At 69.8% G+C, this 56,583-nt stretch carries 58 protein-coding genes and 1 pseudogene (1 of these 59 only partly in view); 39 read left to right on the top strand and 20 right to left on the bottom strand.

The window, feature by feature from the left end; genetic code table 11:
• Positions 1–1,043: the 5' portion of a S1C family serine protease gene (locus CHB84_RS13840; protein WP_089302014.1), read on the bottom strand. It extends 331 nt beyond the left edge of the window; 1,043 of the gene's 1,374 nt are visible here — the first part of the coding sequence; the start codon lies at positions 1,041–1,043; its stop codon lies beyond the left edge, outside the window.
• Between the two features lie 80 nt (positions 1,044–1,123).
• On the opposite strand from CHB84_RS13840, the gene CHB84_RS22935 reads away from it, so the two are divergent.
• Positions 1,124–1,285 carry a hypothetical protein gene (locus CHB84_RS22935; RefSeq protein WP_176439954.1) on the top strand — a complete coding sequence of 54 codons (162 nt, stop codon included), beginning with the start codon at positions 1,124–1,126 and terminating at the stop codon, positions 1,283–1,285.
• Between the two features lie 51 nt (positions 1,286–1,336).
• A complete protein-coding gene (gene lexA, locus CHB84_RS13835) occupies positions 1,337–1,999 on the top strand; it encodes a transcriptional repressor LexA (RefSeq protein ID WP_089302013.1) in 663 nt (220 codons plus the stop codon).
• 70 nt (positions 2,000–2,069) lie between these two features.
• Here lexA and CHB84_RS13830 read toward each other — a convergent pair whose 3' ends face one another.
• Both CHB84_RS13830 and CHB84_RS13825 read right to left on the bottom strand, forming a co-directional pair.
• The gene (locus CHB84_RS13830) at positions 2,070–2,975 is read right to left on the bottom strand and encodes a LysR family transcriptional regulator (protein ID WP_089302012.1); all 906 of its coding nucleotides are present in this window, start codon (positions 2,973–2,975) and stop codon (positions 2,070–2,072) included.
• Positions 2,976–3,107: 132 nt separating this feature from the next.
• Positions 3,108–3,863: an SDR family oxidoreductase gene (locus CHB84_RS13825; RefSeq protein ID WP_089302011.1), complete on the bottom strand. Its 756-nt coding sequence runs from the start codon at positions 3,861–3,863 to the stop codon at positions 3,108–3,110.
• A 223-nt stretch (positions 3,864–4,086) separates the two neighbouring features.
• Here CHB84_RS13825 and CHB84_RS13820 point away from each other — a divergent pair, with 223 nt between their 5' ends.
• From CHB84_RS13820 to CHB84_RS13810, 3 genes are all read left to right on the top strand, one after another.
• The gene (locus CHB84_RS13820) at positions 4,087–5,262 is read left to right on the top strand and encodes a low temperature requirement protein A (RefSeq protein ID WP_089302010.1); all 1,176 of its coding nucleotides are present in this window, start codon (positions 4,087–4,089) and stop codon (positions 5,260–5,262) included.
• A 26-nt stretch (positions 5,263–5,288) separates the two neighbouring features.
• Positions 5,289–6,482 carry a low temperature requirement protein A gene (locus CHB84_RS13815; protein WP_089302009.1) on the top strand — a complete coding sequence of 398 codons (1,194 nt, stop codon included), beginning with the start codon at positions 5,289–5,291 and terminating at the stop codon, positions 6,480–6,482.
• 104 nt (positions 6,483–6,586) lie between these two features.
• Entirely contained in the window at positions 6,587–7,393 is an 807-nt protein-coding gene (locus CHB84_RS13810; RefSeq protein ID WP_176439953.1) for a hypothetical protein, read from the top strand.
• A gap of 7 nt (positions 7,394–7,400) precedes the next feature.
• Here the strand turns inward: CHB84_RS13810 and CHB84_RS13805 are convergent, their stop codons facing one another.
• The 5 genes from CHB84_RS13805 to CHB84_RS13785 all read right to left on the bottom strand — a co-directional run bounded on the left by CHB84_RS13805 (position 7,401) and on the right by CHB84_RS13785 (position 12,754).
• Positions 7,401–8,081, bottom strand: coding sequence for a TetR/AcrR family transcriptional regulator (locus CHB84_RS13805; RefSeq protein WP_089302095.1), 681 nt, complete (start codon positions 8,079–8,081; stop codon positions 7,401–7,403).
• Positions 8,082–8,150: 69 nt separating this feature from the next.
• A complete protein-coding gene (locus CHB84_RS13800) occupies positions 8,151–9,704 on the bottom strand; it encodes a long-chain-fatty-acid--CoA ligase (protein ID WP_089302008.1) in 1,554 nt (517 codons plus the stop codon).
• 140 nt (positions 9,705–9,844) lie between these two features.
• Positions 9,845–11,107 (bottom strand): RNA polymerase sigma factor, encoded by a 1,263-nt coding sequence (locus CHB84_RS13795; RefSeq protein WP_245818732.1) that lies wholly within the window; start codon positions 11,105–11,107, stop codon positions 9,845–9,847.
• A 63-nt stretch (positions 11,108–11,170) separates the two neighbouring features.
• The gene (locus tag CHB84_RS13790; protein WP_089302007.1) at positions 11,171–11,596 is read right to left on the bottom strand and encodes a YciI family protein; all 426 of its coding nucleotides are present in this window, start codon (positions 11,594–11,596) and stop codon (positions 11,171–11,173) included.
• A 189-nt stretch (positions 11,597–11,785) separates the two neighbouring features.
• On the bottom strand, positions 11,786–12,754 hold the full coding sequence (locus CHB84_RS13785; protein ID WP_176439952.1) for a mechanosensitive ion channel family protein: 969 nt from the start codon (positions 12,752–12,754) through the stop codon (positions 11,786–11,788).
• Between the two features lie 289 nt (positions 12,755–13,043).
• On the opposite strand from CHB84_RS13785, the gene CHB84_RS13780 reads away from it, so the two are divergent.
• From CHB84_RS13780 to CHB84_RS13750, 7 genes are all read left to right on the top strand, one after another.
• On the top strand, positions 13,044–14,111 hold the full coding sequence (locus CHB84_RS13780) for an NAD(+)/NADH kinase (protein ID WP_245818731.1): 1,068 nt from the start codon (positions 13,044–13,046) through the stop codon (positions 14,109–14,111).
• A 41-nt stretch (positions 14,112–14,152) separates the two neighbouring features.
• A complete protein-coding gene (locus CHB84_RS13775) occupies positions 14,153–15,148 on the top strand; it encodes a thiamine pyrophosphate-dependent dehydrogenase E1 component subunit alpha (protein WP_089302006.1) in 996 nt (331 codons plus the stop codon).
• Positions 15,149–15,178: 30 nt separating this feature from the next.
• Positions 15,179–16,195: an alpha-ketoacid dehydrogenase subunit beta gene (locus CHB84_RS13770; RefSeq protein ID WP_089302005.1), complete on the top strand. Its 1,017-nt coding sequence runs from the start codon at positions 15,179–15,181 to the stop codon at positions 16,193–16,195.
• Positions 16,192–17,316: an acetoin dehydrogenase dihydrolipoyllysine-residue acetyltransferase subunit gene (locus tag CHB84_RS13765; protein WP_089302004.1), complete on the top strand. Its 1,125-nt coding sequence runs from the start codon at positions 16,192–16,194 to the stop codon at positions 17,314–17,316. Before CHB84_RS13770 ends, CHB84_RS13765 begins: the two co-directional genes overlap by 4 nt.
• Positions 17,317–17,319: 3 nt before the next feature.
• A complete protein-coding gene (locus tag CHB84_RS13760; RefSeq protein ID WP_089302003.1) occupies positions 17,320–18,366 on the top strand; it encodes a 2,3-butanediol dehydrogenase in 1,047 nt (348 codons plus the stop codon).
• 213 nt (positions 18,367–18,579) lie between these two features.
• Complete coding sequence (locus CHB84_RS13755) at positions 18,580–19,860, top strand: helix-turn-helix domain-containing protein (protein WP_245818730.1); 1,281 nt, start codon at positions 18,580–18,582, stop codon at positions 19,858–19,860.
• A 140-nt stretch (positions 19,861–20,000) separates the two neighbouring features.
• On the top strand, positions 20,001–21,017 hold the full coding sequence (locus tag CHB84_RS13750) for a beta-ketoacyl-ACP synthase III (protein ID WP_089302091.1): 1,017 nt from the start codon (positions 20,001–20,003) through the stop codon (positions 21,015–21,017).
• Positions 21,018–21,267: 250 nt separating this feature from the next.
• Here the strand turns inward: CHB84_RS13750 and CHB84_RS13745 are convergent, their stop codons facing one another.
• Positions 21,268–21,690 (bottom strand): nitroreductase/quinone reductase family protein, encoded by a 423-nt coding sequence (locus CHB84_RS13745; protein WP_089302090.1) that lies wholly within the window; start codon positions 21,688–21,690, stop codon positions 21,268–21,270.
• A gap of 149 nt (positions 21,691–21,839) precedes the next feature.
• On the opposite strand from CHB84_RS13745, the gene CHB84_RS13740 reads away from it, so the two are divergent.
• The 3 genes from CHB84_RS13740 to CHB84_RS13730 all read left to right on the top strand — a co-directional run bounded on the left by CHB84_RS13740 (position 21,840) and on the right by CHB84_RS13730 (position 24,461).
• The gene (locus tag CHB84_RS13740) at positions 21,840–22,820 is read left to right on the top strand and encodes an ABC transporter ATP-binding protein (protein ID WP_089302001.1); all 981 of its coding nucleotides are present in this window, start codon (positions 21,840–21,842) and stop codon (positions 22,818–22,820) included.
• Entirely contained in the window at positions 22,817–23,560 is a 744-nt protein-coding gene (locus CHB84_RS13735) for an ABC transporter permease (protein WP_089302000.1), read from the top strand. Before CHB84_RS13740 ends, CHB84_RS13735 begins: the two co-directional genes overlap by 4 nt.
• Positions 23,561–23,816: 256 nt before the next feature.
• Positions 23,817–24,461 (top strand): ComEA family DNA-binding protein, encoded by a 645-nt coding sequence (locus tag CHB84_RS13730; RefSeq protein WP_089301999.1) that lies wholly within the window; start codon positions 23,817–23,819, stop codon positions 24,459–24,461.
• Positions 24,462–24,529: 68 nt separating this feature from the next.
• Here CHB84_RS13730 and CHB84_RS13725 read toward each other — a convergent pair whose 3' ends face one another.
• From CHB84_RS13725 to CHB84_RS23920, 3 genes are all read right to left on the bottom strand, one after another.
• Complete coding sequence (locus CHB84_RS13725; protein ID WP_089301998.1) at positions 24,530–24,835, bottom strand: methyltransferase domain-containing protein; 306 nt, start codon at positions 24,833–24,835, stop codon at positions 24,530–24,532.
• A 141-nt stretch (positions 24,836–24,976) separates the two neighbouring features.
• Positions 24,977–25,285, bottom strand: coding sequence for a cytochrome P450 (locus CHB84_RS23925; protein WP_342743967.1), 309 nt, complete (start codon positions 25,283–25,285; stop codon positions 24,977–24,979).
• Between the two features lie 75 nt (positions 25,286–25,360).
• Positions 25,361–25,795 (bottom strand): hypothetical protein, encoded by a 435-nt coding sequence (locus CHB84_RS23920; protein WP_217898547.1) that lies wholly within the window; start codon positions 25,793–25,795, stop codon positions 25,361–25,363.
• An 85-nt stretch (positions 25,796–25,880) separates the two neighbouring features.
• On the opposite strand from CHB84_RS23920, the gene CHB84_RS13715 reads away from it, so the two are divergent.
• On the top strand, positions 25,881–26,489 hold the full coding sequence (locus CHB84_RS13715) for a TetR/AcrR family transcriptional regulator (protein WP_089301997.1): 609 nt from the start codon (positions 25,881–25,883) through the stop codon (positions 26,487–26,489).
• Between the two features lie 27 nt (positions 26,490–26,516).
• Here CHB84_RS13715 and CHB84_RS23240 read toward each other — a convergent pair whose 3' ends face one another.
• Together CHB84_RS23240 and CHB84_RS13705 are read right to left on the bottom strand one after the other, a co-directional pair.
• On the bottom strand, positions 26,517–27,776 hold the full coding sequence (locus CHB84_RS23240) for a hypothetical protein (RefSeq protein WP_089301996.1): 1,260 nt from the start codon (positions 27,774–27,776) through the stop codon (positions 26,517–26,519).
• Positions 27,777–27,841: 65 nt separating this feature from the next.
• Positions 27,842–28,462, bottom strand: coding sequence for a TasA family protein (locus tag CHB84_RS13705; protein ID WP_089301995.1), 621 nt, complete (start codon positions 28,460–28,462; stop codon positions 27,842–27,844).
• A gap of 276 nt (positions 28,463–28,738) precedes the next feature.
• On the opposite strand from CHB84_RS13705, the gene CHB84_RS13700 reads away from it, so the two are divergent.
• From CHB84_RS13700 to CHB84_RS13675, 6 genes and pseudogenes are all read left to right on the top strand, one after another.
• Entirely contained in the window at positions 28,739–29,296 is a 558-nt protein-coding gene (locus tag CHB84_RS13700) for a signal peptidase I (protein WP_176439951.1), read from the top strand.
• Between the two features lie 4 nt (positions 29,297–29,300).
• Positions 29,301–30,041 (top strand): hypothetical protein, encoded by a 741-nt coding sequence (locus CHB84_RS13695; protein ID WP_089301993.1) that lies wholly within the window; start codon positions 29,301–29,303, stop codon positions 30,039–30,041.
• A 150-nt stretch (positions 30,042–30,191) separates the two neighbouring features.
• Positions 30,192–31,658 (top strand): annotated as a pseudogene (locus CHB84_RS23915) (sensor histidine kinase); the annotation flags it as partial.
• Between the two features lie 31 nt (positions 31,659–31,689).
• Positions 31,690–32,382 carry a response regulator gene (locus CHB84_RS13685; RefSeq protein WP_089301991.1) on the top strand — a complete coding sequence of 231 codons (693 nt, stop codon included), beginning with the start codon at positions 31,690–31,692 and terminating at the stop codon, positions 32,380–32,382.
• 45 nt (positions 32,383–32,427) lie between these two features.
• On the top strand, positions 32,428–32,790 hold the full coding sequence (locus CHB84_RS13680) for an ArsR/SmtB family transcription factor (protein ID WP_089301990.1): 363 nt from the start codon (positions 32,428–32,430) through the stop codon (positions 32,788–32,790).
• Positions 32,774–33,265, top strand: coding sequence for an SRPBCC family protein (locus CHB84_RS13675; RefSeq protein WP_089301989.1), 492 nt, complete (start codon positions 32,774–32,776; stop codon positions 33,263–33,265). Before CHB84_RS13680 ends, CHB84_RS13675 begins: the two co-directional genes overlap by 17 nt.
• Before the next feature lie 96 nt (positions 33,266–33,361).
• Here the strand turns inward: CHB84_RS13675 and CHB84_RS13670 are convergent, their stop codons facing one another.
• Both CHB84_RS13670 and CHB84_RS13665 read right to left on the bottom strand, forming a co-directional pair.
• Positions 33,362–34,684: a hypothetical protein gene (locus tag CHB84_RS13670; RefSeq protein WP_089301988.1), complete on the bottom strand. Its 1,323-nt coding sequence runs from the start codon at positions 34,682–34,684 to the stop codon at positions 33,362–33,364.
• Positions 34,681–35,115 carry a cupredoxin domain-containing protein gene (locus tag CHB84_RS13665; protein ID WP_141134687.1) on the bottom strand — a complete coding sequence of 145 codons (435 nt, stop codon included), beginning with the start codon at positions 35,113–35,115 and terminating at the stop codon, positions 34,681–34,683. Before CHB84_RS13665 ends, CHB84_RS13670 begins: the two co-directional genes overlap by 4 nt.
• 288 nt (positions 35,116–35,403) lie before the next feature.
• On the opposite strand from CHB84_RS13665, the gene CHB84_RS22925 reads away from it, so the two are divergent.
• Positions 35,404–35,556, top strand: coding sequence for a hypothetical protein (locus CHB84_RS22925; protein WP_176439950.1), 153 nt, complete (start codon positions 35,404–35,406; stop codon positions 35,554–35,556).
• A gap of 36 nt (positions 35,557–35,592) precedes the next feature.
• On the opposite strand, the gene CHB84_RS13660 is transcribed toward CHB84_RS22925, so the two are convergent.
• On the bottom strand, positions 35,593–36,327 hold the full coding sequence (locus CHB84_RS13660; protein ID WP_089302089.1) for an anti-sigma factor: 735 nt from the start codon (positions 36,325–36,327) through the stop codon (positions 35,593–35,595).
• Complete coding sequence (gene sigK, locus CHB84_RS13655) at positions 36,324–36,926, bottom strand: ECF RNA polymerase sigma factor SigK (RefSeq protein ID WP_089301986.1); 603 nt, start codon at positions 36,924–36,926, stop codon at positions 36,324–36,326. Before sigK ends, CHB84_RS13660 begins: the two co-directional genes overlap by 4 nt.
• A gap of 149 nt (positions 36,927–37,075) precedes the next feature.
• Between sigK and CHB84_RS13650 the strand changes: the two genes are divergently transcribed.
• From CHB84_RS13650 to CHB84_RS13625, 6 genes are all read left to right on the top strand, one after another.
• On the top strand, positions 37,076–37,477 hold the full coding sequence (locus tag CHB84_RS13650) for a DUF4383 domain-containing protein (RefSeq protein WP_089301985.1): 402 nt from the start codon (positions 37,076–37,078) through the stop codon (positions 37,475–37,477).
• Positions 37,478–37,541: 64 nt separating this feature from the next.
• The gene (locus tag CHB84_RS13645; RefSeq protein ID WP_089301984.1) at positions 37,542–39,146 is read left to right on the top strand and encodes a molybdopterin-dependent oxidoreductase; all 1,605 of its coding nucleotides are present in this window, start codon (positions 37,542–37,544) and stop codon (positions 39,144–39,146) included.
• Between the two features lie 58 nt (positions 39,147–39,204).
• Positions 39,205–39,855, top strand: coding sequence for a fasciclin domain-containing protein (locus CHB84_RS13640; protein ID WP_217898546.1), 651 nt, complete (start codon positions 39,205–39,207; stop codon positions 39,853–39,855).
• A 222-nt stretch (positions 39,856–40,077) separates the two neighbouring features.
• Positions 40,078–41,352, top strand: coding sequence for a copper amine oxidase (locus tag CHB84_RS13635; RefSeq protein WP_141134686.1), 1,275 nt, complete (start codon positions 40,078–40,080; stop codon positions 41,350–41,352).
• Between the two features lie 93 nt (positions 41,353–41,445).
• Positions 41,446–42,078 (top strand): class F sortase, encoded by a 633-nt coding sequence (locus CHB84_RS13630; RefSeq protein ID WP_176439949.1) that lies wholly within the window; start codon positions 41,446–41,448, stop codon positions 42,076–42,078.
• 57 nt (positions 42,079–42,135) lie between these two features.
• Entirely contained in the window at positions 42,136–42,552 is a 417-nt protein-coding gene (locus CHB84_RS13625; protein ID WP_176439948.1) for a plastocyanin/azurin family copper-binding protein, read from the top strand.
• Here the strand turns inward: CHB84_RS13625 and CHB84_RS13620 are convergent.
• On the bottom strand, positions 42,539–43,249 hold the full coding sequence (locus CHB84_RS13620; RefSeq protein WP_245818743.1) for a PGPGW domain-containing protein: 711 nt from the start codon (positions 43,247–43,249) through the stop codon (positions 42,539–42,541). The two genes, CHB84_RS13625 and CHB84_RS13620, sit on opposite strands and share 14 nt — an antisense overlap.
• Positions 43,250–43,573: 324 nt before the next feature.
• Between CHB84_RS13620 and CHB84_RS13615 the strand changes: the two genes are divergently transcribed.
• Complete coding sequence (locus CHB84_RS13615) at positions 43,574–44,872, top strand: YncE family protein (protein WP_089301979.1); 1,299 nt, start codon at positions 43,574–43,576, stop codon at positions 44,870–44,872.
• Between the two features lie 23 nt (positions 44,873–44,895).
• Here CHB84_RS13615 and CHB84_RS13610 read toward each other — a convergent pair whose 3' ends face one another.
• Complete coding sequence (locus CHB84_RS13610; protein ID WP_176439947.1) at positions 44,896–46,413, bottom strand: PucR family transcriptional regulator; 1,518 nt, start codon at positions 46,411–46,413, stop codon at positions 44,896–44,898.
• A 202-nt stretch (positions 46,414–46,615) separates the two neighbouring features.
• Here CHB84_RS13610 and uraD point away from each other — a divergent pair, with 202 nt between their 5' ends.
• The 9 genes from uraD (at position 46,616) to CHB84_RS13565 (ending at position 56,406) form a co-directional block, all read left to right on the top strand.
• On the top strand, positions 46,616–47,122 hold the full coding sequence (gene uraD, locus CHB84_RS23235; protein ID WP_217898545.1) for a 2-oxo-4-hydroxy-4-carboxy-5-ureidoimidazoline decarboxylase: 507 nt from the start codon (positions 46,616–46,618) through the stop codon (positions 47,120–47,122).
• Complete coding sequence (uraH, locus tag CHB84_RS13600; protein WP_089301977.1) at positions 47,119–47,448, top strand: hydroxyisourate hydrolase; 330 nt, start codon at positions 47,119–47,121, stop codon at positions 47,446–47,448. Before uraD ends, uraH begins: the two co-directional genes overlap by 4 nt.
• 2 nt (positions 47,449–47,450) lie before the next feature.
• A complete protein-coding gene (gene pucL / locus CHB84_RS13595) occupies positions 47,451–48,314 on the top strand; it encodes a factor-independent urate hydroxylase (RefSeq protein WP_089301976.1) in 864 nt (287 codons plus the stop codon).
• A 146-nt stretch (positions 48,315–48,460) separates the two neighbouring features.
• Positions 48,461–49,315, top strand: coding sequence for an FAD binding domain-containing protein (locus CHB84_RS13590; RefSeq protein ID WP_089302086.1), 855 nt, complete (start codon positions 48,461–48,463; stop codon positions 49,313–49,315).
• Positions 49,306–49,785, top strand: coding sequence for a (2Fe-2S)-binding protein (locus tag CHB84_RS13585; RefSeq protein ID WP_089301975.1), 480 nt, complete (start codon positions 49,306–49,308; stop codon positions 49,783–49,785). The genes CHB84_RS13590 and CHB84_RS13585 overlap by 10 nt, the downstream gene beginning before the upstream one ends.
• A complete protein-coding gene (locus CHB84_RS13580) occupies positions 49,782–51,164 on the top strand; it encodes an 8-oxoguanine deaminase (RefSeq protein WP_089301974.1) in 1,383 nt (460 codons plus the stop codon). Before CHB84_RS13585 ends, CHB84_RS13580 begins: the two co-directional genes overlap by 4 nt.
• Positions 51,161–53,473, top strand: a complete 2,313-nt coding sequence (gene pucD / locus CHB84_RS13575) for a xanthine dehydrogenase subunit D (RefSeq protein ID WP_089301973.1) — start codon at positions 51,161–51,163, stop codon at positions 53,471–53,473. Before CHB84_RS13580 ends, pucD begins: the two co-directional genes overlap by 4 nt.
• A gap of 154 nt (positions 53,474–53,627) precedes the next feature.
• Complete coding sequence (locus tag CHB84_RS13570; RefSeq protein WP_089301972.1) at positions 53,628–55,079, top strand: NCS2 family permease; 1,452 nt, start codon at positions 53,628–53,630, stop codon at positions 55,077–55,079.
• A 217-nt stretch (positions 55,080–55,296) separates the two neighbouring features.
• Entirely contained in the window at positions 55,297–56,406 is a 1,110-nt protein-coding gene (locus tag CHB84_RS13565; protein WP_141134682.1) for a hypothetical protein, read from the top strand.
• Positions 56,407–56,583: the final 177 nt, after the last annotated feature.

Genomic DNA, 56,583 nt, shown 5'->3' with positions numbered 1-56,583 from the left:
CCGATCCCGACATTGCCCTGCGAACCCCCGCCGAGTGCTTGTCCCGGGCTGTAGATGGCCGAGTTGATCCCGATGACACGGCCACTCATGTCCGTCAACGGACCACCGGAGTTTCCGGGGTTGATGGCCGCGTCCGTCTGGATCGCGTTCAACACTGTCGCCTGGTCGCCCTCGGTACCGCCCGCGCGCACCGGGCGGTCCAGCGCACTGATGATGCCGGAGGTCACCGTACCGGACAGCGCGAATGGCGACCCGATCGCCACGACCCGCTGGCCCGTGTCCAGGTCGGCAGAACGCCCCAGCTGAGCCGGCGTGAGATCGTCGACCCCCTCGGCCCGGATCACGGCGACATCCGTGGTCGGATCGTGGCCCACCAGCTCGGCCTCGGTCTGCTCGCCGTCCTGGAACTGCACCCGGATCCGGCCGGACGTACCGCCGGGCGCCACGACGTGGCTGTTGGTCATGATGTGGCCGTCCTCGCTGATGACGACACCCGACCCACGCCCCGCGCGGCCTTCCGCGGCGACCTGCAGCTGCACCACGCTCGGGTTGACCTTCTTCGCGACGGCTTCGACCGACCCTTCCGGCGCATCCTCGGTCTGCGTACCCGGCGGCTGGTTCAGCCCGCTGCTACCGGCCACGATCCCAGTTCCATCGGCAACCAGATACCCCCCGAGGGCGCCTGCCGCACCCCCGGCGACGAGCGCGATGGCGGTGACGATCGCGAGCAGTGCCGTACTGAACCGCCGTGGACGGCCACCGGCACCGCCACCCGCGGGCTGTGGGCCGGTGGCGCCCTGCCCGCCCTGCCCGGCCTGCCCGGCCTGCACGGGCGGCATCGGAGGCATCCCGCCGTAGGCGGGGTAGCCGGAGCCGTACATCGCGCCGGCCTGGCCCGCCCCGCCCGGCTCGTGCGCCTGCCGCGACCACGGGTCGGCGGCATCCGGCTGGGACTGCCCGGCGTCGTAGGACGCCGCGCCGCCCGGCCACGCGGCTTCGGGACCGGGCCGGTCCTGACGTGCATCCCGATCGTTCTCGCTCATAACCTCACCATGCGACACAGTCCTGAGCGTCAGCTGAGCCCGAGCTGTGTACGCGCCACGAACTCACCAGGGTGTTCCCCGTGCCGCACGATCTCATGCGTGTCTTCCGCCCGCCTTCCGACGTGGCCGGGAGCACGCCGTTCCAGGGCATTCCGGGCAAAGCGGGGCAGTCCGGGCGGGACGAGCACGATCCCGGCCACCGAGCGCCGGACGACCCTCGCAACGGCACCCCGGGCCGTTGACCGTGCGTGCCGGTGGTTCGACCGCGAGTGCTTGCCTCTACCATCCGGCGGGTGACTGCCTACGACGATCTTGATGCCTTCGAGTACCCGGACACCTCTACCCTGCCGCCGCGCCAGCAACACATCCTGGTCACGATCCGGGACTGGGTGGTCCGGTACGGGTACTCGCCGAGCACGCGGCAGATCGGGGACGCTGTCGGCCTGCGCTCCTCGTCGTCGGTGTCGCGACACCTGGCGAGCCTGGAGGAGAAGGGGTTCCTGCGGCGCAGTACGACGATGTCGCGCCCGATCGACGTGCGGGCGTTCCTGCAACCGCCCGCGACGCGTGAGCCCGCCGACGACTCGGTCAGCGTGCCCGTTGTCGGCGACATCGCCGCGGGCGTTCCCATCGCCGCCGAGGAGCACGTCGATGACCTTCTGACGTTGCCCCGCGGCATCACCGGGCGCGGCGACATCTTCGGCCTGCGCGTGCGCGGGGACTCCATGATCGACGCCGCGATCTGTGACGGCGACATCGTCGTGGTCCGCAAGCAGCCCGAGGCGCACTCCGGCCAGACCGTCGCCGCGATGATCGACGACGAGGCCACCGTCAAGGTGTACCGCCGCCGCAACGGCCACGTCCGTCTCGAGCCGCGCAACCCCGACTACGAGGTCATCGACGGCGACTCGGCCGTCATCCTCGGCATCGTCGTCTCGGTCCTGCGCAGCATCTGACCGGGACCCGGCTGCCGAGTCCGCAACTGCCCCCCTCGTGACCGGCGACGCCGCTGCTCGCCGAGGGTCGTCAGCCGTTCGCCGGACCTCGGTCGGCATCGTGCTCGGCGACGGCCTCCAGAAAGGCCTCCCGGGCAGGCGAACCGGCGTGGTCGGGCCAGACGGCGACGAGTGGCACGTGCGTCGGTGGCGTCAGGGTGATCACGTGTGCCGCGCCGCCAGCGGCCGGGCCGGCCTGGGAGGTCACGAACGCGATGTGGCCGGTGCCGACCACCGCCGTCGCCGGCGGCACGCCCTGGAGCTCGGTGCGCTGGACCCTCGGCTCGAAGCCTGCACGCCGGCACGTGTCCACAAGCAGGTCGGTGTAGCCGGACGTGCCGGGCCGGCCCCACACGACGATGGTGTGCTCGGCGATGTCCGCGAAGGCAACGCTGTCGCGTGTGGCCAGAGGATGCTCGGCACTGACGGCGATACGCAGCCGGTGCCAGGCCAGGGTGGTACGCGCCAGCCCCTGTACCGGGCGCATCGCGCGGCACAGCCCGAGATCGAGCCCTCCGTCGAGTAGCCGGTCCAGCAGTGTCCCCGGGTACTCCTGGTGGGGTTCGATACTCAGGTGCGGGTGCAGGGTACGGGCGGTGTGCAGCAGGGTGCCGAGTTCCTCACCGGTCACCGCCGGGGTGTGGCCGAGCCGGAGCACGTCCGGCTCGCCGCGTCCGATGCGCCGGGCACGGTCCAGCGCCGAGCGGGCAAGCCCCCGGAGCACGCGGCCGTCCGCGATCAGCGCCTCGCCCGCGGGCAGCACCCGGATGCCGGTGCCGCCGCGGTCGAGCAGCTCCACACCGACCTCGCGTTCGAGGTTGCGCAGCGACGTGCTCAGCGCCTGCTGTGACAGGTGCAGTCGCGTGGCCGCCCGTGTGACGCTGCCTTCCTCGGCCACAGCGATGAGCTGCTCCAGCCGATCCAGGTCGAGTGTCACAGGACGACGGTAGCCCGAGCCTGCCGGAACGCGCGGGGGAGGTCACACGCGCCGTGGCAGGCCGATCCCCCGGGCGGCGGCCGCGATGGTGCCAGGGGCGGGGTGACCCGCGGGCCACCCCGCCCCTGGCACTCACCGAGTGGTGTAGCCACCGTTCGGGAACACCGTCTGGCCCGTGAACCACCATCCGTCGGTGGCCAGGAACCTGATGATCGGCACGATGTCCTCGATCTGGGTGAGCTGGTTGCCCAGGGCCTGCGACTTGTGGAACTCGACGCGCTCCGGGGTCTCCTGCGGGTGGAAGAACGGGGTGTCCATCGGCCCCGGCGCCACGGTGTTCACCGAGATGCCGCGGTCGGCGAACTCCTTCGCCGCGGCGCGGGTGAAGTGTTCGAGCGGAGCCTTCCCGCCCGCGTAGGTGGAGTAGCCGTCGGTGAACGCCGCGAGCAGTGAGGTGCCCAGGTTGACGATCTTGCCGTTGTCATTGAGCCGCCGCCCGGCTTGTTGCAGGAAGAAGTACGCCGCCTTGGAGTTGATGGCGAACATGGTGTCGTACTCCTCCTCGGTCGTGTCGAGGATGGGTTTGCGCAGCACCATGCCCACCGTGTTCACCGCGACATCCACGCCGCCGAAGGCGTCGATCGCGGTGTCGAACAACCGGCGTACCTCACTGACCTGGGTGAGGTCACCCTGAACAGTGACAGCGCGGCGACCGGCCTCACGTACCGCTTTGGCCGTGTCCTCCGCGTCGCCTGCGGAGTGGTCACCGTGGTAGTGCACGACCACGTCGGCGCCGCCCGCGGCGAACTCCCGGCTGAGCAGCCCACCCAGGTTCTTGGCGCCTCCGGCCACAACGGCCACTTCGTCGTGCAGCGAGTTCCGTGCCATCTACTGGTTCCTTTCCCGGCCGCTGTCGCGATGTGTCGACTTTCGACCGTCACATTAGGGAAGGGAACTTCTCGGGTGGAAACAGAAAATTCCGGTGACTCCACAAACACGATGGGTACCCCCACGTCGGGCGCGCGACGAGCAGGGAAAGGTCCACACATGGCGGCGACCTGCCCGGATGTCACCTCCAGCGGCACCGGCATCGCATTGCTAACCTGATCACATGCCTGCGGAATGCCCAGTACTGCGCGAGCGCCGTGGCGGTCACGCACCGGAAGTGGGCGCGATCGAGCTGTTCTTCGATCTCGTCTACGTGTTCGCCGTCATTCAGCTGTCCCATTTCCTGCTCGAGCACCTCACCGTCGTCGGTGTCGCCGAGACGGTGGTGCTGTTCCTGGCCGTGTGGTGGGGGTGGAACTACACGGCGTGGGCGATGAACTGGCTCAACCCCGAGAACGCCACGGTTCGCGCGTTGCTTGCGCTGCTGATGCTGTTCGCGCTGGGGATGGCGGTGGCGTTGCCGAGCGCGTTCGCAGACGAGGCGCTGTTGTTCGCGACGGCCTACGTGCTGCTGCAGCTGGTACGCAGCGGCTTCATGGTGTGGGCGTGCCGGGGGACGCAGCTCGGGGCGAACTACGCGAAGCTGCTGACGTGGAGCGCGCTCGCCGGGGTGGTGTGGATCGCGGGCGCCCTCGCGGACAGCGACGACCGGCTCTGGATCTGGGCACTCGCCGCCGTGATCGACTACGCGGCTCCGATGGCCCGGTTCGCCGTCCCCGGTTTCGGTACGGCCCCGATGCCGACGTGGCCGCTGCACAGCGAGCATCTCGCCGAACGCAACCGGCTGGTGTTCCTGATCGCGCTCGGCGAGTCGATCCTGATCATGGGGTTCACGCTGACCGATATCGAGCTGACGGCCCCGGTGGTCGCCGCCACTGTCATCGGTTTCGCCGGCCTGGTGCTGCTGTGGTGGAACTACTTCGGTTACCGGATCACGGTCGAGCGAGAGTCCGATCCCGAGGGAGCGCGGCAGACCGAGATCGCGCGGTCGGCGTTCGCCTACGCCCACGCCGTCATGGTCGCAGGAGCGATCGTGCTCGCGGTCTCGATCGAGCAGGTCACCGCGCACCCACTGGACCATCTCGACGCGCCTGTGGTGGGTTGTATCGCGGGTGGTCCGGTGCTGTACCTGGTGGGCAACCTGATCTACATCCGGGCGCGCACCGGGAACCTCGCCCTCTCCCGCGTGCTCGTCGCCTGCCTGATCGTCGCGCTGGCGATACTGGCCCTGACCACCGGGATATTCACACCGATAGCCCTCGCAGGCGCCACCACGCTGTGCATGCTGGGCATGGCCGTCTACTCCAGCGCGATCCGGGCGCAGGTCGGCGTGGCCTGACCGGCCGGTGTTGAACGGAAGTCACGGTGGATAGCGTCCAGATCCCCCACTCGCTGTACCGGCCGGTACGGGCCCGGCATCCGGCCGAGTCGGGTGGCCAGTCATCGCTGGAGTTGCTGTTCGACCTCGCGTTCGCAGCCGCGTCCGGATTCGCCGCCATGCGGCTGACCGGGCTGCTCCACACCGGAATGTGGGCGCAGGCGGTCCTGGGCTTTGCGATGGTGTTCTTCGCCATCTGGTGGGCGTGGCTGAACTTCAGCTGGTTCAGCTCTGCCTACGACACCGACGACGGGCTCACCTGGGCTCTGACCACGGTGCAGATACTCGGGGCGGCCGCACTCGCGGCAGGCGTTCCTGCCGCCGTGGCCGAGCACGATTTCACCGTGATCACCGTGGGATACGCGGTGATGCGGTTGCCGCTGGCCGCGCAATGGTGCCGGGCTGCGGGCGCGGATCCGCCGCGCCGGGCGACCTGCCTGAAGTTCGCCGCCGGCCTCGTCGTACTGCAGGCGTGCTGGCTCGGACGCCTGGCACTGCCCGAGCCGTGGGCGCTGCGCGTGTTCGCCGTGCTGGTGGTACTGGAACTGGCCGTGCCTGCCTGGGCGCAACGTGGCGCTCCGGTCCGGACCCACCCGGCGCACCTCGCCGGTCGGTACGGCCGACTCACCCTGACGGTGGCCGCCCAGGTCATCGCAGCCACGGTATATGCGATCCAGCTGGGCGTCACCGGTTCCACACCGGGCGCAGTGATCCTCGTGGCTGTCATCAGCGCGGTGAGCACGGTGTGCGTACTCTGGCTGTACTACTCCCTCCCGCATGCGCGGCTGGCGGCCGGTCGTTTCGCGCCGCTGTGGGAGTACGGGCACTACGCGATCGTCGGTCCGATCGGTGTGCTCGGAGGCGCGGCACGATACCTCGCCGACCGTGCATCCGCCCTGCCGGGCGATGACGTCGCCGGGCTGCAGCGGTGGGATGCGTTCCCGCTGGCACTGGCTGTCGCGGCGACCCTCCTGGCGATGTGGATCGTGTGCATCGTGCCCGGATGGCAGGAGCTGTCCCGGTGGTCACTGGTGCGCTTCCCGCTCGGGTTCGCTGTGGTCATGCTGCTGGCCGTCGCCGTTCCCGTGCCGCTGGCCGCGGCGGGCGGAATCGTTCTCACCCTGCTGGCGGTGGTGGCCACCGGAGCAGTGCCGGGTGATGGCCATCACCGTGACCGGTAGGCGAGAGGGCGGGCAGGGATACGCACGGTGCTCGCACTCCGGGCACCGGTTACCTCGGGGCCTGACGGCTGACCGGGTCCGCTCACGCGGGTAACCTGCTCACGGTGAAGCAACCGCGCGTCATCGCCGTCGACTGGTCCGGAAGGAAGGGGCCTGAGCAGCGACGGGCGATCTGGCTGGCCGAAGCGGTCGACGGGCGACTCACCCGGCTCGAGTGCGGCCGGACGCGTGACCGGCTCGTCGACTCCCTGATCGCCGAAGCGCAGCGGGACCCGGACCTGATCGTCGGTATCGACTTCGCGTTCTCCCTGCCCGCCTGGTACCTCAGGGAACGTGGTTACGACGCCCGGCGGCTCTGGGCAGCTCTCGCCGGTGAGCGGTTGACACCGCGAATGCGACGCGTAGGGCTGGCGCGGTGGATCAACGAACCCGAGCCTCCTTTCTGGACGAGTGCAAAGCCGCCGGCGCTGACACCGGAGCAGGAGTTCCGCCGGACCGAGCTCGAGTCGCGATCGTCCGGAGCGCGCCCCAAATCCGTGTTCCAGCTCGTGGGAGCCGGCCAGGTCGGGCGTGGCTCGCTGTACGGGATGCAGGCACTGCACCGGCTCAGCGGCGCAGGCTTTCACGTCTGGCCCTTCGACCCGGCAGGAATGCCCGTTGTCGTCGAGATCTTCCCCCGCCTGCTGACCGGACCCGTGTCCAAGAGCAGCCCGAACGCACGCCGGCGGTACCTCTCCGACGTGCCGATGCTCCCGGAGTTTCGCGAGTGCGCCGCCGAAAGCGCGGACGCCTTCGACGCAGCCATATCGGCGCTGGCCATGGCAGGCGCCGTGGACGAGCAGGCCGCCCTGACCACGGAACCCGAGTACACCCTGGAAGGCAAGATCTGGCGGCCCGGCACGAAGCGGTGACCTCCGCTCACGGCGTCGGGCCCGGTACGTCGAGCTCGAGACACTCCCGCACGGACAGCATCACCCGGCCGCGCGGGTCGGCCAGCTCCGCCAGGCCACTCCTGTGCACGAGCAGCCCGCCGAGCACCATGTCCACCAGCGTGCCGCCGACCTCCTCGGCCGCAAGCGGTCCGTCCGGCCGGAACCAGGTCCACGCCCATTGGCTGGCGCCGAACATCAGCAGGCTCCGCACCGGCACGTCCCCATCGCGGAAGGCGCCCGAATCGGTGCCTCTGCGGAGCACGTCGCGCACGAGCTCCAGGTACGCGTCACGCAGCCGGACTCCTTCGCCACCGGCGATACGGGCGATCTCCCGCTGGAAGGCAACCGTGGCATCCCGATCGTGCACCTGGTACAGCACGAAGGAGAACAGCAGCCCTGCCAGCTGCTCGGCGGGTGTGCGCAGCCGCTCGACGATGCACCGCGCCTCGTCGAGGCGTTTACGCATGTACGACTCGTGCAGCGCGGCGAGCAGGCGATCCTTGGTCCCGTAGTGGTGGACGATGGTGCCCTTGCTCAACCCGAGCTCGGCGGCGATCGCCGCGAGGTTCGTCTCGTTGTAGCCGTGCTCGGCGACATGCCGCGTGAACGTCGCCAGGATGTCGTCCCGGGAATCTGCCCTACGGCGCGCAGCCTGCTCGGCTACCATCGCGTGCTCCTCGGTGACCATCGAGTCGTGCAACCGTACGTGGTGTCTCGGCGAGCCCTCGCGTGAGTATCACAGCGCCCGCTCGCGGCCCTTCCAGTAGGGCTCGCGCAAGCTCCGCTTGAGGATCTTGCCGGTGGCGTTGCGGGGCAGCGCCTCGACGACGTCGACACTCCTGGGTCGCTTGTACCCGGCCAGGTTCCCCGCGGCGAAGGCGAGCAGCTTCTCGGTGTCGAGCTCGGCACCCTGCCCCGGAGCCACGACGGCCTTCACGGACTCGCCCCAGGTATCGTCCGGCACGCCGATGACGGCCACCTCCCCCACGTCCGGATACTCGGACAGGACCCGCTCGACCTCGGCGGGGTAGACGTTCTCACCTCCGGTGATGATCATGTCCTTCACACGGTCCTCGACGTAGACGTAGCCGTCCTCGTCGCGCCTGCCCGCATCGCCGGTGCGCAGCCAGCCATCCACAATGGTCGATCCGGTGGCGTCGGGAAGCCGCCAGTAGCCCGCCATGACCTGCTCACCACGCACATGGAACTCGCCGACGTGACCGTCGGGAACCTCCATGCCGGTGACAGGGTCGACGACTCTGAGTTCGACACCGTCGACGGGCCTGCCGGCCGACACGAGCCGCTCCGGATGCGCGTCGTCCCGGTGCTCCTCGGGACCGAGGATGCAGAACACTCCCGAGGCCTCCGTCATCCCGTACACCTGGTAGAAGTCCACCGGGAAGACGTCGAGTGCGCTGCGCAACAGCGCCGTGGGCATGGGTGACCCGCCGTAACCGAGGCAGCGCAGGCTCGAGTAGTCGTAGTCGGCGACACCGGGCGTCTGCAGGAAGAACCCGAAAACCGCTGGGACGAAGAAGGCGTGCGTGACCGAATCTTCCGCGAGCTGTGCCAGGACCCTGTCGGGCACGACCTCCCGCACGACGATCGTCGTGCAGCCCCGCATCATGCCCGCCAGTGCCCAACTGGTCCCGCCGACGTGGAACAGCGGCATCGCCACCATGTTCACCGAGTCGCGCTCGAACCCGAACCCGCGCGCCGCGGCCCTTCCGTGCGCCACGAGGGAACGATGGGTCAGCATCGCGCCCTTGGGATGGCCGGTCGTGCCCGAGGTATACAGCTGCAGGAAACAGTCGTCGACGCTCGCCGAATGCGCGGGATCGACGGCGGCCGCGGCCGCGAGCAACGGCTCGTACTCGTCGTGGGCACCACCGACGGTGACGACGCGCTCCACATCGGGCAGCTCCGGCAGCAGCTCATCCACGGTCTCGCGGAACTCGTGCCCGACGAACAGCACGCGCGCGGTCGAGTCCTTGATCACATGGACGAGCTCGGCGGGGGCGAGCCGGAAGTTCACGACCGCGTTCACCGTGCCGGCCGCCGAACAGGCCAGCGTGGTCTCGAGACACGCGGCGTGGTTCTTGTCGACGAACGCGACGCGGTCACCCGGTCGCAGGCCGAGCGCTCGCTGCGCGTCGGCGTTCCGCAGCACTCTGTCGGACAGCTGCTCCCAGGTCAGCGTCATTTCCTCGAAGCGAAGCGCCACTCCACCCGGATCCTGCTCGACCCAGGGGCGGAGGGCGTCGAGCAGCAGCACACCGCCTCGACTCATCAACTCACCTCTCCCCGGAACCAGGGACTGACCGCACATACGGTCAGCTTACGGGAATGTGATGTGCCGCACAAGACTCTGCCTGATGGTTTCGTTGCTGCGGTTCGTCCCCCGCCGCAGCAGCGCCACCTGTTGGGAGCTCACGACCCGCTCCGGGCATCGTCGGCGCGGCCAAGCAGCAGGGCGCGCTCGCGCTCGTTGCCGGTCAGCGAGGCGGCGCGCGCGAACTCCTCGACGGCCTCGGCGTGCCTGCCGAGCTTGACCAGGAGGTCCCCACGCACGCTCGGCAGCAGGTGGTACGTCGCGAGCGCGGGCTCGCCTGCCAGCCGGTCGACGAGCGCGAGCCCCTCCGCGGGCCCCGAGGCCATCGACACCGCGACGGCCCTGTTCAGGTCCACAACCGGCGAGGGGGCCGTCCGGCCCAGCTCGGCGTAGAGCGCGACAATACGGTCCCAGTCCGTCACCTCCGCGGTGGGCGCCCTCGCGTGGCAGGCAGCGATCTCGGCCTGCAGCGCATACGGGCCGGGCGAGTCCGCGAGCGCAGCGGCTCGCTCCAACGCTGCCAGGCCACGCCGGATCAGCAGCCGGTCCCAGCGACCCCGGTCCTGGTCGAGGAGCAACACCGGCTCACCGGTGGACGTCGTGCGGGCGCGTGCCCGCGACGCCTGGATCTCCATCAGCGCGACGAGCCCGTGTACCTCGGGTTCGTTCGGGGCGAGCTGCGCGACGATGCGACCGAGCCGGAGAGCCTCCGCGCACATCTCGGGTCGCATCCAGTCGTCGCCCGCAGTCGCGGAGTAACCCTCGTTGAAGACCAGATAGATGACCTCGAGCACCGACGACAGCCGGCGGGCGAGCTCGGGGCCCTCCGGCACCTCGAACGGAACGTTCTCCCTCGCGAGCGTCTTCTTCGCCCGTACGATACGCTGCGCGACTGTCGGTTCGGGCACCAGGAACGCACGCGCGATCTCCCCGGTCGTCAGCCCGCCGAGCAACCGGAGCGTGAGAGCGACGCGTGCCTCGGCCGACAGCACCGGGTGGCAGGCGGTGAACACCAGCCGCAGCACGTCGTCACCGATGTCATCGAGCTCCGGCTCGGATGCCACCTGCTGGGTCTCCAGCTCCCTGCCGAGCTCGTAGAGCTTGCGCTCGAAACGCTCCTGCCTACGGAACCGGTCGATCGCGCGGCGCTTCGCGACGGCCATGAGCCAGGCGCCCGGACTGTCCGGCACGCCCGACTCCGGCCACTGCTCCAGCGCCGCCACGAGCGCCTCCTGGGCGAGCTCCTCCGCGACGCCGATGTCGTGCACCATCCGCGCGATACCGCCGATCAGCCGCGCGGACTCGATCCGCCACACCGCTTCGACCGCGCGCCGGGTGTCGGTTACCGTCACAACCGCCAATCAGAGCAGGCACTCGCCACCACGGCAAGGCATCCCGATGCAGCCGGGGCCCTGAATCGACCGCTACTGTTTGTGCTGCTCGGCAATCCGCTCGCGCAGCCGCTCCTCGGCCTCTCGCAGCTCCGGCGTGAAGTTCTCGCCGAAGTCCTCGGCCTCGTGCACCTTGCGCACCTCGACCTCGCCTCCGCGGAACGGTGCACGGCGGGCCCATGCGATGGCCTCGTCCCTGGATTTCACATCGATGATCCAGTAGCCGGCGATCAACTCCTTGGTCTCGGTGAACGGGCCGTCGACCACGGTCGACTGCCCCTTGCCGGAGAACTGCACCCGCGCGCCGCTCGAGCTGGGCTGCAGACCGTCGCCGTCGAGCAGCACGCCGGACCTGACGAGCTCCTCGTTGTACGCGCCCATCTCGGCCAGCTCCTGCTCGCTGGGCAGCACACCCGACTCCGACTCGGCGCCGGCCTTGACGATCATCATGAACTTCATCGAGGTCTCCTTCGTCTCGGTGGCCGCAGGTCCTCTCCCCGGCCGCTACATACGCGTCGAACAGCAACCGGCTGGATCGACACCGTGACCGAGATTCGTCGGACTTTTTTCGGCACACCACACGATCAGCACCGACCCGACCGGATCGTCCTTCGAGCTGCGGCGCCACCGTGCACCGGCGGTGCCCGGTCAGCCCTGCTGAGCTGCTCCGGCACCGCTGCGGTACAGCACGGGGTGGGCGACCTGGATGCCTTCCCTGTCGAACCGCTCCTTGAGGTGGGCACGCACCGCGCGCCCGAGCGCCCACTGCGCGCCCGGCTGCGTCTTGGTGATGATCCGCATGGTCATCGCGCCGTTGCCGATACCGACCACTCCGCTGACATCGGGCTGCTCGAGGATCTGTGCCTGGTACTCGGGGTCGTTCGCGAACTCCCGCAGGCTGTCCTCGATCACCTGCTTTGCCTGCGGCAGGTCCACCGAGTAGTCGAGCGGAATCTCCACAACGGAGTTCGCCCAGTCCTGGTTCATGTTGCACACACGCAGGATCTCCCCGTTGCGTACGTGCCACAGCCCGCCGTCGAGGTCGCGGATCTTGGTGATGCGCAGGGTCATGGCCTCGACGGTGCCGACGGCCTCGCCGACGTCGATCACGTCACCGATCCCGAACTGGTCCTCGGTCATCATGAACAGCCCGGCCAGGAAGTCCTGCACGAGGCTCTGCGCACCGAATCCGATCGCGAGACCGAGCACACCTGCACTGGCCAGGATCGGCCCGATGTGCATCCCGAACTCACCCAGGATCATCACGAAGGCCGCACCGAAGATGACGAGTGTGGCTACGCTGCCGAGCACGCCGCCGACGGTGTGCGCGTGCTGCGCTCGCCGTTCCTCGCGCAGCTTCGCCTCCTCCGATGTCTCCCTGACCTGCCGGCTGACCTTGTTCTTCGTCTGGTTGAGACGTTGATGCGAACTGATGACGCGTTTGACCAGACGGGTGATCAACCGATGTGCCACGAAACGCAGCACGATCGCCACCACGACGATGATGACGACATTGACGAGCCCCGAGACGAACGTGCCGATATTGGACGTGAACCAGTCGGATACCGAGTCCGCCTGTGCCAGGGGGGCGACCGTCTCACCGGAAGCCGATGTCATGCCTGATTGCAACAAGTGAACCTGTCCTCCTGCCGCTGCCCGGTCACATTCGACGTATCCGGCAACGGTACTTCACCGGTGCCGCTGCACCGGCGGTGGCACGCAGGGCACACGAAGCGAGCCACCCGGCAGTGGTGGCTCCGGACGGTGGCTCCGGTTCGGTCCCGGATCTGCGCTACCCGATGCAACGCATTGCAACCCTTTCCCGGCGTGGCGCGCCCGGTGTGTGATCGGACCACGGCCGAACGTGAGCACGGTCACGCCAGGCCTGCGACGCTGGGAGGTTACTGTGCCGGATCGGGACGCGGACGTGGCCGTAGGCATCGTGGCCAATCCCGCATCCGGCCGCGACATCCGGAGACTGGTGGCGCAGGCGTCGGTGTTCCCGACGACCGAGAAGGCCGACATGGTGCAGCGGATCCTGGCCGGGCTCGCCGCGACGGGCGTGGACTCCGCGTTGCTTTCGGTCGACCTCGGCGGCATCTCCGCCGGGGTCCTGCGGGCGCGCAACAGGCGCAGGCCAGGCGCGGACCCGCCGTGGCCGCACGTCACCTTCCTGGATGAGGACGTGCCGACGAACAGCGCGCAGGACACCCGAAACGCGGTCGGCCGCATGCTCGACGCCGGCGCGCGGGTGGTCATCTGCCTCGGCGGGGACGGCACGGCACGCGTGGCGGCATCGGCCATCCTCGATCACCCGGCACCGACAGGGGCGCGTCGTGATGTTCCACTGATGGCGCTGTCGACCGGCACCAACAACGTCTTCCCGCGACTGCGTGAGGCCACCGTCGCCGGTGTGGCCGCAGGCCTGGTCGCGACCGGCGCCGTGGACCCGGCAACCGCGACGACGCGCGCCCGGATTCTCGATGTGGACGCAGGCGACCGCCGCGAACGCGCGCTGGTCGACGTCGGCGTGTGCGCCGCGCACTTCGTCGGTTCCCGAGCACTCTGGGACCCCACCGCGGTCTCCGAGATCTACTGCGCCTTCGCCGAACCGGACGCGGTCGGGCTGTCCTCGATCGCGGGCCTGATCTGCCCGAGCCCGCGGGAGAAACCCCAGGGGGTCGTACTCCGGCTCGGCTCCGTCGACTCGGCCCCGGTCGTCGTGCGCGCGCCGATCGCGCCGGGGGTGGTGCTTCCCGTCGGGGTGCTGGATTGGTGCGTACTGCGTAGCGGGGAAGCCCGACCCGTCACCGCCACCAGCGGGGTCATCGCCGTCGACGGCGAGCGGGAGATCGAACTGCACGGCGATCGCGCGGCGAGCGTACGGCTGCGCGACGACGGTTCGCTCTGCGTCGACATCGCCGCGGTCATGTCCGAAGCAGCGGGCGAAGGACTGCTGCGCTCACACCACTGACCCGCACAGCGCCGCACACGGCGCGGATTGGAGAACCAGCCATGACTGACACGCTGCCCACGCCGGTACCCGGCGGCCTGGACGCACAGAGACTACGCGAGGCGTACCGCACGATGCGCACCATCCGCGCGTTCGAGGAACGCCTGCACGAGGAGTTCGCCTCCGGGGACATCCCCGGGTTCGTGCATCTCTACGCCGGCGAGGAAGCCTCGGCGACCGGCGTGTGCATGCACCTGGACGACCGGGACTCGATCGCGAGCACGCACAGGGGGCACGGCCACTGCATCGCCAAGGGCGTGGACGTCAAGGCGATGATGGCCGAGATCTACGGCCGCAGGACCGGAGCCTGCCAGGGCAAGGGCGGTTCCATGCACATCGCGGACCTGTCCAAGGGCATGCTCGGCGCCAACGGCATCGTCGGCGGCGGCCCGCCGCTGATCTGCGGCACCGCACTGGCGTCCAAGCAGCAGAACACCGGGGGCGTCGGCGTCGCGTTCTTCGGCGACGGTGCCAGCAACCAGGGCACCACGCTGGAGTCGTTGAACCTCGCCTCGGTGTGGGGCCTGCCTGCCATCTTCGTCGCCGAGAACAACGGCTTCGCCGAGGCGACAGCCAGCGCGTGGTCGGTGGCCGCGGACAACATCGCGGACCGCGCGGCGGGTTTCGGCATCCCCGGCGTGATCGTGGACGGTTTCGACTTCTTCGCCGTGCACGAGGCTGCCGGTGAGGCGATCGAGCGGGCCCGTGGAGGGGGCGGGCCGACTCTGATCGAGGTGAAGTTCACCCGCTACTACGGGCACTTCGAGGGCGACCAGCAGAGTTACCGCCTCGACGAGGTCAAGCAGGCCCGCGAGACCGTCGACTGCCTGAAGGCGTTCCGGTCCCGCGTCACAGGGACGGGCCTGCTGGACGAGGCCGGTTTGGAAAGCATCGACGGCGAGGTATTCGCGCTGATCGACGCCGCGGTCGCCGAGGCAAAGCAAGCACCGAGGCCCACCCGGTCCGATCTGGAAACCGACGTCTACGTCTCCTACTGACCCCACGAGCTCGCGCAGGGAGCGATAACCATGGCACGCACGATCAGCTATCGCGAAGCGATCAACGAAGCGCTCACCCAGGAGATGGAGAGGGACTCCTCGGTGATCGTGATGGGAGAGGACAACGCCGGGGGCGCCGGAGGCTCCGGCGAACAGGATGCCTGGGGCGGCGTCCTCGGCGTCACCAAGGGCCTCTACCACAAGTTCCCGGGTCGGGTGCTGGACACACCGATCTCCGAGTCCGCGTTCATCGGCGCCGCCATCGGCGCGGCCACCCGCGGGCAACGTCCCGTCGCCGAGTTGATGTTCATCGACTTCATGGGCGTGTGTTTCGACCAGATCTTCAACCAGGCGGCCAAGTTCCGGTACATGTTCGGCGGCAAGGCCGTCACGCCCGTGGTGATCCGCACGATGTACGGGGCCGGGCTGAACGCGGCGGCGCAGCACTCGCAGTCGCTGTACCCGCTGTTCACCCACATCCCTGGACTCAAGGTGGTGCTGCCCTCGAACGCCTACGAGGCCAAAGGCCTGATGACCCAGGCCGTACGGGACGACGACCCGGTCATCTTCTGCGAGCACAAGGCGCTGTACGACACCACGGCCGATGTACCGGAGGACAGCTACACGATCCCGTTCGGCGAGGCCAACGTGGTACGCGACGGCGAGGACGTCACGATCGTCGCGCTCGGGCGTATGGTGCACGTTGCCGAGGAGGCCGCCGGCGAGCTCGCCACCTCCGGGATCAGCGCCGACGTGCTCGACCTGCGCACCACCAGCCCGCTGGATGACGAGACGATCCTGGAAAGCGTCGCCAGCACCGGACGGCTCGTCGTCGTCGACGAGTCGAACCCGCGCTGCAACGTGGCCACGGACGTCTCGGCACTGGTGGCCAGGGAAGCGTTCTCCTCGCTGCGGGCGCCGATCGAGATGGTCACCGCGCCGCACACGCCCGTGCCGTTCTCGGACGCCCTCGAACCGCTCTACATTCCCGACGCGCAGCGCGTTGTCAACGCCGTCAAGACGGTCATGGGTGGGCAGAACGCATGAACGAGGCCATCAAGACCGTGGTGATGCCCAAGTGGGGACTGTCCATGTCCAGCGGCAAGATCACTGACTGGCTCGCGGGCGTCGGTGACGAGGTCGCCGACGGGGACGAGCTCGCCGACATCGACACCGACAAGATCGCGGGCACACTCGAGTCGGCGGACGCCGGGATCCTGCGGGCGATCGTCGCGAAGGCGGGCGAGGACGTACCCGTCGGGGCGACGATCGCGCTCATCGCCCCGGCCGAGGTGGCCGAGGACGAGATCGAACAAGCAGCCGAGCAGGCCAGGGAGGAGATCGAGTCCGGCGCCGTCGAGGAGGTGACGGGACCGATGACCGGCGCCGTCGAGGTCGGCGGGCGTACGATCTCGTACGCCACCCTCGGCACGGGCGAGGAAACGGTCGTGCTCGTACACGGCTACGGCGGTGACAAGAACTCGTGGCTGTTCGTGCAGGAGCCGCTGTCAGCAACGCGCACCGTGCACGCGCTCGACCTTCCCGGGCACGGCGAATCCACGAAGGATGTCGGGGACGGCTCGCTGGAAACGCTCGCCACCACGGTGCGGGGGTTCCTCGACGCCCTCGGCATCGAGCGAGCACACCTGGTCGGGCATTCCCTCGGCGGTGCGGTGGTGACGGCCGTGGCAGCAACCGAGCCCGCCAGGGTCGCCTCGCTGACGCTGGTGGCACCGGCAGGGTTCGGCGAGCAGGTCAACGCCGAGTACCTGCGCGGGTTCGCCGCAGCGACGTCGCGACGCGAGCTCAAGCCGCACCTGACCCAGCTGTTCGCCGATCCGCAGCAGGTGACCCGGCAGCTCGCCGACGACCTGATGAAGTTCAAACGGCTGGACGGCGTGGACCAGGTCCTCAACACGCTGCTCGGCACCCTGCTGGACGGCGACCGGCCCGGCATCGACGCCGTGCCCGAGCTCACACGGGTGCGGGCCCCGCTCGCGGTGGTGTGGGGACGTGCCGACCGGGTACTCCCCCCGGACAACGCCGAGCAGCTCGCCGCACGAACAGCGGTGAGCTACATCGACGGCGCCGGCCACATGGTGCACATGGAACAGCCCAACGCCGTCGTACGCGCGGTCGAGAGTGTAGCCGGAACGCCGGAGGGGTAACGGATGCGAGCGGTTATCTACAACGGACGCGAGCACGTCGCCGTCGACGAGGTCCCGGAACCGGAGTGCGGTGCGGGAGAAGTGAAGGTCCGGGTGGCCCACAACGGTATTTGTGGCACCGACCTGCACGAGTACTTCGCCGGTCCGATCTTCGTCCCCACCGAGCCACACCCGCTCACCGGACGGGCGGCGCCGCTCGTGCTCGGGCACGAGTTCTCCGGGACCGTCACCGAGGTCGGTGACGGAGTTACCGGCATCGCGGCGGGGGACCGTGTGGCGATCGAGCCGGTATACCGGTGCGACGAGTGCCCACCGTGCAGGGACGGGCACTACAACGTCTGCCAGTCGATCGGCTTCCACGGGTTGATGTCGGACGGTGGCATGGCCGAGTACACCGTCGTTCCGGCGCGGATGGTGCACGTGCTTCCCGAGGAGGTGTCCACCGAGCTGGGCGCACTCGTCGAGCCGATGGCGGTGGCCTACCACGCTGCGAGGCTCGGCGAGCCCGGTGAGCACGCCGTGGTGTTCGGTGCCGGGCCGATCGGGATCGGTATCTGGTTCGCGTTGCGCGGCCTCGGCGTGCCGCGGGTGACCGTTGTCGAGCCGTCCCAGGTCCGCAGGGCCGCTGTGGAGTCGCTCGGGGCGGAGGACGTCATCGACCCCACACGGGTAGACCCGGCGAGTCACATCCGGGAGCGTACCCGCGGGCGCGGTGCCGACGCCGCCTACGACGCGGCCGGCGTGCGGGCCAGCGTCGAGGCAGGTCTGGACTGCCTCGCGCACAGACGGAACCTGATCTCGGTGGCGATCTACGAGCACCCGCTGGAAACGAGCCTGATCAAACTGGTGATGCGCGAGTCGGGGATCCGCGGCTCGCTCTGCTACACGGGTGAGGACTACGCGGCGGTGATCGAGCTGATGGCGCGGGGCCATTACGACACCACCGGGTGGGTGACGCACGTCCCGATGGAGCGGGTGGTGAAGGAGGGATTCGAGGCGTTGCGCGCAGGCACCGAGATGAAGGTGCTCGTCGACCCGGTCGCCGCGTAACGCGGCGCCGTACGGACGGGCCGTGCCAGTCGAGGGCCAGTCGGGGGCCAGTCGGGGGCCAGTCGAGGGCCAGTCGAGGGCCAGTCGAGGGCCAGTCGAGGGCCACCAGACGGCCGGTACACGGCAGGGACCGGCAGTAACGGGCTTTCGCCTGTGACCCCGGCGCGCCACACTGTGATGGAGGCAACATTTCAAGCGAGATCGGGACACCGGTTGAAGCAGGAGCACCTCGAGGCCGCTCTGCCGGCGGGGGCCGACCCCCGCCAGCACGCGCGCGCCCTCGCGCGGGCGCACCAGGCCGCCGTCGGCGGTGACCGGCCACCGAGCGAGGTGCGCGACGTCATCCGGGCGTCCTGGAACCGGATGCTCGACAAGGGGCTGGACCCCGACAGGGGGAGCTTCGCCCTGCTCGATCCGGAGGAGGTCGAGGGGCGCAGGCGATACTCCGGCCTCACCGACGCGCTACCGATCCTGCGGGAAGGTCTGACCAGCGTCGCCGAGGAAGCCGCGCACATCATGGTGATCGTCGACGCCGACGGCTACGTGCTCTGGCGGGACGGCAGCAGCCAGGTACGGCGGCGCGCGGACGGGCTCGGGTTCATCGAGGGTGCCTCGTGGATGGAGGACGTGGTCGGCACCAACGCGATCGGCACCGCTCTCGTCACCCAGCGGCCCCTGCAGGTGTACTCGGCGGAGCACTACGTCCGCACCCACCACGCGTGGACGTGCTCCTGCGCCCCGCTGCACGACCCCCGTGACGGCAGGCTGATGGGGGCCGTAGACGTCTCGGGCCCGGCCCTGACGGTCAACCCGACCACCCTCGCCCTCGTCGCCAGCGTGACCAAGCTGGCCGAGTCCCAGTTGCGTACCGAGCACCTCCGGGAGCTGGAACGGCTACGGGCCATCTCCGGGGGCGTCCTGGCGAAGCAGTCCGGCGCGGCACTGATCACCGACAAGCACGGTTGGATCGCAGCGGCCACCAGCGTCGCCCCGGTCGACCGCGTGCTGCTTCCCCGCGACTGCGTCGCGGGGCACGCGTGGTTGCCGGCATTCGGTCAGTGCGCCCTGGAACCACTGCCCGGCGGCTGGCTCGTCCGCATGCTCGACGGCGAGGACTCCGGCACCACGAGCGTGGTCCGCGTGGTCCTCGATGTCAGCGCGCCACGAACCTGGTCGCTGAGCGTGCAGGGTGCGGGCGGAAGCTGGCAGCACACGCTGAGCCCCCGGCACGCGGAGCTGCTCTACATCCTCGCCTGCCACCGCGAGGGCCGGTCTGCCGCCGAGTTGGCCGGGGACCTGTTCGGCGATCCGGCCCGCACGGTCACCGTGCGGGCCGAGATGTCGCGGCTGCGCAGGCACTTCGGGGGCATCCTCGCGCACCGCCCGTACCGGTTCCACGACGGTGTCGAGGTGTCCGTGCTGCACCCCGAGCCGCCGCACGCGGTCCTACCGCACTCGGTCGCGCCCGGGGTGCGTGCCACCGCGTCGCGGTGACCGGGCTGCCCGTCCGCGGGAGACCGGGAGCGATCTGCGTCACTCCTCGTTGTTCTACCCGCTGGTAACGGTTCTGTTGGGGTGGGGCACATTCCCCGTGCCCCACGTCGGTGGCCGTCGGCAGCATCGGGAGTGGCTTGGTGGGTGCGTCCATACGGATCGAGTCAGGTCCGAGGTTTACCCGGATACTCGGCCTGGGCGCCTACCGTCCGGGACGACTGGTCGGCAACGACGAGGTGGCCGGGCCGATCTCCTCGAGCGACGAGTGGATCCGTACCCGCTCGGGGATCCGCACGCGCCGCTGGGCGGGCCAGGAGGAAGAGCTGCTGGACATGGCCGAGGCGGCCGCACGGGTGGCATTGCAACGCAGCGAGATCGCTGCCGAGGGGATCGACTGCGTCGTCGTCGCCACCATCTCGCACTTCAAGCAGACCCCCGCGGCAGCGAGCGAGCTCGCCCACCGCATCGGCGCGACGGGGGCGGGCGCGTTCGACGTCTCCGCGGCATGCGCCGGGTTCTGCTACGCCCTGGCCATGGCGAACGACTTCGTCCGCGGCGGCAGCGCCCGGACCGTACTCGTGGTCGGTGCCGAACGGATGATGGACATGATCGACCCCACCGACCGGGGCACGGCGTTCCTGTTCGCCGACGGGGCGGGCGCCGCGGTTGTCGGCGCGTCGGCACAGCCGGGTATCGGGCCCGTCGTGTGGGGCGGCGATGGCGCGCGCAGTGACGCGATCGCCCAGGAGCGCAGCTGGACCCGCTGGCGCGAGGAGCTCGCCGAGGACCCCGCCGCGCCGTATCCGCCGATGCGGATGAACGGGCAGGCGGTGTTCCGCTGGGCCACGACCAGCGTCGCCGACGTGGGCAGGCAAGCCGTGACGGCGGCAGGGTTGACGCTCGCCGATCTGGACGCGTTCATCCCGCACCAGGCCAACAACCGGATCACGACCGCCATCGCCGGTTCGCTCGGGCTCGCCGACAGGGTCGTGATCGCCCGCGACCTCGTTGACCAGGGCAACACCTCCGGCGCGTCCATCCCCCTTGCCATGGACACGCTGCTGAGTTCCGGCCAGTCCGCATCCGGTGACACCGCACTGCTCCTGGGATTCGGGGCAGGCCTCAGCTACGCAGGCCAGGTCATCGCCCTGCCGTAGGGGCGTCCGCCGGTGGCCGCGACCGGCCGTGCGTGGACGTTTAACGGTGGGCTCATCCGGGTAGCCGGGTGAACGAGGGAGCCGCCGGATCGCTCTCAGGCCTTCCGTGCCGGCGGTTCCTTCGCCGCAAGTTCGGGGTTCTCGCCGGGCCGGGCGCTTGCAGGGTTCGCGTCCGGCCCGGCCTCGAGCAACAAACCCCGTACCGTCCGGTGTCGCGCCGCGCCCCCGCGCCGGGATGCTGACCGTGCGGTCAGCGCACGGGATCGAGATCGATGCGTACGGTCAGCAGGTCCGTGCCGAAGGAGCGCACGGCCGCCGCGTTGAGCCGGGCGCTCAGCCGTTTACTCAGGTACCGCTGGCGTTCGCGGGGATCGTCGTCGGGGAGCACGTGCGCGGTGCCGTGCCGCCATCGGCCGCGGATCTTGACTCTGACCCGCGGTGTGGTCTCGATGTTGCGCACGTACCCCGAGCGCCGTCCGTGCTCGGCGACGATCCAGAACGTGTCCCCATCCGACCCGTCGCCCACCGGGGTGAGCCGCTGCTGCCCGGTCCTGCGCCCCGTCGTCTCCAGCAGCGCGTGCCCGGGCAGCGACCAGCCGCGCAGCAACACGTTTCGCACGACCGGGTTCGCGATGCGCTTCTGCACGAACGTCACTACCGCGTACTTGCTCATGCCGACATTCTGCCCGATACCGGCCGGAGCCAGGGGTCGGCACCCGTGGCCGACCGTGCCGGGCGACGTCACGCACCGGCTGCGCGGCACACGACTCTCACGGTAGATTTGACAATCATTCACGTCATACGTACTGGGGAAACGGTTCGATGCGGTCTGGTGAGGGCACGGCTTTCTGCGCCCCCGGAGACGAGGGGTGCTCCGGCTCGGTGGCGTTTGGCTGCGAGAACGTCGTCAAGCACTACGGTGAGGTGCGGGCCGTCGATGGAGTTTCCTTCGAGGCCCACCGTGGCGAGATCTTCGGCATCATCGGACCGAACGGCGCAGGCAAGACCACTCTCGTGGAGTGCATCGAGGGGCTACGCACCCACGACAGCGGCAGCATCGGGGTACTCGGCCTCGACCCCCAGCGCCAGACGCGCCTCGTACGCGAGCGCACCGGCGTCCAGTTCCAAACCTCCGCGCTACCGCAGCGCATGAAGGTCGGAGAGGCCCTTGACCTGTTCGCGGCCTGCTACGAGCAGCCGGCCGACTGGCGCGACCTCCTCGCCCGGCTCGGCCTCGAGAACAAGACCGGCTCCTACGTCGAGACGCTCTCCGGTGGTCAGCGCCAGCGCGTGTTCATCGCCCTCGCGCTCGTCAACGACCCGGACCTCGTCTTCCTCGACGAGCTGACCACGGGCCTCGACCCCCAGGCACGTCTGGCGATCTGGGACGTGATCCGGGATATCCGCGACGGCGGCACCACCGTCGTGCTCACCACGCACCTCATGGAGGAAGCAGAACGCCTCTGCGACCGCGTCGCGATCGTCGACCACGGCAGGATCGTCGCGCTCGGCACCGTACCCGAGCTCATCGCCGCTGCAGAAGTGGAAGGCAACATGAGCTTCGCCGTCGACGGCTCGCCACCACTCGACCGCCTCCGAGCCCTGCCGGGAGTCAGCTACGTCGAACACCTGGAGGGGCGTGTCGTCGTGCACGGCAACAGCGCCCGCTTCGCCCAGGAAGTGATGGGCGTGCTTGCCGCTGTCGACGAGAGGGTGCACGATCTGCGTTCCGAACAGCCCAGCCTCGAGGACGTCTTCCTCGAACTCACGGGCAGGCAGATGCGGGAGGGAGCGCCGGCATGACCGTTGCCGCCAAACTCGTCGTCGTCCAGACGAAGAGGACCCTGCGAGAGCCGGCCGCGGTGTTCTTCGTGATCGCCTTCGCTCCCCTGTTCGCTCTCCTCATGGGCCTCATCTTCGGCAACGACCCGGTTCCCGAGTTCGGCGACCGCGGCTACATCGATGCCAACCTGGCCAGTATCACCGCGATCGTGGTCGCGATCTCCGGGCTCGTCGTGGTGCCCACCGACATCGTCACCCAGCGCGAGACAGGTGCCCTGCGCCGCTTTCGCGCCACCCCGCTACGCCCGCTGACCTACATCGCGGCCGACGTCGTGGTCCGGTTCGCGCTGTCCATGCTCGGTATCGCCGTAATGTTCGTCGTGGGGATCCTCGCCTTCGGCGCACACGCGCACGGCAGTCTCATCGCTGTGCTCACAGCCTCTGCGCTCAGCGTACTCACCTTCCTCGCTGTCGGCTACGCCCTCGCGGCAGTCCTTCCCTCCCAGGGAGTCGCCCAGGGAGTGGGCAACGTGCTCGTCTTCCCACTAATCATCCTGTCCGGGGCAGCCGTACCGTTGGCGGTGCTACCCGGCGGGGTGCGGCAGGGAGCGCAGCTCTCGCCCCTGACACAGCTCGTTGAGCTTCTCCAAGGTCTCTGGATGGGACAGACGTGGTCCGAGAACTCGTTACCGGTCCTCGTGCTGCTCGGCGTTATCGGCCTCGCCACCGCCGTCGCGGCGACGTTCTTCCGCTGGGAGTGACGCCCCGCCAGGGCGGGGTCGAAGCGCGAACGCCCGCCGGCCCATGCCTTGCGCCCGGCGGAAGTCCCGCTCGTGGTGTTGACGCGGGCCGTCGCTCACCGAAGTCACTCGTACGGAGCAGCCGTCGCGTGTAACGACGTGCTGTCGCGAACCGACCACTCGAATACGACGAACCGGCACACACCACACGATCACACCCGGCGTTACCGGCGGCGGGCAGACGAAACCGGCCCACGACCGGCCACCGAGGAGCGATATGACGATGCAGGCAACAGACGACAGTGCCGTGGCTTGGTACAAGCGGCGACGCACGCTCGTCGTTCTCGTGGTCGTAGCCTTCTTCGTCGGTGCCCTCATCGGACGGGCGTCCGCGACGGACGGTACGGCCGATTCCGGGACCGAGCTCGAGATCGCGGAGCTGACCGGTGAGTGGGACGACGTCGCGACGGCCCTTGACCTGGATACCTCCGCAACGCCGGAAGAACTCGTCGCGCGAATCGATGAACTGGAATCGGGCCTGTCCCGTCACGAGGACCAGCTCGCGCAACGCTCCGACGAGCTGGCCGAACGGGAGAGCGAGCTGGACACCCGCGAGGAGGAGCTGGCCGAACGGGAGAGAGAACTCGATGCCCGCGAGGAGGAGCTGGCCGAGCAGCAGGAAGCCGGCCCATCCCCCGAGGACGAGCCGGACAGCTCCGGCGGCTGCCGGTCGGACCAGGTCGACATAAACACAGCGAGCCGCCGGGCGCTACAACAGATCTACGAGATCGGTCCGGAACGCGCCGACCAGGTGGTCAACCTGCGACCGTTCAGCTCGGTCGATGACCTCACCAGGATGAACGGTATCGCCGAAGGTCGGCTCGGTGGGATCAAGAACGAGGGGATCGCGTGCGTCGACTGACACCGGCAGGCGTAGAAGTGCTGCCCTGTCACGCGGCGTACCCGCCACCTCATCGACCCGGCCGGCGGTCACCCGTCCCGTACGGCGGCACCCAGGATGTAGTAGGAGTGCGGCGTTCGTGCCTCGGGAAACAGGAACCGCTCGATCCGGTCGATACGGAAACCCGTGTTCTCGATCACTCCCGCGGTGTCGCGTCCACAGTGGCAACCACCGAGGACGCGCGGTCCTACGGTGCCGTCGATCAGTCGCTGCACCCGCCGCATCCCGGGTGAGTCGGCCCCGACGTGCTCGCGGAAGCGCAGCTGCCCACCGGGCCGGAGTACCCGGTGAATCTCCCTCAACGCCACGGCCTGATCCGGGACCGAGCAGAGCACTACCGGCGATGCTCCGTCATGCCGCCCCGTTCCATCGCCCCGCTGATACTGGTGTAGATCCGGGCAAATACCGGGTGATTGACTCGCTTGGTCGACATATAGCCCTCCACTGTGCTCGCCGGTTCGTCGGGCTCGCCGGGCTCACCAGGTCACCGGCAGCTCGACGAGCCCGCCGGTCAGCTGCTCGCCCCGGATCCGCAGCTCGCCCGCCGGCACGGCCAGGCGCACGGCCGGGAATCGCGCGAGCAGGTGCGAGACGGCCGCCCGCAGCTCGATACGGGCCAGCGGCGCGCCGATGCAGTAGCGCGACCCCTGGCCGAAGCTGAGGTGGACCCCCGCCCGGCGTGTGATGTCGAAACGCTCTGGGTCGGCGAAGGCGCTCGCGGTCGACCAGCCGCCGGCCGTAGTCGAACAGCTCGCCGAGAGCCTGCTCGGACCGAGCGTGATCACGCACGTCGGCGGCCTCCCGTGTCCACGCGCGAAATCGCGCGCGGTCCTCGTACGGCACGCCGAGCAGTTCACAGATCACCAGGACCGGCAGCGGGTACGCCAGCTCCTCGACCAGGTCCACCGGCGGACCCTGTCGCGCCACGTGGTCCAGCAGCGCGGTGGCCGGCGCCTCCACACGTGGGCGGAGATCCCGCATACGCCGTGGCGAGAAGAACGGTTGCAGCAACGCGCGCTGCGGGCGTGGTCGGCCTGCTCGGTCTCGTAACACCCCAGCGGCCCTCCGAAGATCGCCGATGCCGCGGACCGCGCGGCGTTGCCGGGGTCGGGATGCGACCGCCCGAGACGAGCATCGTCGAGCAGCAGGCGCACGTGCTCGTAGCCGGTCACGAGCCAGGCCTCGTCGCCTACTCGCGTGCGGATCCGGTGCACGGGCCCCGTGAACTGGAGCCGGCGAAGCAGGGGTGGCACCTCGAGGGGCGAGGCCTGTTCGAACGGCAGCTGACCGAGCACGGCGACATCCTTATTGACTCCAGAGTGTTTATCCTGACGTAAACAACGCTACATGTAGACTCGCAAGTAAACAAGCGGAGGTGCGATGGATGTGGCAGGACGGGCCGAACGCCGGGCGGCGCGCGGCCCCGCAGGGCAGGCGCGGCGCATGCCCCGTGCCGAACGTCGTGCACAGATCCTGGATGCCGCCACGCGCGCGTTCGCCCGCGGCGGGTTCGCCGCCACCGGGCTCGACGACGTCGCGGCCGAGGCAGCGATCAGCAGGGTCATCCTCTACCGGCACTTCGAGTCGAAATCCGAGCTGTACCGGGCGGTGCTCGATCGCGCGCGCACACACCTGATCGAGCAGGTGGGCGCGGACAACTTCACCGAGTACAGCATCCCCGCGTTCGTGCGAGCGGCCTCGGCCGACCCGGCCGGGTTCCGGCTGCTCTTCCGCCACGCTGTGCGGGAGCCGGAGTTCCGCGACCTCACCGACTCACTGGCCGCCTACTCGACCGAGGTCGCCCACCGCCACCTCACCGCCCTGATCCCCGACGAGGACTGGGCACAGTGGGCAGCCCGGCTGGTGCCGACCGTAGCCATCGAGGCCGTCATCGCCTGGCTGGACGCCGGCCGGCCGGAGCCCGACCGCGCGGCCGAGCGCATCGCCGACGCCGTCCACGGGGTCATCGATGCGGCCCAGCCCCGCTGACTGGCAGGTGCCGGCGGCCTGACCGGGTTACCCCGCGGAGTCACCCTCCCCTTCCTGCTCATCGGCGTCCTCCTCGCCGGCGGTGGAGCCTTCCTGCTCACCTGTCGCCGTCGGCGTCGGCGACGTCGTGCTGGAATCGGTGGTCTCCTCAGGCGTTTCGTCGTCCCCGCTCGTGGCGCTCGTGGTCGTAGGGCGCTCGTCTCCGGAGGCGTCCTGCGACGGCGTGGGCGACTCCGACGGTTCGGGTGCAGGCGTCGGCGTCATCCGCGACGTGTCCGCCCGGCCGGTCTCGACGTCACAATCGACCCGTGTTGTCGGTCCACGACCACCGTCGCAGGTAGCACCGCCCGGGCCACCGTCGAGGTGGTCGGGGCCGTTGCCACCGTACAGCTGATCGTGCCCCGCGCCGCCGACCAGCACGTCCGAGCCGTTCCCGCCGGTGATCTCGTCGGCACCGCCGCCGCCGACGAGGCAGTCGCCCTTGTTCGACCCGGTGATCCGGTCCTCGCCGTCCGTACCGACCACGAGGAACGGGCCTGCGCCATGACCGAACTCCTCGACGGCGTCCCACTCACGCTGCCCGGGAGTCAGCTCCACGATCCGGTCGGGAGTGAAAGTCATCCCCTCGGCCGCGCACTCCGGCGGCGTCGCCGGTGGCGACTCGTCGATCCCGGCGGTGCCGATGTCGATCGTGCCGCTGATGCGGTCGGTGAAGCCGTTCGACGCGCCGACGACGAACCGGTCCCGAACGGAAAGTCCACTGTAGTTCGTGCCGGAATCCTCGGCGAGCTCGACGGTGATCTCGGTGGTCAACTCCCCGCCGTCCGGCGTGACTTCGCCGAGCGGCACCGGGTCCCCCCTCAGGCGGGAACAGTACTCACCGGTATCCCCGTCGATCGTGACCAGCAGCCCGCCGCCCGGCTTCGGCTCACCGCCGGCAGTACAGAACACCGACGCCTCGTCCGAGCGGAACCGCAGCTCGAGCTCGGCCGGGATGGTGCCGTCGTACTCCACGGTGAGCGTCCCGGTCCGGGGCTCGCCCGGGACGAGGCCGGTGTACTCCAGGGCGAGCGACTCGCCGCGATCCCCACCGAACACCACGGTAGCCGTGGTGACCTCCCCGTCCGGGGCCGTCGTGGCATCGGTGAACGCCGCGGAGGTTGCCAGGCTCGCCCCCAGCAGCAGTGCCGCGGCCGCACCAGCGGCAAGCGCGAGTCCCGACCCGCGCCGTGCCCGGCGACCGTGCTTACCGTTGCCGGACTCTCCGGAACCGATCGTGAGGCTCATTCCTGTCCTCTGGATTCGAGGCCGGGCCGGCCGCTGCGGCCGGCCCGGCCGTGATCACGTCGCGGTCAGTCGGCTTGCGTCTCGTTCTGTTCGAGATCGGCCGTGATCTCCAGCGTGACCTTGTCGCTCTGGATCTCGTTGCCTGCCGAGTCGGGCACGGAGAAGTGGACGGTGTACGAACGGGACTCGCCACCGCCGAGTTCACCCGCATCAACGGTCTCGCCCTTCAGGTGCCCGACCAGGTCCTCACCGGCCACCGTGCCGTCCGGTCCGATGATCTCGGCGTAGAGCTGCTCGTCGAGCTCGGTGTCGTTACCGCAGTCCTCGATCGACTCGTCGTCGTAGAACGCCTTCTCCGCGTCGATCTCGGGGTCGTTGCAGCCGACCTCGTCGGTGGAGTAGTCCACGGTCAACGTCAGGTCCCCGTCGATCGACCCCTCGTTCTCGTACTGGATCGTCTTGCCCTCACCGGCCTCCTCGCTGGAGTAACCGGGTGCGACGTCCTCGATGGCGAAGCTCTCGCTCTGCTCCTCGCCCCCGGTCGTCAGGTCGAGGGTGCCCGCGGTGATGCTGGGGTTCGGGGCCTCCTCGGTATCGCTGAAGGTCGCGAAGGTGCCGCCGGTAATGGCCAGCGCGGCGGCGGCCGCGGCGGCGACACCGACTGCCGTCTTCTTCTCGATGCGCATCCTGTCCTGCCCTCTCCTTCGGATCGATCGCCGGGGCCCGGCGATTGACGGTGCCTGCGGCGCTGTCACCGCACTGGTCCGTACCCTGCTCGGAGCGCCAGGCGCGTCTCATCGTCAATACTGGGGAAATGCGCCGGTTGGCCGACAACGATCGGATCACCGCGGTGCGGCCCCCGGCACGTATACCCACTTCTGACGATGACGTCGCCACCGGCGCGGGTCAGCATGAATCGATGCGGCCCCGGCGCCGCAGGTTCCACGCAACAGGGAGAGCGAGTGACTGCAGCCGTCGAGCCCCGTCCGGGCGAGCACGCCACGCCCGTCACGCGCCGTGTGCACCCCACGCGGCGCGTGACGGGGTGGCTGTTCTGGCTGGTGGTGGCAGGCCTCGTCGCTCTGGCCGTCGCGGCCGTGGCCGTTCCGGCCGCCGCAGGCGGGAAGTCGGTGATCGTACAGACCGGCAGCATGGAGCCTGCGCTACCAGCGGGATCGCTCGCCGTGACCAGGGAACGCCCCGTCGCGGAAATCGCGGAGAACGACATCGTGACGTTCACGGCCAACGGGGATCTCCTGGTCACGCATCGCGTGGTGGCCGTCGAGCACGGCGCCGGTGGCGCCGAGCTGGTGACCAAGGGCGACGCCAACGAGGATCCGGACCCTGAGCCCGTGCAGGCAGCCGACGTTCACGGCGTGCTCTGGTACCAGATCCCGTGGTTGGGCACAGTACTGGAGGCCGTCTCGGGCACCGCGGGCGCGCTCTACGGTGCCGCGCTGCTGCTCCTGCTCTTCGCCGCCCACCTGATGTTACCGACGACCACGAACCGGAAGGGGTGAGTCCGTGCCGGGGTTGCGAGCCGCTGGACGCGCCATCCACGGGATCGTCGCGGTGATGCTGGTACTTCCGGTCCTCGCCGGAGCCGCCCATGCGGAACCCGAGGAGATCCGGATCACCGTCACCGCCGACGGCATCCAGTTCGACGGTCACCCCTTCGACGGCGCGGCTGCACTCGCGCCGGGCGCCACACTCGAGACCCGGGTACTGCTCAGCAACACGCTGGAGGAGAGCACCACCGTCGATCTCGCCACGGAGATCCTGAGGGAGAGCGAGAACGGGTGTAACGAGCCGGAGGAAGAGGTCGACGTCAGCTGCGGCTCGGGTGAGGGCGAGCTGGGCAAGCACACCCGGATCGAGCTGGCCGGGCCGGACGGCTCCACCGCCGGGCCCGTCCGGTTGGATCGGGCGGGCGACGGCATCGGCACCGGGATCTCGATCGGTCCCGGAGCCGGCGAGGAGTACCTCCTCCGGCTGGACGTACCCCGGACCGTCGGCAACGTCGTGCAGGGCGACGAGGTGGAGTTCGTGCTGGCCGCCACAGCCCGAGGAGTGGCCTCCGGCCGCAGCGAACCGGTGGCGGCGGGCGGTGACGGCGGCTCCGATCTGGCCGTAACCGGGTTCGGCGCGGCTCCGGTCGTGGCGCTGGCTGCCGGGCTGCTCGGTGCGGGGATCGCGCTCGTCGCACGATCGCGCGGAGGCCGGAAGCCACACCGTACACCGCCGGAGCGGAGAGAGGGGCTGTAGCGCCGGTACATAACCGGCCCGCAGGCACCGAAGCCGGGCGGCCCCGCCTACGTGACGCCACGACCTGCGATTCGTAACGTTTCGGACGATGCTCGCGACAGTGGTACAAGGACCTATATCTCGTGCGAGAGTGTCGCTGGAGTTGCGCCGATGACGAGTGTCGATGTGGGCATCGGACACACGAACCCGCTGCCGTACCGGCTCGCCGTCCCGTATCGCTGGCGCGCGGGTGGCGAGCTCGTCGCCGTCGGGTCGCTCACCGTGACAACCTACGCGATCGCCGTGCTGCCGGGAATCGTTGCGCTCCATCCGCAGGGCACCTACCTCGTGCTGACCCTGGCGGCCGCGGGTGGCGCGGCGGCGGCAGCCGTGTTGGCGCATCTGATCAGCCAGATCTCGGACAGTGCGCAGGAGAAGGCCAGGTTGTCGCCGCTGGGCGCGGGGCTGGCGATGTACGGCATCGTCGTGGTGCCGTTCAACGCGGCGCAGTTCAGTTCCGTCGAGACGATCGCAGGCCTGGACGCCGGCCGTGTCGTCGCCTCCGTGACGGCCTTGACACTGGTCGCAGTGTCGCTGCGCGGGTGGGAATCCCGGTGGTCGCGTTGGTGGGTGAGCCTCGCAGGCTGGGCCGCCGTCTCGATCGGTACCGCGGTTGTGGTGGAACGCGTTCCGCCCCTCGCTTCCCTCGTCGCAGGCTTCTCCTGGCTGGAGGCCGTCGTCCTCGCCGTATCGCTCCTGCTGGCCGTGGCACTGGCCGGGCACGGCCTGTACGTGTGCAACCCGCTGCGGTGGCGTGCCGGACTCGGTATCGCGCTGATCGGCTCCGCACACCTGCTCCACGTACCGGCTGACGTGCGGCTGGACCACGCGGCCTACGCCGCACCGGCCCTCCGGCTGCTCGGCGTCGCCGTGGTCGTGCTCGCCCTTGCACTGCGAGCCCGAGAAGTCGTCCTGGAGTTGCGGCAGCGGCGCGAGCTCGAAGCACGGCAGGCCGAAGAGTCCGTGCACGCCCTGCGGGAGAACCAGGAACGCGCGGCGACCCGTGATCACGAGCTCCGTAACCTCGTCGCGGGGCTGTCCGGCGCGTCAGAGGCACTCGACTCGCCCGAGCAGCAGGACGCGGCGGCCATACGCGAGCTCGGCACGGCGATGCGTGCCGAGCTCGGGCGGCTGCGCTCCATGATCGACGGTGACCACGGCTGCGACGAGGACCGCCATGTCGACGTCGCGGCCGAGCTGACCCGGCTGGTGCTGCTGCACCGCGCCGACGGTGCCGAGATCCGGCTCGACGCGCAGCCCGAGCTCGCCGCCGCGATCCCGCGGTCCGCGCTGGCACAGGTGATCACGAACCTGCTCACGAACTGCGCACGGCACGCGCCGGGAGCACCCGTACAGGTCACCGCCCGTCGCAGCGGTAACTGGGTACGGATCGCCGTCCACGACGACGGCCCCGGCGTACCGGAAGAGGCCTCGCGCGCCACGTTCCCGCGGGGAGCTCGCGACCCGCGGTCGGGCGGGCTCGGCATCGGTCTCCACGAGTCCGCCGCGCTGTTGCACCGGCACGGTGGGTCGCTCGCGCTCGGCCCCTCGTTCGCCCTGTCGGGAGCGCTCGCCACACTGCACGTCCCAGCACCTTCGGGAGCACGGCATGACCGAGAAGCCCCAGAACCACACCGTCCTGCTGGTCGACGACCACGTACTCGTCGCGACCTCACTGGTCATGGCTCTGCGCGCGGCAGGGCTGGACGCGCGCAGCTGCACCGACTGCGTACCGGAGACGGTTCTCGCGACAGCGGAGGGACTGCCGGCAGGCATCGTGCTTCTCGATCTCGGTCTCGGCGACGGGCGTGACGGCGCCGACCTCGTCGCGCCACTGCGCCGCCGCGGCTGGGACGTCCTGATCCTGACCGGTCACGCCGGGCGGGAACGCATCGGCGCCGCGCTCGCCGCGGGGGCCGCCGGCTGGGTCAGCAAATCCTCCGGTGCGGACTCGCTCGTCCACGCGATACGCACGCTCGCGGCTGGCGAGACGGTGGGAAATCCCCGCGAGCACGACACCCTCATCAGCGCATACCAGGATGCCTGCGCCCGTGCCCGCGAGGAGTGCGCGCACCGGTCCGACGCCACCGAACGGCTGGCGCGGCTGTCGCCACGGGAACACGAGGTTCTCGAGTGGCTCGCCGAGGGCAAGCAGGCAGGCGCCATCGCCACCGACTTCGGCGTGTCCCTTGCCACGGTTCGCGCCCAGATCCGAGCGATCCTCACCAAACTCGACGTGGGGTCACAGCTCGCGGCGGCCGCGGTATGGCGCCGTGCCCGGGAGTTTTCCGCCGCATCCTGACAGCACCCCGCTTGACATATGCCGATATCAGTATATGATTGCTGCATGGCACGTGCCGCGACGACCTCGGACGTATTCAACGCGATCGCGGAGAAACAGCGCCGCGACATCCTGGTGCTGCTGAGGGAGCGCGAGCGATCCGTACTGGAACTGGCGGCGGAACTGGGGCTCACGCAGCCGCAGGCATCCAAACACCTACGCGTGCTACGGCAGGTCGAACTCGTGCGCGTCCGCGAGTCGGGCAAGCAGCGCCTGTACGGCCTCGATGCGCGCGGCCTGCAGCCGGTTCACCAGTGGGTCGGCGGCTTCGAGGAATTCTGGAACGAGAGTTTCGACCGGCTGGACGCCTACGTCCGGCAGCTGGAACATGTCGAGAGGAAGGAACAGCGCGATGACGGCGACGGGTAGCGAACCGGGGAGCAGGCAGGCCACATCGGAGCGGGAGACCGTGATCTCCCGAACCATCGGCGCCCGCCGGGAGCTCGTGTTCGAGGCCTTCACGGACATCGATCACCTCGCCAGGTGGTGGGGTCCTGACGGGTTCACGACGACGACAACAGCCTTCGAGTTCCGCGAGGGCGGAGAATGGACTTTCGTGATGCACGGTCCGGACGGGACCGACTATGCCAACTGGATCCGCTGGCGTGAGATCGTACGTCCGGAGCGCATCCGGTTCGTCCAGGGACAGTCCCCCGACGATCCCGATGCCTTCGAGACGACCGTGACCTTCGAAGACAACGGGGACGCGACCGGGGTCTGCCTGCGCACCGAGTTTCCCACCCGGGAGCTGCGCGACCGTGCTGTGCAGCGCTACGGGGCGATCGAGGGCGGCAGGCAGACTCTGGGCAGGCTGGCAACGTACGTGGCCGGCCCGGACTCGTAACTCGGGCTGTGCACCGGACGGGGAACCGGTTCTCGGTCCGCAAACCTTCGTGGAGCGCTGCCGCCCGGCCGTGACCCGCACCGAGGGCTCTCGGCGTCACGCCGCGAACAGCAGCGTCAGGCCGAGATAGGTGTAGGCGACCATCAGCAGCAGCAGCGGAAGCTGGCCGATGCGCGCCCTGCGCGGCGGGAAGAGGTGCATCGCGCGGTCGTGTGCTGCGATCGCGCCGATGACGTGGCCTGCCACGACCGCGCCGACCTGCACGGTGGCCACCGCTGTCGGCGGCACCAGCGTGAGATCGACGTCGGCCCGGGTGAGCCCGAACGCGTTCCCGCCGGGGACGAGCGAACCGGCCGCGAGGATCAGCGTGCGCTGGCCTTCCACGACAGCCAGCGAGTAGTAGTGGGCGAGCACGTACCCGATGGCGATCGGCAACAGCGAGTGCGCGAACCGGGCCGCTATCCGGCGGGAGCCACCACCGAGCGCGGCCGTGACCCGCGCGACGGCGAGGAAGGCGACCGTGAGCAGCAGGATCGCCGCGACCAACCCGATCGTGCCGAGCAGCGTGACCGACCGGTTCCCCTGTACCAGCTGCAGCCACCGCGGCGAGTCGGAGAGGCTGTCGAACGCGGTCGAGCCGAGCAGGACCAGCACCACACCGGTCAACCCCGGCGATGCCGGGATCGCCGCGAGACCGTGGAAGGGGTTGCGCACGACGAGGTGCCCGGCACGGTCGCGGCCGAACGGCGCCAGCTGGGCGGCCAGCGTCGAGTACACCTCGAACGGGTCGGCGCGCGCGAACCATTCCCTGCCGAACACGAGCGCTCCGATGAGCATCACGGCGGCATGGATGCTCAGGGCGAGCAGCACGACCGGTGGCATAGCCCGGTCCGGCGGGACAAGCTCCAACCACACGAACGCCGCCAGCGTGACCACCGCAGGCCAGTAACCCAGGGCCCGGGGTAGCCGCGCCAGCCCGTCGGGCGGCGTACGGGTGAGGCGCGCGACGGCGTGATGCACCGTGCGCAGCGGGTTCAGCGCTCGCCACAGCGGCCCGAGCAACACGGACCCCAGCGGCAGCCCCACCCACATCAGCACGTACAGCACGCGGGGACCGGGATTGTCCCTGCTGTCCTGCGGTCCGAGCAGCAGCACACCCACGAGCCAGCACGCGCCCACCAGCCCGGCGACGCGGAGTGTCCACCGGAACGAGGGCGCATCGAGCACCCGCGACATCCGTCGGGGCAGCCTGCGTCGCCCGGCACGCCCCTCGAAGCGCGAGTCGCGCCAGGCGACGCCCAGCACCACGAACGTCGCCAGCAGCGCCGCGAGCGCGCCTGCGAGCGCGAACGGGAACGGGATCGGCAGGTCCTCCCGACCGCCGACGCCGTGCGCCAGCACCTCGCCGGGCATACTCATCGAACGAGCAGCTGGGCAAGAACCAGGCCGGTGTCGTGCGTCTCGAGCTCGAAGCGGCCCGCCTGATCGGCATCGAACTCCAGGACACCGTCCTCGCCCGGCCCGACGGCGACCTCCAGGTCATAGCCGTGCAGGTGCACGCTGTCCGGCTGGTCGCTGGTCACCTCGATCCGCACGCTCGCGCCGTGCTCGACGGGGACGCGACTTACCGGCGGCCGCACCTGGCCGTCGGAGATCTCGAACTCGAGCACCTCGACGTCCCCGCCGGGCTCCTCCGCAGCGGTGTCCTCCTCCCCGCCCTGCGTCGGGGTGGCGCTCGGAGACGTGCCCTCGTGACCGCCAGGGCCACCGGATTCCTCGTCTCCCGAGCACGCAGTGACCGCCAGCACCGTAATCCCGGCCACCAGGAACGTGAGCAGCCGCTCCGTCATCGCCCTCACCATCATCGCCTGGTACTGCCCCTGTATCGGCACGATCGGAACATCTCGGAACATCGCTGTTGCGACCGTCACGGGGCGCTGCGAGGCCCTGCGGCCCACGCTTACGGTACTCCGGACGGGTACCTGTCATCGTCGCACCCCGGCCGGATACCGGCCCGGCGACTCCGAAGGAGAGGCTACGGACAGTGCGGATACCTTTCATGACACGGCGAACGGGAACGAGGCCGGGCACGAGGACGTTGCTGGTGCTACCGGCGGCCGCGTTGCTGCTCGCGGGTTGTGGCGACCCCGCTCCCGGCAGCGAGGAGCACGGCCGATGACGGCGGTAACGCCACGGCGACCGCCGAGTCCGAACAGGACGCGCGCGCGGCGGGAGTGGAGTCCATCGTGGTCCATGCCGGCTATGAACGGCTGGTCTGCGCGGACTTCTGAGGTCACACCGGGATCGCCGCGTCGCCGCCGGCACCCTCACGTGTCGAGCGAGATCATCATGACGGGGTCGGTCGTCGGTGCCTCCGAGCCGCCTGCCGGCTCGACCGTGATGCCGAGCTGCGCCGCCTCGGATGCCGTCCTGGTGACCATCGGCCGGTCCGCATGGGTCAGCAGTCCCGCGGACGTCGGAGCGTCCCCGTCGAGGAACCACACCTGGTAGACGCGGTCGTCCGGAGGGTCGCTCAGCTCGTTCGGGATGACGGTCAGCTTCTGCGCGCTGTCCGAGTAGACGACCGTCACCGTCCCCACTTCGTCCTCGCCGGTCGCCACGCGGGCGTCCGCGGCGGTGAGCACATCAGCGAGCTCGCCGTAGACCTGCTCGCTCTGCTCGAGCGCCTGCCGGGTCTCGCTGAGCTCCTGGTTCGTCAGCCCCACCTGAATGCCCAGCACGAGCGCGGCCACCACGCCCGCGGCGGCCACGGCGGTCGTGACGCGCAACGGCCACTTGCGCCCCTTGATCGGAACGATGGGGCCCTCGTCCGGGGGAAGCTGCCGTGTGGTTCGCGCCTGTTCCAGCACCCGCGACTTCAGCCGTTCGGGCGCCGCAGCGGCCTCGGCGGAACCGAGGTAGGCGGTCGTCTCGCGGAGCTCACGCACCTCCCGGGAGCAGTCGGCGCACTGCGCGAGGTGCTCCTCGAACGCCTCGCGCTCGCCCGCCGACAGCGCGTCGAGAACGTAGGCGCCCGTCAACGTGTGGATATCGGCGTTCATGCTGTCACCCCCAGGCAGTCGCGCAGCCGGATCAAGCCGTCCCGGAGCCTGGTTTTGACGGTGCCGAGCGGCGTATCGAGCAGGCCGGCGACTTCGCTGTAGGTGTAGCCCTGGTAGTAGGCGAGCTTCACCGACTCGTGCTGCAGCATCGTCAACGTCTCCAAACACCGCCGTACCTGCTGGCGTTCCAGCCTTCCGGTGACTTCCTCGGACACGCTGTCGAACGGCTGGTCCTCCTGGTAGGCCACGCGCGTGTCCCGCTCCGTCGAGGCCTGTGCCGAACGGATCCGGTCGACCGCCCGCCGGTGCGCCAGCGTCATGACCCATGCGGCGACACTGCCCCGGCTACTGTCGAAACGCGACGCCGTCCGCCATATCTCCAGGAAGACCTCCTGGGTGACCTCCTCGGACTGGGACGGGTCGCGCATCACCCGCTTGACGAGACCGAAGATCCTGTCGGCGAACGCGTCGTAGAGGCGCGCGAACGCGTACTCGTCACCGAGGGCGGTCAACGACACCAGCTCGTCGGGCGTCGGTGACGCCTCCTCGTTCACGGGACGCCATCGTCGTAGCCGCCGCTGCTGTGCTCCGCCGTGCATGAATCACCTCGTCGCTGGGTCGCTCTCGCAGTGTATTCGAACCACGGACTCGCCCGGATTGCCACGGGACCCGGATCCGGACCAATCCAACGACCACCCGTCCTCGAATACCGGACGCAAGACCCATTCATCACGGTGAGGAGAACGTCATGGGAACCAGTGTCCAGTCGACCAGCACGTCACCCAACCGGGTACTCGGAGCGCTGTTCGGCGCCGTCTACGTCTTGGTCGGGCTGGTGGGATTCGCCGTCACCGCAGGCACCGGGTTCGCCGCAACGGAGGGTTCGCACCTGCTGATCTTCGAGGTCAACCCGCTGCACAACCTGGTGCACATCGGTGTCGGTGCACTGCTCGGCCTCGCCGCGTGGCGCGGCGTCAAGTACGCCGCGGGGGTCAACGGGCTCGTCGGGGGAATCTACCTGCTCGTCGGCGTACTCGGGCTGTTCGTCACCAGCTCCGCACTCAACCTGCTCGCGCTCAACCACGCGGACAACGTTCTGCACCTGGCCAGCGCCGCCGTGCTCCTCGGGGTCTCGCTGACCCGCCGCTGATCACACCGCGGAGTGATTCCCCGGTGTGGCCAATCCGCACCACGCACAGAACCGAAGGACGGGTATGAACACCACCGCGAAGCCTGCCCGGAGGCGGACCGCACGGCTGGCCGCCGGCGCGAGCATCGGGTTCGTCGCCACCGCCGCCGGCCTCGGTGCCGGTGAGCTCGTCGCAGCCGCCACCGGACCGGACACCTCGCCGGTCGTGGCGGTGGGGTCGGGAGTGATCGCCCTGACACCGCGCGTGTTACAGGAGTTCGCGGTCAGCACCTTCGGCTCCGGACACCGGCCGATTTTGGTAGCCGGTGTGGTCACCATCCTCGCGGTCGCCGCTGCCGCTGCCGGCTACATCGCCCTGCGCAGGCTCGCAGCGGGCGCCGCGCTGCTGCTGGCGCTGGCAGGCATCGGCATGGCCGCCGCCGCGGCGACCGCGCAGAGTGGCGCTACCGCGGCGCTGCCCGCGAGCGCGGCGGCGGTCATCTCCGTCGCCACGCTCGCCGCGCTGACCCGGCTGACACGCCCGCGCCCGCGCGCGGGGGCGGAAGCCGTAAACACCGCACAGCAGGACGGCAGCTCCGCCGCCGGTGCCGACAACCCCCTGCCTCGCAGGACCCTGCTGCTGGCCGGGGCCGGTACTGCCGGTGCGGCGGTGGCCGCCGGACTCGGCGGCCGGATGCTGCAAGCGCGGCTGTTCGACGTCGCCGACTCGCGGGCCGCGATCGCGTTGCCGGAACCGGCGAGTCCGGCTCCCGCTCTCCCGGCCGGACACCGGTTCGCTGTCGACGGCCTCGGCCCGTTCTTCACCCCGGCCCGCGACTTCTACCGCGTGGACACCGCACTGGTGATACCGCAGGTCCCGGCTCAGCAGTGGTCCCTGCGGATCGGTGGCTCCGTGGACAGGCCACTGGAGATCACCTTCGAGGAGCTGCTCGAGCGCGAGCTCGTCGAGCGGGACCTGACGCTGTCCTGCGTGTCCAATCAGGTCGGTGGCCCCTACGTGAGTACCGGCCGGTGGCTGGGGTTCCCGCTGGATCGGCTGTTGCGCGAGGCGGGCCCGCACGGTGGGGCGGACCAGCTGCTGAGCAGGTCGCAGGACGGTATGACGATCGGCACCCCCTTGGGGACGGTACTCGACGGGCGGGACGCGCTGCTGGCCGTGGGACTCAACGGAGAGCCGCTACCGGCACGGAACGGGTTCCCGGCGCGGATGATCGTGCCCGGTCTGTACGGCTACACCTCGGCGACCAAGTGGGTCGTCGAGCTCGATGTCACCCGTTTCGACGAGGTCGACGCGTACTGGACCGAGCGGGACTGGGACCCGGTCGGCACGGTCAAGACCGCATCGCGTATCGACGTGCCGCGCCCGCTCGAGAACCTCGGGCAGGGAGAGATCACCGTCGCCGGGGTCGCATGGGCGCAGCACAGGGGGATCAGCACTGTGCAGGTGCGTGTGGACGGTGGCGACTGGCAGGACGCCGAGCTGTCCGAGCCGGTCAGCGACGACACGTGGCGCCAGTGGCTCACCACCGTGCAGGTGACACCCGGCTCACCTCGGATCGAGGTCAGGGCCGCCGACGGCGCGGGCGACCTGCAGCCGCAAGAGCGTGTTGATCCGTTCCCGGACGGAGCAACCGGATGGCATTCGGTCGCGGTAACCGTGACCGAATGAGCAAGCATGCGGCCCCGCGAACGGGGCCGCGGGTAACCACAGGAAGGACAGATCACTGATGCGAACGAAACGTACGGCAGGCATCCTCGCTGGTGTCGCGGCTACCGCGATGCTGCTCGGCGCGTGTGACACGGCCGGGGACGAGGAGACAGCGTCCGGGGACGCCTCTGCGGAAACCGATAACGGCACCGGCGAGGGTGACGCCCGACAGGGCGCCGACGAGGGCGCAGGCGCAACCGGGCAGCCCTTCGGGGCGGCCTGCGACGCCGTTCCCGAGGACGGGGACGGCAGTTTCGACGGCATGGCGCAGGACCCGGTGGCGACCGCGGCCTCCAACAACCCGGTGCTGTCCACTCTGGTGACGGCTGTCGGTGAGGCCGAGCTGGTCGACACGCTCAACGGAGCCGAGGACATCACGGTGTTCGCCCCCGCCAACGACGCGTTCGAGGCCATCCCCTCCGAGGACCTCGACGCGCTGCTCGCCGACCAGGAGGCGCTGACCGATGTGCTGACCTACCACGTCGTCGACGAGCGCCTGACCCTCGACGACCTCGGCGACGGCGAGTTCGAGACCCTGCAGGGCAGCTCGGTGCAGACCACGGCCGACGGTGAGAACGTGACCGTCGACGGCGATGCCCAGGTCGTGTGCGGCAACGTACAGACCGCCAACGCCACCGTGTACATCATCGACGCGGTGCTCATGCCGTAGTCCCGCCGACGAGGCCAGCGAGGGGTGTGGTCCGTGCCTGCCGGCGCGGACCACACCCCTCGCTGCGCTCCGGAACCTGTTCACGAGCCCGCCTGCTCGAGCACACGCCTCCTGGCACACGGCGAGATCCGGAGAAACTCTCCCCACAGGCAACCCATCCGCGTGACGGCGCGCTCCGAATTCCTTGTGCTACCCGCTCACACCACGAAGGAAGGGATAGCCATGACGAGACTCTCTCGAATGTCGCTTGTCGCGTTGCCCGCTGCCGGCGTTGTGCTCCTGTCGGCCTGCGGCGGCACCGGAGGCACCGCGGCGCCGGTCGAGCCCGCGGCAGGAACCGACGGCGGCGGCGCCGCGCAGACCGCCGGTGACCTCACCGCGGAAGACCTGCGGATCACGCTGGAGCGCCAGCTCGGCCAGCACGCGATGCTGGCTGTGGAGGCGATGCGGGCCGGTGTCGCCGGGCAGGATCACTTCGACGCCGCCGCCGCGTCCCTGGAGAAGAACACCGAGGACCTCACCGAGTCCATCAGCGCGGTCTACGAGGACGAGGGCGCCGAAAGGTTCAACGAGCTGTGGTCCAACCACATCGACTTCTTCGTCCAGTACACCACCGGCGTCGCCGAGGACGATCAGGAGGCGCAGGACGAGGCCATCGAGCGGCTCGACCAGTACCGCGAGGACTTCGGCGGGTTCCTGGACGGGGCGACCGATGGCGAGCTACCGCAGAACGCCGTCGCCGAGCTGCTGCAGGAGCACGTGGACCAGCTCGTCTCCCAGGTCGACGCGTACGCGGCCGAGGACTACGCAGGTGCGGCCGAGCAGACCCGTGCGGCCTACGCGCACATGTTCGGCACCGCGCAGGGCCTGACGAACGCGATCGTGGCCACCCAGGACGGGTTCACCGGTGACCCGGAGAGCCCGGAGGTCGAGCTGCGGTCGGACCTTGGCAAGCTGCTCGGCGAGCACGCCCAGACAGCGATGCAGGCCATGCGCGCCGGGGTCTCCGGCCAGGACGACTTCGACGCGATCGCGGGGGCCCTCGACGAGAACACCCGGGACCTGACCGGCGCGATCTCCGGCGTGTTCGGCGAGGAAGGCGGACAGGCATTCATGGAGATGTGGGCCGACCACATCGACTTCTTCGTGCAGTACACGGTGGGCCTCGCCGAGGGCGACGAGCAGGCCAAGGAGGAGGCGCTCCAGCGGCTCGAGCAGTACCGCGCGGACTTCTCGCAGTTCCTCGACGGGGCCTCCGACGGCAGCATCCCGGCCGAGGTCGTCGCCGAGGGCCTGCAGAAGCACGTCGATGACCTGGTCGACCAGGTCGACGCGTTCGAGAGCGCGGAGTACGACAGCGCGTACGGCAGCGCCTACGACGCGTACAACCACATGTACGACACGGCCGAGGCGCTGTCCGGCGGCATCGTCGACTTCATGGGCGGGGAGATGCCCGCAGGTGGTGTCGAGACCGGAGGGGGCGGCACCACCCGCTGACACACCCCCGGCGGCAACGCCGCGCCTGTGATGACCCGGGCCCCGGTCGCCCCGGCGGCCGGGGCCCGTACCCACCAGGTCGAAAGGACTCCCATGACGAGTACCGCCCGGCGGCTCTGCACCGCCGCGACCGGCGCTGCCCTGCTGGCACTCGCGCTCACGTCCTGCGGGTCGGGTAACGGTGCCGGTGCGGGTCCCTCCACGGCGGACGAGTCGAACGCGATTCCCGCGCCGTCCGGCCTCGACGCGGCACGCGAGTACCGCTCGGTGCGCGAGGCCGACCCTGTCGCCGACCCGGTCGCCGTGGCGATCCCGGCGATCGATGTGAACGGCCCCCTCACCCGGACCGGGATCGACGACCGCGAGCTCGAGGTTCCCGACTTCGGGGACATGAGCTGGTTCGAGTCCGGTACCGCGCCCGGCGATCCCGGCCCGGCCGCCATCCTGGGACACGTCGACACCAGGGAGGGCCCGGACGTGTTCCACCGCCTCCACGAGCTCGAGCCGGGTGACCGGGTCGTCGTGGACACAGCGGACGACGAGTCGCTCGAGTTCGTCATCGACCGTGTGGAACAGCACGACAAGGACGAGTTCCCCACCGAGACCGTGTGGCTGCCCGACTCCGAGCCGCGCCTGCACCTGATCACCTGCGGTGGTGAGTTCGACCGGTCGGCCGAGAGCTACCGCGACAACGTCATCGCCTTCGCCACCCTGAACTCGTCCTGACCCCTTCCCATCTCCCCAGCGAGGGCACCAGCCATGCTCGGAACGAGACCGCTCCTGTTGGCCGCCGTAGCCGGCGTGCTCACACTCTCCGCGTGCGCACCCGCCACCGGCGGCGGTCAGCCGGAACCTACGCAGCAGACCCAGCAGAGCCCGGATGCGGGCCCGGACACCGACGCCGGGGAGGGCGACGCGGGCGAGCCCGCAAGCCCGGCACCGGGTGGCAAGTCCGAGACCGTCGAGATCGTCGACTTCGCATTCGCGACAGAAGACATCGAGGTCGCGGCCGGCACGACCGTCACCTGGCTACAGCAGGACGACTCCCTGCACACGGTCGACTTCGACGACGGGGAGAGCTCCGGCGACCTGGAAACCGGCGAGAGCTACTCGCGCACGTTCGACGAGCCGGGCGAGTACCCCTACGACTGCTTCTACCACCCCAGGATGACCGGGACCGTCACCGTCACCGGCGGCTGACACCCGAACCGGACTTGGTCCTGCGCCGGGCACGCCACCACTGCCTGGCGCGTTCCATCCACTCCTGGGCCTTCTTGCGGAACCAGTGATGCGCGTCCTTGGCCCAGTCGTACTCGCCTGCCAGCAACGCCAGCCCGCCGAGCACGGTGAGCGTGCCGGGGCCGGGCACGAACGGTGAGGCGAAGACGATGCCGAGAACGATGAGCAGCAGCCCTGCCACGGTCATGAGCGCGCGCCTGCCGTAGCCGGCCAGCGAGCGACGCTCGCGCAGCACGACGAGTGAGTCGGGCTGCTCGAACCCGGCGAGGTCGCCGTCCGGAGCCTGCCCGGCGTCTTTCGAGCGGTCGGATACCTCGCCGAGGAACGTACCGAGCGCACGGGCCTTCTTGTGCGTCGGCACGGGCAGCTGGAACACGACCGCTCCCCCGCCGGTGGACACGCCGAGCACCGGACCGCCGGGTTCCGACAGCTTGACTCCCCACGACGTCACGTCCTGCCACGGCACGACACGGTTCTCCACCTTGCCGTGCAGCCAGCACAGGACCAGGCGCTCCCGCGTGATGTAGGCGAAGCCGTGCTTGCCGTCCGGCAGCCTCCGCGCCCGGACCCACCAGACGATCTCGTCGTCACCCTCCGGCGAGCACGCACGAGCATGGCCACGTATGTGCTGCTCACGGACCTGACCCAACCGGTACATGAACCTCACGCCCCCAGTAAACCACCCGCCGGGTACACCCCGGTTCGCACGTCCCCCCCCCCCCCCCCCCCCCCCCCCCCCCCCCCCCCCCCCCCCCCCCCCCCCCCCCCCCCCCCCCCCCCCCCCCCCCCCCCCACCCCCCCCCCGGGGCCCCCCCCGCCCCCCCCCCCCCCCCCCCCCCCCCCCCCCCAACGTGCCGCCTGCCGGTAGCACCTACCCGTACCCGCCGGTCACCACCGCCGAGGACCGTGACCTCGCGGCGCCCCGGTCGTTGTGCCCCACGAGGATCTATACGCACGTATGGCACGGACGAGAGGTCAGGCGATGACCGTCCGACGGAAGTTTCCCTGCATGATCGCGGCACTCGGCCTGGCAGCGGCCACCGCCGCATCCCCCGCATCCACGGCGTCACCGCAGCACGCCGCGCCGGGCGGGGACGAACGCGACCGGTCGTCGGGCGAGGTGGCCGAGGTGCTCTTCGTCGGGAACAACTGGGACGGCACCGCCGACGTCCTCACGCCGGACGGCGAGCTGGAACCGCTCGCCCGCGTCGACATCGTGCCGGACCTCGACAAGCGCCTCCGGGAGGTCTACACCGACCCCGAGCGGCTCGGCTACTACCTCGGCATCCGTGCCCTCGTCGGGGAAGGCAACGACCAGTACGTGGATGACATGTACACCACCGAGGACGGCCGGACACTCGTCGTGTCCCGGCCGAGCCTGGCCGATGTCGTCGGTATCGACCTCGCCGGCGGCGAGCTGGTGTGGCGGTTCGAGGTCGACGGTCACCGCTCCGACCACATGGCGGTCTCACCGGACGGCGAGCACGTCGCGGTGTCCGCGTCCACCGGCAACGTCGTGCACGTCCTCGACATCGAGACCGGCGAGGAGGTCGGGCAGTTCCCCTCGGGCGACTCTCCGCACGAGAACGTCTACTCCGCGGACGGAGAGAAGATCTTCCACGCCAGCATCGGGCACGTGTACACGCCACTGGACCGCCCGGCGCTGGACAGCACCAAGGGAGAGCGCCACTTCCAGATCGTCGATGCCGACAGCTACGAGGTGCTCGAGCGCATTGACATGGGCGCCGAGCTCGACGAGGCAGGCTACCCGGACTACAGCTCGGCGGTGCGCCCCATGACCTTCTCCCCCGACGAGCGATACGTCTACTTCCAGGTCTCCTTCTTCCACGGCTTCATCGAGTACGACCTCGCCGAGAATCGCGTGGTCAGCGTGGTCAACCTCCCGCAATCCGAGGAGGCCGCCAACACCGAACGCGAGCAGTACCTGCTCGACTCCGCACACCACGGCATCGCGATGAACCCGCAAGGGACGGACCTGTGCGTGGCGGGCACCATGTCCGACTACGCCACGATCGTCTCGCGCGACCGGCTGCGCCACGGAGAGCTGGTCGAAGGCGGCGAGAAACCGTACTGGGCCACCTCCAGCAGCGACGGTGAGCACTGCTTCGTGTCCTGGAGCGGCAGCGACCGGGTCTCCGCGCTGTCCTACGACACCGGTGAGGAGGTCGCCAGTACCCGGGTCGGCGATCACCCGCAGCGGATGCGGCTGGGCCACGTCCGGACGGACTGGCTGGCAGAGCAGGACCCGCCCCGGTCCTGACGCGGCCCGGCCCCGGCGCCCGCTCAGGCGAGCGCGAACGCCAGGTAGAAGTCGACCCGGTCGTCGATCCGGCTCAGATCCCTGCCGGTGAGCTGCTCGATCCGCTGAATGCGGTAGCGCAGCGTGTTCACGTGCACGTGCAACTCCCGGGCGCACTTCGTCCAGCTGCCGGAGCTGTCCAGGAAGGCACGCAGCGTCGGCACGAGGTCACCCCCGTGTGCCGTGTCGTACTCCAGAACCGGCCCCAGCACCCGGGTCCGGAACGACTGGCGCACCTCGTCGGGTACAGCAGCCAGCAGCATCATATGGCTGGACAGGTCCTCGTGCCCGGTCACGACCGCCCGGCCCGGGCGTAGCTCGGAGAGCCTGCAGGCGTGCCGCGCCTCGTCGATCGCCCCGCGCAGCCCCGACGCGCCCGCGACCTCCCCGCTGGCACCCAGCAGCAGCCGCTCGGATCCGAGCCCGCCCGCGATCGTCGCAGCGTCCGAGCGCAACTCGGTCAGTATGTCGTCGAACTGCCGGTCCTGCGCGGGGACCAGCGCCACGGCCTGGTCGTCGTACAGCGCCGACTCGCGCTCCAGCAGTTCCTCGAGCACGCCCCTGGCCATCTCGGCGCTGCCGCCGTGCAGCCGCGCGGCGACCACCACCAGCGGCCTCCCCGCGGGCAACCCCGCCACCTCCAGGTGCGGCTGCAGCGTGCCCGGGTCGGTCCCCGACCGTGCCCGGTGCACGATCTCCTCGACGAGCGGCCTGCGGTCCTGCCTGCCGCGCGCGATCCGCCGGCATCCGGTGGCCACCAGCCCCGCCAGCTCCCCGGCCATGCGGTAGCGGTCGGCCTCCCACTCGGCGGAGCTTCCGGCGAACACCAGGAAGCACTCGAGCGCCCGCGACGCGAACGCGCTCCCGGTACCGTAGAGCGTGTAGTCACCGACCGTGGCCGGAAGGTGCCGGCCACCGAGGAACTCGCGTACCAGCTCCTCCCGCTGCTCGGCACTCGGGTCGACCCCCGAGTCGGCGAGCACGCGACCGGTCGGCCCGAGCACCGCGCATCCGAGGTCGAGGCGGCTGTGCACCAGCTCGAGGATCTCCGCCAGCCAGTCACTACCGGTCGACTCGGCATCCGCAAGGTGCCGGTGCTGGCCGAGCAAGGCGGCCACCTCGTCCGCTCGCTGCGGGCCGAGGACGGTACTGACCCGCGCCGCCACCGTCGCGAACGCGATGTGCGCGGGCACGCGCAGCAGCGGCAGGTCGGCCGAGACACACGCTTCAATGAGGTCATCGGGAATGGCGTGGAACTGGTCCCCCGCCGCGATCGCGACGACCCCCGCTTCGACGACCGCCGTCACGAACGCCGCCGAGTCCTGCGGGGCACGGCGCCACACCATCCCGGTCAGCACCAGCTCGCCACCGGTGAGGTACCGCCGCGGGTCGGGCAGGTCGGTGGTCATGACCGAGTGGAACTCGCGCTCGAACGAACGCTCGTCACCGGCGACCGGTTCGAGGCGTAGCTCGGTGTCCTCGAGCAGTTCTCGCAGCTTCACGTCACTTCCTCGGGTCGACGGCAGCATAGGCGGTAACGCGGGCAGTAACGCCGGCCGGGCGGCCCAGCGAGCTTCGGATGATCCTCCAAGAAGGTGCTGCCCACCGGCCGTGTTGTTCGTGTTCTGTGCTCCTGGTCACACCCGCGGTTCCGGGTGTTCACTGACATCATCCGACGAATACGACGGTGGAGGCCAACCGACAGTGCACACCGGAACGACTATCACCACCCTCTCCCAGCTCAACGAGGCACCCGTCGGCGAGGCGACCGAGCACCTGCTGGCCGTCTGCCACAGCCGCCGCTGGGCCGACCGGGTCGTCGCGGGCCGCCCGTACCGGGACGCCGATCAGCTCGCGGACACGGCGAGCAGCCTCCTCGGCGAGCTCGCCTGGGCCGACATCGCCGAGGCCCTCTCCGCGCATCCCCGGATCGGTGACCGCGTGTCCGGCTCGACGAGCTCGGCACAGTGGTCCCGCGCGGAACAGTCCGGCGTGGCGGACGAGTCCCGGGCCGCGCTGATCGACGCCAACCGGCGGTACGAGGAGACGTTCGGGCACGTCTTCCTGATCAGGGCAAGCGGGAGGGACAGCGCGCAGATCCTCGCCGAGCTCGAGCGCAGGCTCGGCAACGACGTCGCTGCCGAACGCGAGGACGTGCGCGGGCAGCTCGCCGAGATCACGGCGGGCAGGCTGCGGGGTGAGTTCGCATGAGCATCTCCACCCACGTCCTCGACAGTACGACCGGGACTCCCGCGTCCGGCGTCGCCACCCGGCTGGAGCTGGCGTCGGCTGCCGGCTGGCAGCACGTCGCCGACGCGGTCACCGACACCGACGGGCGTGTCGGCCGGCTCGCCGAGACGGCGGAGTCCGGCACCTACCGGTTGACGTTCGACGTCGGGAGTTACTTCGACGCGCGCGGTATCGCCACCTTCTACCCCGAGGTGACCATCTCGTTCCGGGTGGACGACCCGGGCAGCCACTACCACGTTCCCCTGCTGCTGAGCCCGTTCGCCTACTCCACCTACCGAGGGAGCTGACGATGCCGATCACGCTGGGCCCCAACCGTTACGGCAAGGCGGAGACGCGCGTCGTCGCCCTGCGACGCGGCACCGACCGTCACGAGCTCGCCGACCTCAACGTGAGTATCGCGCTGTCCGGCGAGCTCGCAGACACGCACCTGACCGGCGACAACGCCGCCGTGCTTCCCACGGACACGCAGAAGAACACGGTGTTCGCCTTCGCAAGGAAGTACGGCATCGACCAGCCGGAGAGCTTCGGGCTGCTGCTGGCCGAGCACTTCGTCGCGACGCAGCCTGCCATCACCCACGCGCGGGTGGAGATCACCGACTATGCCTGGCAGCGCGTCGGGCAGACCGGGCACTCGTTCGCGCGCGGCAGCCAGGAGGTGCGCACCTGCGTGGTGCACCACGACGACCAGGCCACGCACGTGCTGTCCGGGGTCGCCGATCTGGTGCTGCTGAACTCGACGAACTCCGAGTTCTGGGGATACCCGAAGGACGAGTACACGACGCTGCCCGAGACCACCGACCGCATCCTGGCCACGGCCGTCACCGCCACCTGGCGGCACGCCACGCTGGACGTGGACTGGGCGGAGTCCCACGCAGCGGCCCGGCACAACCTGGTCGACGCGTTCGCAGGGACGTACAGCTACTCGCTGCAGCAGACCCTCTACGCGATGGGCTGGCGCGTCCTCGACAAGCAGCCCGAACTGTGCGAGGTGCGGCTGGCATTGCCGAACAAGCACCACTTCCTCGTCGATCTGGAGCCGTTCGGGCTGGACAACCCCGGCGAGGTCTTCTTCGCCGCCGACCGGCCGTACGGCCTGATCGAAGGCACCGTCCTCCGGGACGACGCTCCAACGGCCGGGCCGGCGTGGGATTAGCCAGACGCTCCGACGGCCGGGCCGGCGTGGGAGCAGCCAGCCGCTCCGACGGCCGGGCCGTTGCAGCAGCGAGACGCTCCGGCGGTCGGGCCGGCACGGACACGAACCACCGCACCGCCGGGCAGCCCGGCGTGGAAGAGGACATCATGGATTTCATCAAGCCCACGACCTGGGAGGAAGCGCTCGAAGCGCGCGCTTCGGTGCCGGGCGCGGTCCCGATCGCCGGTGGCACCGACGTGATGGTGGAGCTGAACTTCGACCAGCATCGGCCTCCGGCGCTGATCGATCTCACCGCGATCGACGAGCTCGCGCACTGGGACCTCGATGGCGACTCCGTGCGCATCGGCGCGACCGTCTCATACACCACGATCATCACGGAGCTGGCCAACCACCTGCCCGGCCTCGCGCTGGCCGCGCGCACGGTGGGCTCACCCCAGATCCGCAACAGGGGCACGGCAGCAGGCAACCTCGGCGCGGGCTCGCCCGCGGGCGACAGCCACCCCCCGCTGCTGTCCACCGGCGCAACCGTCGAGGTCGCCTCGGTCCGTGGCAGCCGGTTCGTCCCCATCGACGAGTTCTACACCGGCGTCAAGCGCACGGCTCTGGAGCCGGACGAGCTGATCCGCGCGATCACCGTGCCTGCAGCGCGGGGTCCCCAGCAGTTCGCCAAGATCGGCACCCGCAACGCCATGGTGATCGCGGTGTGCTCGTTCGCGGTGGCGCTCGACCCGCACGAGCGCGCTGTCGGGACGGGGCTCGGCTCCGCAGCGCCCACCCCGCGGCACGCGACGGATGCCGAGAAGTACCTGGTCGATGCCCTGCCGTGGGACTCGAGCGAGCCGCTGCCGGGGGATGTCGCCGAGCGGTTCGGCGAGCTCGTCGCCGCGGCGGCCGTCCCGATCGACGACGTCCGCGGGCAGGCCACCTACCGCACACACGCCCTATCCGTCATGGCCCGCCGGACCCTCGGCTGGGCCTGGGAGGAGTACCGATGCGCCTGAACCTCACCATCAACGGAGCCCAGCACACCGCCGACGACGTCTGGCCGGGCGAGAGCCTGCTGTACGTGCTGCGTGAGCGTCTCGGCCTCGCAGGCTCGAAGAACGCCTGCGAGCAGGGCGAGTGCGGCTCGTGCACCGTCTACCTGGACGGGGTGCCCGCGTGTTCCTGCCTCGTCGCGGCCGGCCAGGCAGCGGGCCACGAGGTCGTCACGGTGGAAGGTATCGGCGGGGGCGAGGATGAGCTGCACCCCGTGCAGGAAGCGTTCGTCGACGCGGGCGCCGTGCAGTGTGGCTTCTGCACCCCCGGCTTGATCGTCGCAGCGCACAACCTGGTCGAGCGCACCGGTGAACCCAGCGACGAGGAGATCCGCGAGGAGCTCGCGGGCAACCTCTGCCGCTGCACCGGTTACGAGAAGATCCTGGACGCGGTCCGGCTGGCCGCCTCGCGCAAGCAGGAGGCAGGAACGTGATCGTCATCGAGAACTGCGCCGTCGCGACCGCCGACGACGCGGGCACCGAGTACTCGCACGGCCACGTGCTCGTCGACGGCAACCGGATCGTCGCGGTCGGCGAGGGGCGCGCGCCCGCGCAGCCGGGCGAGATCACCCGCGTCGACGGGTCCGGGTGCCTGGCCACGCCCGGCCTCGTCAACACCCACCACCACCTCTACCAGTGGATCACCAGGGGGCTGGCCACCGACTCGACGCTGTTCGAGTGGCTCACCGAGCTCTACCCGGTCTGGGCACGCATCGACGCGGAGTCCGTGGGCGTCGCGGCCCGTGCCGGGCTCGGGTGGCTCGCGCTGAGCGGGTGCACCACCAGCGCCGACCACCACTACGTCTTCCCCGATGACGCAGGCGACCTGCTCGCAGCAGAGATCGGCGCGGCCCGCGAGATCGGCATCCGGTTCCACCCGACCCGGGGGTCGATGGACAGGGGACGGTCCGCGGGTGGGTTGCCGCCCGATGAGGTCGTCGAGGACATCGACACCATCCTCGCGGCCACCTCCGAGGCCATCACGGCCTTCCACGACCCGTCGCCGGACGCGATGGTCCGCATCGGCATCGCGCCGTGCTCCCCGTTCTCGGTGTCCACCGAGCTGCTCAGCCAGGCTCGCGAGCTGGCGACCGAGCACGGCGTCATGCTGCACACCCACCTCGCCGAGACCATCGACGAGGAGGACTTCTGCCAGGCCACGCACGGGTGCACCCCTGTGGAGTACCTGGACTCGCTCGGGTGGCTCGGCGAGGACGTGTGGCTCGCCCACTGCGTGCACCTGTCGGACGGCGCGATCAAGCGGTTGGGCGCCACGCGCACCGGGGTGGCGCACTGCCCCAGCTCCAACTCCCGGCTCGGCGCGGGCATCGCGCCGGTGCCCGCGCTGCTCGACGCCGGAGCTCCGGTGGGTCTCGGCGTGGACGGGGCGGCATCACAGGAGGCAGGGATGCTGGTCGAGGAGCTTCGCCAGGCGCTGTACCTGGCGCGGCTCCATGGCGGTCCCACAGCCCTGCGGGCCAGGCAGGCATTGCGCGCCGCCACCATCGGTGGCGCCCGGTGCCTCGGCCGTGGCGGCGAGATCGGCTCGCTCGAGGCAGGCAAGCTCGCCGACATCGCGTTGTGGCGGCTCGACGGCCTCGGCCACGCCGACATCGCCGACCCGGTGGCCGCGCTCGCCCTCGGCCCGCCCGCGCCGCTTGAGCTACTGACCGTCAACGGCAACGCCGTCGTCTCCGGCGGCGAGCTACGCACTGCTGACCAGGACCGGCTGGCCCTCGCCGCCCGTACCGCGCACCGCGGGCTCATGGCATCGGCCGGCCGGGCGCCGAGCGAGAACGGGAGGACGTCATGACTGTCGGGACACCGGACAACCTGGCCTCGAGTACGCGAGGCGGGGTCGGGCAGAGCCCGCGCAGGCCGGACGGCACGCGCAAGGTCACCGGCCAGTTCGCCTACTCGTCCGACCTGTGGCACGACGACATGCTCTGGGGTGTGACGCTGCGCAGCCCCCACCCGCACGCGCGCATCCGGTCCATCGACATCGGTGCGGCGCTGGCGACCAGCGGCGTGTACGCCGTACTCACGCACGAGGACGTCCCCGGCATCAAGTACTACGGGCTCGAGGAGAACGACCAGCCCGTGCTTGCGGTGGACACCGTCCGCTACCAGGGGGAGGCGGTTGCCCTGGTCGCCGCCGACCATCCGGAGACCGCCCGGCGCGCGATGCACGAGATCGTCGTCAACTACGAGGTGCTCGACCCGCTCACCGACCCCGTCCGTGCCGCGCTCGACCCGGAAGCCCCGGCGCTGCACGAGCACGGCAACGTCGTCCGGCACCAGCCCGTGCGGGTCGGTGACGTGCCGTCCGCTCGGTCGCGCGCCGATGTCGTGGTCACCGGCGAGTACGAGATCGGCATGCAGGACCAGGCGTTCCTCGGGCCCGAGTCCGGGCTGGCCGTACCCGGTGAGGACGGCGGGGTCGACCTCTACGTCGCGACCCAGTGGATGCACACCGACCTGCGGGAGATCGCTCCGTGCCTCGGTCTGCCCGAGGAGAAGGTGCGCATGACGCTGTCCGGCGTGGGTGGCGCGTTCGGTGCGCGCGAGGACCTGTCCATGCAGGTGCACGCGGCGATGCTCGCGATGCACACCGGCAGGCCGATCAAGATCGTCTACAACCGCGAGGAGTCGTTCTACGGCCACGTGCACCGGCATCCCGCCAAGATGCGCTACGAGCACGGCGCGACCGCGGACGGCCGGATCGTCTACGCGACGGCTCGTATCGTGCTCGACGGCGGTGCGTACGCCTCATCCACCACGAACGTCGTCGGTAACGCCGCCTCGCTCGGTGTCGGGCCGTACATCGTGCCGAACGTCGAGATCGACGCGTACGGTGTCTACACGAACAACCCGCCGTGCGGGGCTATGCGTGGGTTCGGTGCGGTGCAGGCCTGCTACGCATACGAGTCGCAAATGGACAAGCTCGCACGCGAGCTCGAGCTGCACCCCCTCGATGTGCGGCGGATCAACGCCATCCATCAGGGAGCGGCGATCGCGACCGGCCAGGTCGTGGACACCCCGGCGCCGATGCGCGAGATGATCGACAGGCTGCGCGACGCGCCGCTGCCGGAGGCCGTGGATTCCGGCGACGTGCGCAACCTCCCGGGAGGGGTATCCAACACCACGCACGGTGAGGGAGTGCGCAGGGGCATCGGCTACGGCGTCGGGTTGAAGAACATCTGCTTCTCCGAAGGCTTCGACGACTACTCGACCGCACGCGTGCGGCTGGAGGTCGTCGGCGGCGAGCCTGCCGTGCTGGTGCACACCGCCGCTGCCGAGGTAGGTCAGGGATTGGTAACCCTGCAAGGGCAGATCGCACGGACCGAGCTCGGTGTCGAGCGGGTGAGCATCGCGCCTGCCGACACCCAGGTCGGCGACGCCGGGTCGTCATCGGCCTCCCGCCAGTCCTACATGACCGGTGGTGCGGTGAAGCGGGCGTGCGAGGCCGTCCGGGACCGGCTGTTCCAGCTCGCCGCCGAGCGTTTCGACGTACCCGCCGACCAGCTCAGCCTGTCCGGGGGGAAGCTGGTCTCCGAACACTCCGGGGTCCTGGTTGCGCTCGCCGACCTGCTCGGTGACGAGGCCATCGAGGAGACAAGGGAGTTCCACCATCGCCCGACGACCGGGATGGACCCCGTCACGGGGCAGGGTGACACGCACACCCAGCTCGCCCTGTGCATCCACCGTGCCGTCGTCGACGTGGACGTCGAGCTGGGCCTGCTCAAGGTGGTCGACCTGACGGCGGTGCAGGATGTCGGCACGGTCCTCAACCGGGTGTCGCTGGAAGGGCAGATCCACGGCGGGACCGCGCAAGGCCTCGGTCTGGCAGTTATGGAGGAGATCCAGCTCGCAGACGGCAAACTGGCCAACCCCTCGTTCACCGACTACCTCATTCCCACGATCCTGGACATGCCGCCGATGCGGCTGGACATCCTGGAGCGCGCCGACCCGAACGCCCCGTACGGCCTGCGGGGCGCGGGTGAGCCGTCGACGCTGTCGTCCACGCCTGCGATCGCCGCCGCGATCAGGGACGCGACCGGACTCCAGATCGACCGCGTACCCGTCCGCCCGCACGACATCGTCCACCCCGTAACCGGCTGACCGGCCCCTCCGCTTCCCGAGCTCGACAAGCACTCCCCGACGCGCCACACCCCGGGCACTGGGCTCCCGCCCGGGGTGCGGGCACGCCTGTGCCCGGGGTCGGAAGTACCGGCCCGGCACATCGACCCCGCCGCCGTACCTGGAGAGAACTCGTATGAGCACAACGGAGATCCCCTCGGTCGACCAGAAGCCCCCGCCATGGCGCGGGAGCGTGCTCGACCGATGGTTCTTGATCACCGCACGCGGCTCGAAGCCCTCGCGCGAGATCCGGGGTGGCATCACCACCTTCGTCGCGATGGCCTACATCGTCATCCTCAACCCGCTCATCCTGACCAGCGCGACCGACGTCAACGGCAACCAGCTGTCACTGACCGGCGTGACCACCATGACCGCGCTGTCGGCAGGGCTGATGACCGTCCTCATGGGAATCGTCGGCCGCGCTCCGTTCGCGATGGCCACGGCACTTTCGGTCAATGCCGTGGTCGCGTTCCAGGTGGCGCCCCAGGTCACCTGGGAGCAGGCGATGGGCATGGTCGTCCTGCAAGGCCTGCTGATCCTCCTGCTCGCCGCCACGGGCGTGCGCACACTCATCGTCAACGCCATCCCGCGAGGGATGAAGCACGCAATCGGTGTCGGGATCGGACTGTTCATCGCCCTCATCGGGTTCGTCAACGCCGGGTTCGTCACGCGCAGGCCGGATGCGATGGACACGGCTGTGCCCGTGCAGCTCGGCGAGGGCGGCACCCTGACGGGGCTGCCGATCATCGTGTTCTGCTTCGGGCTGGTGCTGATGTTCGCGCTGTACAGCAGGAAGGTACCGGGCGCCATCCTGCTGAGCATCCTCGGCGCTACCGTCCTAGCGGTGATCGTGGAGTCGGTGTGGCACCCAGGGGGGTGGGGGCTGGTCACGCCGTCACTGCCGGACTCGCTCGTCGCGTCCCCGGACTTCTCGCTGTTCGGGCAGATCGACGTCGTCGGCGCGATCACCGAGATCCCCGCCCTGACCCTGACGGTGTTCGTGTTCACCCTCGTGCTGGCCGGATTCTTCGACGCCATCGGGGCCGTCCTCGCCGTCGGCGACGAGGCCGGCCTCATCGACTCCAACGGCAGGATGCCGACGCTGGGTCGGGTCATGGTCACCGACGGGATCGGTGCCGCGTTCGGTGGACTCACCTCGAGCTCATCCAACACCGTCTTCGTCGAGTCGGCGGCAGGCGTCAAGGAAGGCGCGCGGACCGGGATCGCCAGCCTGGTGACCGGCTCGCTGTTCCTCACGCTACTGTTCCTGGTGCCGATCGCCGCTGTCATCCCCCAGTCCGCGGCCGCACCCGCGCTCGTCCTTGTCGGTGGTCTGATGTGCATGCAGTGCCGCAACATCGACTGGACCGACATGGAGATCGCGCTACCCGCGTTCCTGATCATCGCCCTGCCCGCCTTCACCTATTCGGTCACGGCGGGTGTCGGCGCGGGTATCGTCGCCTACGTCGTCATCAAGGTGGCCCTCGGCAAGTGGCGGGAACCCGGCGTGCTGCTGTGGGGCCTCAGCCTGGTGTTCCTGGCCTACTTCGGCATCGAGGGCGTCGAGTTGCTGCTGAGCCACGTGTAACGGAAGCGGCCCCTCCGGCGGCCCGATTCACGCCCGGGCCGCCGGAGACGTTTCCGGACCACACCGGACTCCCGGATCGGCAGCAGAATTACGGCAAGGCGCGATAATCAACAATCAATTCATTATCATAATCGAACAATTGAACACCGACCTGACCGTTGGATATTCTTCCGTTTTCGCCCGTGCACCGAGCACGTAGCCACGGAAGGAGTCCGACGTGTCGAAGAGATCGCGGGTACTCACGAGCCTTGTGACAGGCGCAGTACTCACCTTGGCCTCGGTCACCACGCCTGCCGTCGCCGGCGCCGGTACCGGCGACTCCGCCCCACCGGACGAGCTTGTCGACCAGTTCGATGTGCAGGAGACCGACACCTCCGCCGAGATCACCGGACAGCGAACCATGTTCGGTGGTGGCACGGAGACGACGATCCGGGTGGGGCCGATCACCGCCGAGCCGCACGAGGAGGGCGAGCACGGCGCGGGCGACGGTCACGGCACGACCAGCGCGAGCGACGACGGCCCACACGGCCCCGAGGAGCGCGACCACGGCACGCACACCACGGTCGCCGCACCGGTTCCGACTCCCTGCTGGGTCGTTTCCTGCTACGTCACCTCGATGGAGCCCGACCTCACGTACGCCGACGGCAGCAGCGCGAACTACGACACGAACATCATGCTGCACCACGCCGTGCTCTTCGACCGGTCCCGGCAGGATGTCACCTGCAGGGACGAGGAGCTGGGCATGGCGGGGCAACGGATCTTCGCCTCGGGCAACGAGCGCACCGGCGGCATGCTTCCGGACGGTTACGGGGTGCCCCTCGGCCCGGCCCCGCTGACCTGGTCGGTGATCGAGTTGATGAACTTCGCGCCGGAGTCCCAGGAGGTCTATTTCGACCTCACCATCGAACACGAGCCAGCACTGTTCAACCGGGACATCACGCCGGTGACCCCGGTCTGGCTGGACGCGGCGAACTGCACCTTCGACTCGTACCACAGCGTCCCGGAGGGTGAGTCGGTCACCACGTGGCAGTGGGAGTCGACCATCGCGGGGACGTTCCACGCTGCGGGTGGCCACGTCCACGATGGCGGCGAGTCGCTCACCCTGCACAACCGCAGCACAGGCGAGGAGATCTGCCCGTCCTATGCCGGGTACGGAACCGATCCGGCCTACCAGGGGCACATCGAGTCGATGAGCGTGTGTTCGGAGGGCGACCTGGGTGACGTCGCCGAGGGCGACGTGCTCGAGCTGGAGAGCGTGTACGACTCGCACTACGCGCAGGACGACGCCATGTCCATCATGATCGGTTACGTGGAGGAGGACTCGTAGCGTCGTTGCCGCGTGGTCCGGGTGGCCGGGCCCGCTCCGGCATGGTGGGTGGTCGCGACCGTGCCGGTAGGGTCCGGTGCTCGGTGTAGCACCGTCCGGTGGGTGTGGTGATGGTGGTGGTGCCGGTGGTGGGGTTGTGGTGGAGGGTCCAGTGGGGGTGGTCTTTGAGCTGGTGGT

The organism is Haloechinothrix alba (genome assembly GCF_900188115.1).
GTDB lineage: Bacteria > Actinomycetota > Actinomycetes > Mycobacteriales > Pseudonocardiaceae > Haloechinothrix > Haloechinothrix alba.
Note: the sequence above shows the minus strand (reverse complement) of the source record. Positions and strands in the feature narration are given on the sequence as shown.

Coding starts and splice junctions, on each gene's coding strand:
- CHB84_RS13765 (WP_089302004.1), top strand. CDS start 16,192: ATGAACGAGGCCATCAAGACCGTGGTGATGCCCAAGTGGGGACTGTCC.
- CHB84_RS13650 (WP_089301985.1), top strand. CDS start 37,076: ATGGGAACCAGTGTCCAGTCGACCAGCACGTCACCCAACCGGGTACTC.
- CHB84_RS13570 (WP_089301972.1), top strand. CDS start 53,628: ATGAGCACAACGGAGATCCCCTCGGTCGACCAGAAGCCCCCGCCATGG.
- CHB84_RS13705 (WP_089301995.1), bottom strand. CDS start 28,462: ATGCGCATCGAGAAGAAGACGGCAGTCGGTGTCGCCGCCGCGGCCGCC.
- CHB84_RS13790 (WP_089302007.1), bottom strand. CDS start 11,596: ATGAAGTTCATGATGATCGTCAAGGCCGGCGCCGAGTCGGAGTCGGGT.
- pucD (WP_089301973.1), top strand. CDS start 51,161: ATGACTGTCGGGACACCGGACAACCTGGCCTCGAGTACGCGAGGCGGG.
- CHB84_RS13800 (WP_089302008.1), bottom strand. CDS start 9,704: ATGAGTCGAGGCGGTGTGCTGCTGCTCGACGCCCTCCGCCCCTGGGTC.
- CHB84_RS13660 (WP_089302089.1), bottom strand. CDS start 36,327: ATGAACGCCGATATCCACACGTTGACGGGCGCCTACGTTCTCGACGCG.
- CHB84_RS13820 (WP_089302010.1), top strand. CDS start 4,087: ATGCCTGCGGAATGCCCAGTACTGCGCGAGCGCCGTGGCGGTCACGCA.
- CHB84_RS13760 (WP_089302003.1), top strand. CDS start 17,320: ATGCGAGCGGTTATCTACAACGGACGCGAGCACGTCGCCGTCGACGAG.
- CHB84_RS13590 (WP_089302086.1), top strand. CDS start 48,461: ATGGATTTCATCAAGCCCACGACCTGGGAGGAAGCGCTCGAAGCGCGC.
- CHB84_RS13785 (WP_176439952.1), bottom strand. CDS start 12,754: ATGACATCGGCTTCCGGTGAGACGGTCGCCCCCCTGGCACAGGCGGAC.
- uraH (WP_089301977.1), top strand. CDS start 47,119: ATGAGCATCTCCACCCACGTCCTCGACAGTACGACCGGGACTCCCGCG.
- CHB84_RS13735 (WP_089302000.1), top strand. CDS start 22,817: ATGACCGTTGCCGCCAAACTCGTCGTCGTCCAGACGAAGAGGACCCTG.
- CHB84_RS13730 (WP_089301999.1), top strand. CDS start 23,817: ATGACGATGCAGGCAACAGACGACAGTGCCGTGGCTTGGTACAAGCGG.
- CHB84_RS13775 (WP_089302006.1), top strand. CDS start 14,153: ATGACTGACACGCTGCCCACGCCGGTACCCGGCGGCCTGGACGCACAG.
- CHB84_RS13585 (WP_089301975.1), top strand. CDS start 49,306: ATGCGCCTGAACCTCACCATCAACGGAGCCCAGCACACCGCCGACGAC.
- CHB84_RS13740 (WP_089302001.1), top strand. CDS start 21,840: ATGCGGTCTGGTGAGGGCACGGCTTTCTGCGCCCCCGGAGACGAGGGG.
- CHB84_RS13715 (WP_089301997.1), top strand. CDS start 25,881: ATGGATGTGGCAGGACGGGCCGAACGCCGGGCGGCGCGCGGCCCCGCA.
- CHB84_RS13645 (WP_089301984.1), top strand. CDS start 37,542: ATGAACACCACCGCGAAGCCTGCCCGGAGGCGGACCGCACGGCTGGCC.
- CHB84_RS13745 (WP_089302090.1), bottom strand. CDS start 21,690: ATGAGCAAGTACGCGGTAGTGACGTTCGTGCAGAAGCGCATCGCGAAC.
- CHB84_RS13620 (WP_245818743.1), bottom strand. CDS start 43,249: ATGTACCGGTTGGGTCAGGTCCGTGAGCAGCACATACGTGGCCATGCT.
- CHB84_RS13665 (WP_141134687.1), bottom strand. CDS start 35,115: ATGACGGAGCGGCTGCTCACGTTCCTGGTGGCCGGGATTACGGTGCTG.
- CHB84_RS13630 (WP_176439949.1), top strand. CDS start 41,446: ATGACGAGTACCGCCCGGCGGCTCTGCACCGCCGCGACCGGCGCTGCC.
- CHB84_RS13635 (WP_141134686.1), top strand. CDS start 40,078: ATGACGAGACTCTCTCGAATGTCGCTTGTCGCGTTGCCCGCTGCCGGC.
- CHB84_RS13680 (WP_089301990.1), top strand. CDS start 32,428: ATGGCACGTGCCGCGACGACCTCGGACGTATTCAACGCGATCGCGGAG.
- CHB84_RS13805 (WP_089302095.1), bottom strand. CDS start 8,081: ATGGTAGCCGAGCAGGCTGCGCGCCGTAGGGCAGATTCCCGGGACGAC.
- CHB84_RS13675 (WP_089301989.1), top strand. CDS start 32,774: ATGACGGCGACGGGTAGCGAACCGGGGAGCAGGCAGGCCACATCGGAG.
- CHB84_RS13825 (WP_089302011.1), bottom strand. CDS start 3,863: ATGGCACGGAACTCGCTGCACGACGAAGTGGCCGTTGTGGCCGGAGGC.
- CHB84_RS13670 (WP_089301988.1), bottom strand. CDS start 34,684: ATGAGTATGCCCGGCGAGGTGCTGGCGCACGGCGTCGGCGGTCGGGAG.
- CHB84_RS13685 (WP_089301991.1), top strand. CDS start 31,690: ATGACCGAGAAGCCCCAGAACCACACCGTCCTGCTGGTCGACGACCAC.
- CHB84_RS13640 (WP_217898546.1), top strand. CDS start 39,205: ATGCGAACGAAACGTACGGCAGGCATCCTCGCTGGTGTCGCGGCTACC.
- CHB84_RS13615 (WP_089301979.1), top strand. CDS start 43,574: ATGACCGTCCGACGGAAGTTTCCCTGCATGATCGCGGCACTCGGCCTG.
- CHB84_RS23240 (WP_089301996.1), bottom strand. CDS start 27,776: ATGAGCCTCACGATCGGTTCCGGAGAGTCCGGCAACGGTAAGCACGGT.
- CHB84_RS13770 (WP_089302005.1), top strand. CDS start 15,179: ATGGCACGCACGATCAGCTATCGCGAAGCGATCAACGAAGCGCTCACC.
- sigK (WP_089301986.1), bottom strand. CDS start 36,926: ATGCACGGCGGAGCACAGCAGCGGCGGCTACGACGATGGCGTCCCGTG.
- pucL (WP_089301976.1), top strand. CDS start 47,451: ATGCCGATCACGCTGGGCCCCAACCGTTACGGCAAGGCGGAGACGCGC.